At 71.6% G+C, this 49703-nt stretch carries 47 protein-coding genes and 1 tRNA gene (1 of these 48 only partly in view); 9 read left to right on the top strand and 39 right to left on the bottom strand.

From position 1 onward, the window contains the following. Window positions 1–131 precede the first annotated feature (131 nt). From U870_RS0102115 to polA, 8 genes are all read right to left on the bottom strand, one after another. Window positions 132–866 carry a DUF4129 domain-containing protein gene (locus U870_RS0102115; protein ID WP_025155769.1) on the bottom strand — a complete coding sequence of 245 codons (735 nt, stop codon included), beginning with the start codon at window positions 864–866 and terminating at the stop codon, window positions 132–134. A gap of 83 nt (window positions 867–949) precedes the next feature. Continuing rightward, the gene (gene uvrB, locus U870_RS0102110) at window positions 950–3016 is read right to left on the bottom strand and encodes an excinuclease ABC subunit UvrB (RefSeq protein ID WP_025155768.1); all 2067 of its coding nucleotides are present in this window, start codon (window positions 3014–3016) and stop codon (window positions 950–952) included. Window positions 3017–3078: 62 nt separating this feature from the next. Next, the gene (coaE, locus tag U870_RS0102105) at window positions 3079–3681 is read right to left on the bottom strand and encodes a dephospho-CoA kinase (RefSeq protein ID WP_025155767.1); all 603 of its coding nucleotides are present in this window, start codon (window positions 3679–3681) and stop codon (window positions 3079–3081) included. 110 nt (window positions 3682–3791) lie between these two features. Continuing rightward, window positions 3792–5234: a 30S ribosomal protein S1 gene (gene rpsA, locus U870_RS0102100; protein WP_025155766.1), complete on the bottom strand. Its 1443-nt coding sequence runs from the start codon at window positions 5232–5234 to the stop codon at window positions 3792–3794. A 107-nt stretch (window positions 5235–5341) separates the two neighbouring features. Next, a complete protein-coding gene (locus U870_RS0102095) occupies window positions 5342–6325 on the bottom strand; it encodes an epimerase (RefSeq protein ID WP_029947068.1) in 984 nt (327 codons plus the stop codon). After that, window positions 6322–6945, bottom strand: a complete 624-nt coding sequence (locus U870_RS0102090; RefSeq protein ID WP_025155764.1) for a DUF4166 domain-containing protein — start codon at window positions 6943–6945, stop codon at window positions 6322–6324. Before U870_RS0102090 ends, U870_RS0102095 begins: the two co-directional genes overlap by 4 nt. Before the next feature lie 12 nt (window positions 6946–6957). Continuing rightward, window positions 6958–8631 carry a DUF885 domain-containing protein gene (locus U870_RS0102085; protein ID WP_025155763.1) on the bottom strand — a complete coding sequence of 558 codons (1674 nt, stop codon included), beginning with the start codon at window positions 8629–8631 and terminating at the stop codon, window positions 6958–6960. Window positions 8632–8662: 31 nt separating this feature from the next. Further along, window positions 8663–11335, bottom strand: coding sequence for a DNA polymerase I (polA, locus tag U870_RS0102080; RefSeq protein ID WP_025155762.1), 2673 nt, complete (start codon window positions 11333–11335; stop codon window positions 8663–8665). Window positions 11336–11401: 66 nt separating this feature from the next. On the opposite strand from polA, the gene U870_RS0102075 reads away from it, so the two are divergent. Next, entirely contained in the window at window positions 11402–11809 is a 408-nt protein-coding gene (locus U870_RS0102075; protein ID WP_025155761.1) for a hotdog fold thioesterase, read from the top strand. A gap of 157 nt (window positions 11810–11966) precedes the next feature. Here U870_RS0102075 and U870_RS0102070 read toward each other — a convergent pair whose 3' ends face one another. Then, complete coding sequence (locus tag U870_RS0102070) at window positions 11967–12572, bottom strand: ANTAR domain-containing response regulator (RefSeq protein WP_025155760.1); 606 nt, start codon at window positions 12570–12572, stop codon at window positions 11967–11969. A gap of 38 nt (window positions 12573–12610) precedes the next feature. Between U870_RS0102070 and U870_RS0102065 the strand changes: the two genes are divergently transcribed. Next, window positions 12611–12693: transfer RNA gene (locus tag U870_RS0102065), tRNA-Leu, on the top strand. A gap of 45 nt (window positions 12694–12738) precedes the next feature. Here the strand turns inward: U870_RS0102065 and U870_RS0102060 are convergent. From U870_RS0102060 to U870_RS0102040, 5 genes are all read right to left on the bottom strand, one after another. After that, window positions 12739–12978, bottom strand: a complete 240-nt coding sequence (locus tag U870_RS0102060; protein WP_025155759.1) for a ferredoxin — start codon at window positions 12976–12978, stop codon at window positions 12739–12741. Beyond that, window positions 12975–14282 carry an NADH-ubiquinone oxidoreductase-F iron-sulfur binding region domain-containing protein gene (locus U870_RS0102055; protein WP_025155758.1) on the bottom strand — a complete coding sequence of 436 codons (1308 nt, stop codon included), beginning with the start codon at window positions 14280–14282 and terminating at the stop codon, window positions 12975–12977. The genes U870_RS0102060 and U870_RS0102055 overlap by 4 nt, the downstream gene beginning before the upstream one ends. Further along, window positions 14279–14836: a ferric reductase-like transmembrane domain-containing protein gene (locus tag U870_RS0102050; RefSeq protein WP_025155757.1), complete on the bottom strand. Its 558-nt coding sequence runs from the start codon at window positions 14834–14836 to the stop codon at window positions 14279–14281. Before U870_RS0102050 ends, U870_RS0102055 begins: the two co-directional genes overlap by 4 nt. Beyond that, the gene (locus U870_RS0102045) at window positions 14829–15791 is read right to left on the bottom strand and encodes an FAD:protein FMN transferase (protein ID WP_025155756.1); all 963 of its coding nucleotides are present in this window, start codon (window positions 15789–15791) and stop codon (window positions 14829–14831) included. The genes U870_RS0102050 and U870_RS0102045 overlap by 8 nt, the downstream gene beginning before the upstream one ends. Before the next feature lie 456 nt (window positions 15792–16247). Further along, entirely contained in the window at window positions 16248–16748 is a 501-nt protein-coding gene (locus U870_RS0102040) for an FBP domain-containing protein (RefSeq protein WP_025155755.1), read from the bottom strand. Window positions 16749–16816: 68 nt separating this feature from the next. Here U870_RS0102040 and U870_RS0102035 point away from each other — a divergent pair, with 68 nt between their 5' ends. Continuing rightward, window positions 16817–17143 (top strand): thioredoxin family protein, encoded by a 327-nt coding sequence (locus U870_RS0102035; protein ID WP_025155754.1) that lies wholly within the window; start codon window positions 16817–16819, stop codon window positions 17141–17143. Between the two features lie 10 nt (window positions 17144–17153). On the opposite strand, the gene U870_RS0102030 is transcribed toward U870_RS0102035, so the two are convergent. Next, entirely contained in the window at window positions 17154–17963 is an 810-nt protein-coding gene (locus U870_RS0102030; RefSeq protein WP_025155753.1) for a hydrolase, read from the bottom strand. Here U870_RS0102030 and U870_RS0102025 point away from each other — a divergent pair. Then, window positions 17962–19035, top strand: coding sequence for an LLM class flavin-dependent oxidoreductase (locus U870_RS0102025; protein ID WP_052357498.1), 1074 nt, complete (start codon window positions 17962–17964; stop codon window positions 19033–19035). The two genes, U870_RS0102030 and U870_RS0102025, sit on opposite strands and share 2 nt — an antisense overlap. A 51-nt stretch (window positions 19036–19086) precedes the next feature. Here U870_RS0102025 and U870_RS24590 read toward each other — a convergent pair whose 3' ends face one another. Further along, window positions 19087–19260 carry a hypothetical protein gene (locus U870_RS24590; RefSeq protein WP_205288707.1) on the bottom strand — a complete coding sequence of 58 codons (174 nt, stop codon included), beginning with the start codon at window positions 19258–19260 and terminating at the stop codon, window positions 19087–19089. Window positions 19261–19383: 123 nt separating this feature from the next. On the opposite strand from U870_RS24590, the gene U870_RS0102015 reads away from it, so the two are divergent. After that, window positions 19384–20325 (top strand): hypothetical protein, encoded by a 942-nt coding sequence (locus U870_RS0102015; protein WP_025155751.1) that lies wholly within the window; start codon window positions 19384–19386, stop codon window positions 20323–20325. A 70-nt stretch (window positions 20326–20395) separates the two neighbouring features. Here U870_RS0102015 and U870_RS0102010 read toward each other — a convergent pair whose 3' ends face one another. Further along, the gene (locus tag U870_RS0102010; protein WP_025155750.1) at window positions 20396–20860 is read right to left on the bottom strand and encodes a VOC family protein; all 465 of its coding nucleotides are present in this window, start codon (window positions 20858–20860) and stop codon (window positions 20396–20398) included. Window positions 20861–20919: 59 nt separating this feature from the next. Between U870_RS0102010 and U870_RS0102005 the strand changes: the two genes are divergently transcribed. Further along, complete coding sequence (locus U870_RS0102005) at window positions 20920–21696, top strand: SGNH/GDSL hydrolase family protein (protein WP_025155749.1); 777 nt, start codon at window positions 20920–20922, stop codon at window positions 21694–21696. A 21-nt stretch (window positions 21697–21717) separates the two neighbouring features. Here the strand turns inward: U870_RS0102005 and U870_RS0102000 are convergent, their stop codons facing one another. Continuing rightward, window positions 21718–24159, bottom strand: a complete 2442-nt coding sequence (locus U870_RS0102000; RefSeq protein ID WP_025155748.1) for a phosphoketolase family protein — start codon at window positions 24157–24159, stop codon at window positions 21718–21720. A gap of 87 nt (window positions 24160–24246) precedes the next feature. Between U870_RS0102000 and U870_RS0101995 the strand changes: the two genes are divergently transcribed. The 3 genes from U870_RS0101995 to U870_RS0101985 are packed head-to-tail and all read left to right on the top strand — an operon-like array spanning window position 24247 to window position 26535. Further along, window positions 24247–25059 (top strand): alpha/beta fold hydrolase, encoded by an 813-nt coding sequence (locus U870_RS0101995; RefSeq protein WP_240183610.1) that lies wholly within the window; start codon window positions 24247–24249, stop codon window positions 25057–25059. 10 nt (window positions 25060–25069) lie between these two features. Then, window positions 25070–25654: a GNAT family N-acetyltransferase gene (locus U870_RS0101990; protein ID WP_240183609.1), complete on the top strand. Its 585-nt coding sequence runs from the start codon at window positions 25070–25072 to the stop codon at window positions 25652–25654. Continuing rightward, window positions 25651–26535: an EamA family transporter gene (locus U870_RS0101985; protein WP_025155745.1), complete on the top strand. Its 885-nt coding sequence runs from the start codon at window positions 25651–25653 to the stop codon at window positions 26533–26535. The genes U870_RS0101990 and U870_RS0101985 overlap by 4 nt, the downstream gene beginning before the upstream one ends. Before the next feature lie 196 nt (window positions 26536–26731). Here U870_RS0101985 and U870_RS0101980 read toward each other — a convergent pair whose 3' ends face one another. From U870_RS0101980 to U870_RS0101880, 21 genes are all read right to left on the bottom strand, one after another. Next, the gene (locus tag U870_RS0101980) at window positions 26732–27619 is read right to left on the bottom strand and encodes an ABC transporter permease (RefSeq protein ID WP_025155744.1); all 888 of its coding nucleotides are present in this window, start codon (window positions 27617–27619) and stop codon (window positions 26732–26734) included. Further along, window positions 27606–28544, bottom strand: coding sequence for an ABC transporter ATP-binding protein (locus tag U870_RS0101975; RefSeq protein ID WP_025155743.1), 939 nt, complete (start codon window positions 28542–28544; stop codon window positions 27606–27608). The genes U870_RS0101980 and U870_RS0101975 overlap by 14 nt, the downstream gene beginning before the upstream one ends. Then, window positions 28541–29623, bottom strand: coding sequence for a LolA family protein (locus tag U870_RS0101970; protein WP_025155742.1), 1083 nt, complete (start codon window positions 29621–29623; stop codon window positions 28541–28543). The genes U870_RS0101975 and U870_RS0101970 overlap by 4 nt, the downstream gene beginning before the upstream one ends. A 114-nt stretch (window positions 29624–29737) precedes the next feature. Further along, window positions 29738–31153, bottom strand: coding sequence for a pyruvate kinase (pyk, locus tag U870_RS0101965; RefSeq protein ID WP_025155741.1), 1416 nt, complete (start codon window positions 31151–31153; stop codon window positions 29738–29740). 72 nt (window positions 31154–31225) lie between these two features. Next, window positions 31226–32683 carry a glutamate synthase subunit beta gene (locus tag U870_RS0101960; RefSeq protein ID WP_025155740.1) on the bottom strand — a complete coding sequence of 486 codons (1458 nt, stop codon included), beginning with the start codon at window positions 32681–32683 and terminating at the stop codon, window positions 31226–31228. Window positions 32684–32725: 42 nt separating this feature from the next. Then, on the bottom strand, window positions 32726–37303 hold the full coding sequence (gene gltB / locus U870_RS0101955; RefSeq protein ID WP_025155739.1) for a glutamate synthase large subunit: 4578 nt from the start codon (window positions 37301–37303) through the stop codon (window positions 32726–32728). A 183-nt stretch (window positions 37304–37486) separates the two neighbouring features. Then, window positions 37487–38476 (bottom strand): prolipoprotein diacylglyceryl transferase, encoded by a 990-nt coding sequence (gene lgt / locus U870_RS0101950; protein WP_025155738.1) that lies wholly within the window; start codon window positions 38474–38476, stop codon window positions 37487–37489. 85 nt (window positions 38477–38561) lie between these two features. Then, on the bottom strand, window positions 38562–39344 hold the full coding sequence (trpA, locus tag U870_RS0101945) for a tryptophan synthase subunit alpha (protein ID WP_025155737.1): 783 nt from the start codon (window positions 39342–39344) through the stop codon (window positions 38562–38564). After that, on the bottom strand, window positions 39341–40552 hold the full coding sequence (gene trpB / locus U870_RS0101940) for a tryptophan synthase subunit beta (RefSeq protein WP_025155736.1): 1212 nt from the start codon (window positions 40550–40552) through the stop codon (window positions 39341–39343). The genes trpA and trpB overlap by 4 nt, the downstream gene beginning before the upstream one ends. Then, window positions 40552–41322: an indole-3-glycerol phosphate synthase TrpC gene (trpC, locus tag U870_RS0101935; RefSeq protein ID WP_025155735.1), complete on the bottom strand. Its 771-nt coding sequence runs from the start codon at window positions 41320–41322 to the stop codon at window positions 40552–40554. The genes trpB and trpC overlap by 1 nt, the downstream gene beginning before the upstream one ends. Window positions 41323–41325: 3 nt before the next feature. Beyond that, window positions 41326–41556, bottom strand: a complete 231-nt coding sequence (locus U870_RS0101930) for a DUF6704 family protein (RefSeq protein ID WP_025155734.1) — start codon at window positions 41554–41556, stop codon at window positions 41326–41328. Between the two features lie 69 nt (window positions 41557–41625). Next, a complete protein-coding gene (locus U870_RS0101925) occupies window positions 41626–42372 on the bottom strand; it encodes a Trp biosynthesis-associated membrane protein (RefSeq protein ID WP_025155733.1) in 747 nt (248 codons plus the stop codon). Window positions 42373–42377: 5 nt separating this feature from the next. Further along, window positions 42378–43940, bottom strand: a complete 1563-nt coding sequence (locus U870_RS0101920; protein WP_025155732.1) for an anthranilate synthase component I — start codon at window positions 43938–43940, stop codon at window positions 42378–42380. Continuing rightward, window positions 43937–44326 carry a phosphoribosyl-AMP cyclohydrolase gene (gene hisI / locus U870_RS0101915; protein WP_025155731.1) on the bottom strand — a complete coding sequence of 130 codons (390 nt, stop codon included), beginning with the start codon at window positions 44324–44326 and terminating at the stop codon, window positions 43937–43939. Before hisI ends, U870_RS0101920 begins: the two co-directional genes overlap by 4 nt. Beyond that, complete coding sequence (gene hisF / locus U870_RS0101910) at window positions 44323–45087, bottom strand: imidazole glycerol phosphate synthase subunit HisF (protein WP_025155730.1); 765 nt, start codon at window positions 45085–45087, stop codon at window positions 44323–44325. Before hisF ends, hisI begins: the two co-directional genes overlap by 4 nt. Next, entirely contained in the window at window positions 45087–45926 is an 840-nt protein-coding gene (hisG, locus tag U870_RS0101905) for an ATP phosphoribosyltransferase (RefSeq protein ID WP_025155729.1), read from the bottom strand. Before hisG ends, hisF begins: the two co-directional genes overlap by 1 nt. Before the next feature lie 64 nt (window positions 45927–45990). Further along, the gene (locus tag U870_RS0101900) at window positions 45991–46254 is read right to left on the bottom strand and encodes a phosphoribosyl-ATP diphosphatase (RefSeq protein ID WP_025155728.1); all 264 of its coding nucleotides are present in this window, start codon (window positions 46252–46254) and stop codon (window positions 45991–45993) included. 67 nt (window positions 46255–46321) lie between these two features. Further along, window positions 46322–46978, bottom strand: coding sequence for a ribulose-phosphate 3-epimerase (gene rpe / locus U870_RS0101895; RefSeq protein WP_025155727.1), 657 nt, complete (start codon window positions 46976–46978; stop codon window positions 46322–46324). 34 nt (window positions 46979–47012) lie between these two features. Next, window positions 47013–48488 carry an RsmB/NOP family class I SAM-dependent RNA methyltransferase gene (locus U870_RS0101890; protein WP_025155726.1) on the bottom strand — a complete coding sequence of 492 codons (1476 nt, stop codon included), beginning with the start codon at window positions 48486–48488 and terminating at the stop codon, window positions 47013–47015. After that, on the bottom strand, window positions 48485–49396 hold the full coding sequence (gene fmt / locus U870_RS0101885; RefSeq protein ID WP_025155725.1) for a methionyl-tRNA formyltransferase: 912 nt from the start codon (window positions 49394–49396) through the stop codon (window positions 48485–48487). Before fmt ends, U870_RS0101890 begins: the two co-directional genes overlap by 4 nt. A 61-nt stretch (window positions 49397–49457) precedes the next feature. Next, a protein-coding gene (locus U870_RS0101880) for a hypothetical protein (RefSeq protein ID WP_025155724.1) crosses the window boundary here: on the bottom strand, window positions 49458–49703 show its end. The gene runs 1746 nt beyond the window's last position; 246 of the gene's 1992 nt are visible here — the last part of the coding sequence; the start codon falls outside the window, past its right edge; the stop codon is at window positions 49458–49460.

Below are 49703 nucleotides of genomic sequence, written 5' to 3'. Positions count from 1 at the left end.
GGCCACGGCGATCAGCACGGCGCCGAGGCCGACCGCGTGCGGACCGTCCATCCCCAGCACCCAGGCGACGGTTCCGATCACGACGCCGATCGCGGCGCAGCCGACGGCACGCCACAGCGTCCGGGCGCGGCTCATCGCGTCTCCCCCGGCCGCGAGGCGGCGGTCGCATCCTGCCAGGACGCCCGCAGCGACAGCAGCGCCTCTCGGGCGATCCGCACGTCGTCCGCGGTCACCGGCCCATCGCCGAACCGGACCCGCTGGTAGACGTCGAGGAGGGCGCGGGCGGCGACACGCTCCGGGGCGACCCGCGCGACGACACGCGCCACGAACTCTCCGGGGGTCTCGGCGGGCAGGCGGCGCACACCGGAATCGGCGGCCCCCTCCTCCAGCCCCAGCCAGGCGCGCTCGATCGCGCTGCGCGGCTGCCGCGGCTCCTCGAGGGCGTCCAGGGCGCGATCCAGCCCCCGGCGGATCGGTTCCGGCAGCGGGGCCTCCGGCACGGCGGCGAGGTCGCTCTCGGTCACCGTCCCGAGGGCCACCGGGGCGGTGACCTCGCGGGCGCGCAGACGGCGACGCAGGTACCGACACAGGAGCGCGGCCACGACGATGACGATCACCACGAGCAGGGCGACCAGCACCCAGCTGAGGTCGAGCCGGGCGGGATGGACGAGGTCCTGCGGTTCGGGGGTTCCGGTGGCCGCCGGGGCGCTGTTGCGCGGCGGGGTGACCTCGGCATCCGGAAACGTGATGCGGGGCGGCCCGAACGTCGGCTGTCCCTGCAGCGCCACCGCGACAGCGGCGACGGCGAGCAGCACCGCCCCCGCGGCGGGGACGACCCACCGCGGCCACGCCGCCTTCGAGCTCACCCTGCCACCGTAGCGCGCCGGTGCCGCCTCCGACGCAGCGATCCGGAAGCCTCGCCGCAGGACGCGGCGACGGCCGTACCCGCTCAGCCCAGGTGGCCGGCCTTCTCCATCTGACGCAGATCGCGCTTGAGGTCCGAGAGCTCGTCGCGCAGCCGTGCCGCCAGCTCGAACTTGAGCTCGCCCGCCGCCGCCAGCATCTGCTGGTTCAGATCGGCGATCAGCCCCTCCAGCTCCGCCGCGCCCTGCGCCGCGATACCGCCGTTGCGCAGGTTGGGCGTCGGGCTCTTGCGCTTCTGCTCGCGGCCGGCGAGCATCCGGGCGGTGTCCGCCTCTTCGCGCGCCAGCACATCGGTGATGTCGGCGATCCGCTTGCGCAACGGCTGAGGATCGATGCCGTTGACCCGGTTGTACTCCAGCTGCTTGTCGCGACGCCGGTCGGTCTCCTCGATGGCCCGCTTCATCGAGTCCGTGAGCACGTCCGCATACATGTGCACCTGACCCGAGACGTTGCGCGCGGCACGACCGATGGTCTGGATCAGCGAGGTCGAGGACCGCAGGAAGCCCTCCTTGTCGGCATCGAGGATCGCCACCAGCGACACCTCGGGCAGGTCCAGGCCCTCACGGAGCAGGTTGATGCCGACGAGCACGTCGTAGACGCCCGCCCGGAGCTCGGTGAGCAGCTCGACGCGGCGCAGCGTGTCGACGTCCGAGTGCAGGTAGCGCACCCGGACCCCGGCCTCGGCCAGGAAGTCGGTCAGCTCCTCCGCCATCTTCTTGGTCAGCGTCGTCACGAGGATGCGCTCGTCGCGCTCCACCCGCACCCGGATCTCCTCGAGCAGGTCGTCGATCTGCCCCTTGGTCGGCTTGACGACGATCTCCGGGTCGACCAGTCCGGTCGGGCGGATGATCTGCTCGACGATGCCGTCGGCGATCCCCATCTCGTACTGCCCGGGCGTCGCCGACAGGTAGACCGTCTGACCCACCCGGTCCTTGAACTCGTTCCAGCGCAGCGGACGGTTGTCGAGGGCGCTCGGCAGGCGGAAGCCGTGCTCCACGAGCGTGCGCTTGCGCGACGCGTCGCCCTCGTACATCGCACCGATCTGCGGGACGGTCACATGGGACTCGTCGATCACGACCAGGAAGTCGTCCGGGAAGTAGTCGAGGAGGCAGTTGGGGGCTTCGCCGGCCTGGCGGCCGTCGATGTGCCGGGAGTAGTTCTCGATGCCGGAGCAGAAGCCGATCTGCTCCATCATCTCGAGGTCGAACTGGGTGCGCATGCGCAGACGCTGCGCCTCCAGGAGCTTGCCCTCCCGCTCCAGCTCGACCAGCCGGTCGTGCAGCTCGGTCTGGATGGTTCCGATCGCGCGCTGCATGGTCACCGGGCTCGCGGCGTAGTGCGTCGCGGGGAAGACCGACACGGCGTCCAGCTTCGCGATCACGTCGCCGGTGAGCGGGTGCAGCGAATAGAGCGCCTCGATCTCGTCGCCGAACATCTCGATGCGGATCGCGTGCTCCTCGTACACCGGGATGATCTCGATGGTGTCTCCGCGCACACGGAACTTGCCGCGGGAGAAGTCGATGTCGTTGCGCTCGTACTGCATGTTGACGAAGCGGCGGATCAGCGCGTCGCGGCCGATCGTCTGGCCCACCTGCAGCGCGACCATCGCCTCCAGGTACTCCTCCGCCGCGCCGAGGCCGTAGATGCAGGACACCGTGGAGACGACCACGACGTCACGCCTGCTCAGCAGGGAGTTGGTGGTGGAGTGCCGGAGCCGCTCGACCTCCGAGTTGATCGACGAGTCCTTCTCGATGAAGGTGTCCGTCTGCGGCACGTAGGCCTCGGGCTGGTAGTAGTCGTAGTAGGAGACGAAGTACTCCACCGCGTTGTTCGGCAGCAGCTCGCGGAACTCGTTGGCGAGCTGCGCGGCCAGGGTCTTGTTGTGCGCGAGCACCAGGGTCGGCCGCTGCACCTGCTCGATCAGCCAGGCGGTCGTGGCCGACTTGCCGGTTCCGGTGGCGCCGAGCAGCACCACGTCCGTCTCGCCGGCATTGATCCGGCCCGCGAGCTCGGCGATCGCCTGCGGCTGGTCGCCACTCGGGGTGTACTCGCTGACGACCTCGAAGGGGCGGACGGCGCGCGTGGGTTCCATGCGTCAAGCCTAGGCCGGACCACCGACACCGCCGTCGGCTCTCGCTGAGAGCGGAATGGCGGCTACGCGCGCTGCGTCAGCCGCTCCCAGAGCGCATCGACCTGCTGGCGGGTGTGCGCGAGAGTGCCGTCGGTATCGATCACGACGTCGGCGACGGCGAGGCGCTCCTCGTCGGTCGCCTGCGATCGGATCCGGCGCTCGGCCTCCGCCCGGTCCATCCCGCGCAGCGCGACCAGCCGCTCGACGCGCGTTCCGGCCGCCGCGTGCGCGACGACGACCAGCTCGAACGGGTACTCGTTGGCCGACTCCACCAGCAACGGCACGTCGTAGACGACGATCGCACCGGGGTCCGCCTCGGCGGCGGCCGCGAATCGTGCGGTCGACTCGGCCAGCACCGCGGGATGCGTGATGGCGTTGAGGGCGAGGCGCGCCTCCTCGTCCGCGAAGACGATCGCGCCCAGCGCCGGGCGGTCCAGGCTCCCGTCGGCCGCGATCACGCCCGGCCCGAAGCGCTCGGCGATCGCCGCCAGGGCCGGTCGGCCGGGTTCGACGACCTCCCGGGCGATGCGATCCGCGTCCACGACGACGGCGCCGTGCTCCGCGAGCCGGGAGGCGATGGTCGATTTGCCGGAGGCGATCCCTCCGGTGAGTCCGATCAGCTGCACCCGCCCAGCCTAACGGCCGGGCGACGGCGCGCGGGCATGTCGGGAACGCCGAACGGCCGGCCCCCGTGGGGACCGGCCGTTCGGTGAGACGTGCTCCGTGGAGCCCGGACTCAGTTGTTGGAGCTGAGCTTCTCGCGCAGGGCGGCGAGGGACTCGTCGTCGGCGAGGGTTCCGCCGTTGCCGGTCTCGCTCGAGAAGGACGAGGTGCCGGTGTCGGCCGCGGCCTCTTCCAGTCCCTTGGCGACCTGGCGCTTGTGCGCCTCCCAGCGAGCCTGGGCCGCGGCGTACTGCTGCTCCCACTCCTCGCGCTGGGTGTCGAAGCCTTCCTTCCACTCGTTGGTCTCCGCGTCGAAGCCCTCGGGGTACTTGTAGTTCCCCTGCTCGTCGTACTCGGTGACCATGCCGTAGAGGGCCGGGTCGAACTCGGTGCCCTCGGGGTCGACGCCGTCGTTGGCCTGCTTGAGGCTCAGCGAGATGCGGCGACGCTCGAGGTCGATGTCGATGACCTTGACGAAGACCTCGTCACCGACCGACACGACCTGCTCCGCGAGCTCGACGTGCTTGCCGGAGAGCTCGGAGATGTGCACCAGGCCCTCGATGCCGTCCGCGACGCGGACGAAGGCACCGAACGGAACCAGCTTCGTGACCTTGCCCGGCGCGACCTGACCGATCGCGTGGGTGCGGGCGAAGACCTGCCACGGGTCCTCCTGCGTCGCCTTGAGCGACAGCGAGACGCGCTCGCGGTCCAGGTCGACCTCGAGGATCTCGACGGTGACCTCCTGGCCCACCTCGACGACCTCGGAGGCGTGCTCGATGTGCTTCCAGGAGAGCTCGGACACGTGCACGAGGCCGTCCACGCCGCCGAGGTCCACGAACGCACCGAAGTTGACGATCGAGGACACGACGCCCTTGCGGACCTGGCCCTTGTGCAGGTTGTTGAGGAACGTGGTGCGCGACTCGGACTGCGTCTGCTCGAGCAGGGCGCGGCGCGAGAGGACCACGTTGTTGCGGTTCTTGTCCAGCTCGAGGATCTTGGCCTCGATCTCCTGGCCCAGGTACGGGGTCAGGTCGCGGACGCGGCGCAGCTCGATGAGCGATGCCGGGAGGAAGCCGCGCAGACCGATGTCCACGATGAGACCACCCTTGACGACCTCGATGACCGTACCGGTGACGACACCGTCGGCCTCCTTGATCTTCTCCACGTCGCCCCACGCGCGCTCGTACTGCGCACGCTTCTTGGACAGGATGAGGCGGCCTTCCTTGTCCTCCTTCTGGAGAACGAGCGCCTCGACGGTGTCGCCGACCTCGACGACCTCGGTGGGGTCGACGTCGTGCTTGATGGAAAGCTCGCGCGAGGGGATGACACCCTCGGTCTTGTAGCCGACGTCGAGGAGGACCTCGTCGCGGTCGATCTTGACGACGGTGCCCTCGATGAGGTCTCCGTCGTTGAAGAACTTCAGCGTCTTTTCGACCGCGGCAAGAAAGTCCTCTGCGGACCCGATGTCGTTGACGGCGACCTGCTTCGGCGCCTTGTCGGTCGTTGCGGTTGTCATGTAGTGGATGCTCCGTAATGGACAGAAATCAGGCCGGACGCGAACTCGAAGTCGTGTTTCCCGCGAACGGCAGGTGGATGTGGACGTCACACAAGTGACGGTCTAGTCTACCCAGCCGACGCCCCGCGCAGCAACCCGCCTCTGTCGACGATGTCGCGGAGTGCCGGAGCGAGCGCCGGATGGGCGAAGGTGTAGCCCGCATCGAGGAGCCGCTCGGGCAGTACCCAGCGACTCTTGAGCACCAGCTCGGTCTCCGTGCGGATGGCCGCCGAGCCCACTTCGAGCATCCAGCGCGGCACCGGCAGGCCGATCCGCACGCCGAGCGCCCGGCGCAGCTCGGCCATCAGGATGCGGTTGTCCCGGGGCTCCGGGGCCGCCAGGTTGACGGTGCCGTCGAGATGCGGCCGCTCGCGCAGGAACTCGATCGCCCCGAGCACATCGTCGACGTGGATCCAGCTGAACCGCTGCCGACCGCCGCGCGCGCCGAACGCGTGGAACGTCCCGGCGTCGCGCCGCGCGGGCGTGGCGATCCAGCGACCGTCGATCTGTGCTCCGCCGAGACCGGAGCGGGCCAGTGCGCGCAGCGGCACCAGTGCGCCGTCCTCGCCCAGCACGATCGCCATTCGCAGGGCGATGCGCCGCGTGCCGGGCAGCGCGCCGTCGAACAGCTCCGCCTCCCAGGCCTTGGCCACTTCCACCGAGAACCCGGTGCCGAGCTCCCCGGCGGACTCGGTCATCGGGCGATCCTCCGCGTGTCGGTAGATCGTCGCGGTGGAGGCGTTGAACCAGACCGGCGGCGGCGCGTCCACGGTGCGGATCGCCTCCCGCAGCGCACGGGTGGTCGCGAGACGGGAACGATAGATCTCGGCGCGGTTGGCCGCCGTGTAGCGGCAGTTCACGCTCTTCCCGGCGAGGTTGATCACGACGTCCGCGCCATCCACAGCACGCCGCAGCGTCGCCGGATCGTCCCAGCGCGCGTCCGGCCCGGAGCGGCCGACGAGCAGCACCTCGTCGCCACGCGACCGGTAGTGCCCGCTCAGGAAGCGGCCGATGAAGCCGCTCGCCCCCGCGAGCACGATCCGTGCCCTCAACCGCGCCCCTCCCCCTCGATCGCGTACCGGAAGCGGCCCGCGTACTCGTAGACCCTCCCGAGCAGCGGGACGGTCACCGTGAGCGTAACGTGCTGCCGTTCCGACGCGTCGTCGAACCGTTCGACGAGCTCGACGACGGGCGCGATCGCGCGCGGGAGGGTGACCGCGAGGCCGAACGCCCGCACGGCGACGCGCGTCGACCGCAGACGCAGCCCGCCGTCGACCACGGACGCCGCGAACCAGGCGACCACCCGCACCGGGCGGCCGAGCCGATCGATCAGCACGCCGTCGCGCACCCCGATCTCGTCGCGCATCTCCCGGGTCGCGCCCCGCAGGGCGAACCGGCGCACGGCGCGGACGGCCGGTGCGCCTCCCGGCCGGGTCGTCGGGCGGTTCTCGACGGTGAACGGGACGTCGCGCTCCCACACCGGAAAGAGAATGCCCGCCCGCGCGAACGGCGCGAGCAGCAGACGCAGCAGAGGCCGCGGCGTGCCGACCGTGTCGAACACGCCGCGGCCCCGGCCGACGGCTCCGGGCGGGACGGCGTCGAAGTACGCGCGCAGTCTCGGGTGCAGGTCGTCGAACGCCTCCCCGAGCACGGCGCGATACGCCGAGGCCATTCCGCTCCCCGTTCAGTCGAGCAGGGCCGACTTCAGCGTGTCGAGGCCGACGCCGCCGATGTCGAGCGCCTTCTTGTGGAACGCCTTGATGTCGAAGGCGGCGCCTTCGCGGCGGGCGTACTCGTCGCGCAGCTGCTCCCAGATGCGCTGGCCGATCTTGTACGACGGCGCCTGCCCCGGCCAGCCGAGGTAGCGGTTCACCTCGAACCGGACGAAGCCGTCATTCATGTTGACGTTCTTTCCGAGGAACTCGAACGCGTACTCCCCCGTCCACGGGCCGGAGCCGTCGGGCAGCTGCTTCTCGAGGTGCACGCCGATGTCGAGCACGACACGGGCGGCGCGCATCCGCTGCCCGTCGAGCATGCCCAGGCGGTCTGCCGGGTCGTCGAGGTAGCCGAGCTGCTCCATCAGGCGCTCCGCGTACAGCGCCCAGCCCTCGGCGTGCCCGGAGGTGCCCGCGATGCGGCGCCACGAGTTCAGCTGCGCCTTGTTGTAGGTCGCCTGGGCGATCTGCAGGTGGTGGCCGGGAACGCCCTCGTGGTAGACCGTCGTCAGCTCGCGCCAGGTGTCGAACTCGGTGACGCCCTCGGGGACGCTCCACCACATCCGGCCGGCGCGGGCGAAGTCGTCGCTCGGACCGGTGTAGTAGATGCCGCCCTCCTGCGTCGGCGCGATCATGCACTCCAGGCGGCGGATCTCCGTCGGGATGTTGAAGTGCGACTTGCCCAGCTCCTCGATCGCGCGGTCGCTGGTCTCCTGCATCCACTTCTGCAGCGCATCGGTGCCGTGGAGCTTGCGGGCCGGGTCGCCGTCGAGGAAGGCGATGGCGTCGTGCACACTCGCGCCCGGCTTGATCTCCTTCGCGATGGCCTCCTGCTCGGCGACCATGCGCGCGAGCTCCTCGATGCCCCACTCGTAGGTCTCGTCGAGGTCGACGGTGGCGCCGAGGAAGTCACGGGAGGCGAGGGCGTAGAGCTCGCGTCCGACCGCGTCCTTCTCCGGAGCGTGGGAGGCGAGCTCGTTCTGCAGGAAGTCGGCCAGCTTCGCGTAGGCACCAGCGGACTCCGTCGCACCGGCGGCGAGGTCCGCTGCGAGCGACGCGGGGAGCTCGCCGTCTGCGGCCTTCGCTCCCGAGGCCAGCTCGAAGAAGAACCCGGTGTCGGCGACCTGCTTGTTGGCCTGCGCGAGCACCTCGCGCACCTGGCGGATGGCGGGGACGTTGCCGGCGGCGATGCCGCTGCGCAGGGTCTCGATGTAGCCGTCCATCGCGGCCGGGAGGTTGTGCAGCCGCTTCGCGACGTTCGCCCAGTCGTCCTCCGTGTCGGTGGGGACCAGGTCGAAGATCTCGCGCAGGCCCTGGGCCGGCGACGCGATCACGTTGAGGTCGCGCTGGGCGAAGCCGGCCTCGTGCTTCTCGACGGTCAGCTGCAGCTCGCGGGTGAGGTCGAGCTTGGTGATCCGGTCGATCTCGTCCACCGGATCCGCCGCCTCGATGGCGGCCAGCGCCTTCTTCACCGCGGCGATGGTCTGCTCGGAACCGGCCGGTGAGTAGTCCGAGTACTCGCCCTCGCGGCCGGGACGGCCGAGCCAGACGTGGAACTCGGGGTTGAGTTCGAGTTGGGTGTCGACCCATGCGTCAGCGATCGTGTCGATCGGCGTGGGTTCGCGCTTCTCTGCGTTCGTCATGCTCCGAGCCTAGCCGGGAGCGCCGGCCCGGTCAGTGGCCGGCGGCGTCCCAGTTCGGTCCGCGGCCGACCTGCACGTCGAGGGGCACCCGCAGGTCGGCCGCACCGGACATCCGGGTGCGGACGAGTTCCGCGAGGGCATCCCACTCGCCGGGCGCCACCTCGAAGATGAGCTCGTCGTGCACCTGGAGCAGCATGCGCGACTCGAGCCGCTGGTCGATGAGGTCGCCCGCGATGCCGAGCATGGCGATCTTCATGATGTCGGCCGCCGAGCCCTGGATCGGCGCGTTGAGCGCCTGTCGCTCCGCGTTCTCGCGCAGCACCCGGTTGGTCGACGTGAGATCGGCGAACGGCCGACGGCGTCCGAAGATCGTCTCGGTGTACCCGTCGACCCGGGCCTGCTCCACCACATTGCGCAGGTAGTCGCGCACCGCGCCGAACCGCTCGAAGTAGCCGCTCATCAGCTCCCGCGCCTCGGACGTCTCGATGCGCAGCTGCTTGGAGAGGCCGAATGCGCTGAGCCCGTAGGCGAGACCGTACGACATCGCCTTGACCTTGGTGCGCATGAGCGGGCTGACCTCCTCCGGCTCCACGCCGAAGACGCGCGCGCCGACGAAGCGGTGCAGGTCCTCCCCCGCGTTGAACGCCTCGATCAGCCCCGGGTCCTCCGAGAGGTGCGCCATGATCCGCATCTCGATCTGCGAGTAGTCGGCTGTCAGCAGGGTGTCGAAGCCCTCGCCGCGGACGAACGCCGAACGGATCTCCCGCCCCTCCTCGGTGCGGATCGGGATGTTTTGCAGGTTGGGGTCGTTCGACGAGATGCGGCCCGTGGAGGTTCCGGTCTGGTCGTAGGTGGTGTGGATGCGGCCGTCGCCGTTCACCGAACGCTCCAGCGTCTCGACGATCTGCTTGAGCTTGGTGGAGTCGCGGTGCTGCAGCAGCAGGCCGAGGAACGGGTGCGGGTTCTTCTCCTGCAGGTCCGCGAGGGAGGCGGCGTCGGTCGAGTAACCGGTCTTGGTCGCCCGCGTCTTCGGCATCTGCAGCTCCTCGAAGAGCACCTGCTGCAGCTGCTTCGGCGAGCCGAGGTTGATCTCGTGGCCGATCTGCGCGTACGCCTGAGCCGCGAAGTCGTTGGCCTTGTCGGTGAGCTCCCCGCGCAGGCGGGCGAGGACGGCGGCGTCGATCGCGACGCCCGTGAGCTCCATCTCGGCGAGGACGGCGACGAGCGGGAGCTCGATGTCGTCGAGCACGGCGCGCGTGCCGTCGTCGAGGGCGATGGCCTGGCCTTCGGCGACACGTCGGATGTACCAGGCCTCGGTCGCCGGGCTGACGGCGTCGTTGATCGGGACGAGCTGGTTGGGGTCGGAGACCGGGAGCGTCTCTCCCAGCACCTCGTAGACCTGCTCGGCGAGCGACTGCGGCGCCGCGCCCGGCTTGACCAGCCAGGAGGCGACGCGGGTGTCGAATGCGAGGCCGTCGATCACGAACCCGGCGCGGCTCAGGGCCTTGAACTGCGGCTTGGCGTGGAAGAAGTGCTTCGGTGCGGGGCCGGCGAGCCAGGTCTCCAGAGCCTCGTAATCCTTGCGGTCGGCTACCCACGGCACGTACACGGAGTCGTCGGCGGATGCGAGGCCGAAGCCGGTGACGCCCGCCGGGCCCAGCTCGACCTGGACGGCGATCGCGGTGCCGTCGGCGGATGCCTTCGACAGCCAGTGCGCCAGCTCCTCGTCCACGAGCGTGCGCACCGCCGGGGCGCCGACCGCTCCGGCGTCTCCCGCGTCGACGGCGGAGCCGGAGCCGTCGAGGAGCCCCTCCTCGGCCGCGGTCTTCATCAACCGGTCGAGCAGGGTCTTGAACTGGAGCCGGGCGAAGATGTCGCGCACGGCGGTCTCGTCGAGCGGCTTGCGCGCCAGGTCGGCAGGGCCGACCGGCAGGTCGACGTCGTCGAGCAGCTTGTTGAGCCGCCGGTTGCGCAGTGCGTTCTCCTGCTGGTCGCGCAGGTTCTGCCCCACGACGCCCTTGATCTCGTCGGCGTGCGCCACGATGTTCTCCACCGTGCCGTACTGCTGAACCCACTTGACGGCGGTCTTCTCGCCGACCTTGTCGATGCCGATCAGGTTGTCGCTCGTCTCGCCGACGAGCGCCGCGATCTCGGGGTACTGGTGCGGCTCCACGCCGTAGCGCTCGCGGACGGCGGCGGGGTCGTAGACCTTCAGCTCGGACACACCGCGCACGTTCGGGTAGAGCAGCGTGACGTCGTCGGTGACGAGCTGGATGGTGTCGCGGTCGCCCGAGACCACGAGCACCCGGTAGCCCTGCTCCGCGCCCTGGCGTGCAAGGGTGGCGAGGATGTCGTCGGCCTCGAAGTCCTCCTTGGCGATGGTGGTGATGTTCATCGCGTGCAGAGCCTCCTCGAGCAGCGGCACCTGGCCCGCGAACTCGACCGGGGTCTCGCCCCGGGTGCCCTTGTACTCCGGGTATTCGCGGGTGCGGAAGGAGTAGCGGGAGATGTCGAACGCCACGGCGAGGTGCGTCGGCTTCTGCTGCTGGAGCAGGTTGATCAGCATCGCGATGAAGCCGTGGATCGCGTTGGTGTGCTGCCCTTCGCGGTTGACGAAACTGTCCACCGGCAGGGCGTAGAACGCCCGGAATGCCAGCGAATGGCCGTCGATGATCAGAAGGGTAGGCTTTTCGGAGTCTGACACCGGACCAGCCTACAAGCCGCCGGTGACACTCCAGGCGACGACCGACGACGGTGAGGGAAGACCGAGATGACCGAGGACGCGCTCGCGTACGTGCAGCAGAGGGGGCTCGGCGCACTGGCCGAGAAGATGGGCATCGAGATGCTCGAGTTCACGGTCGAACGCGCCGTCGCGCGGATGCCCGTCGCCGGCAACACGCAGCCCGCCGACCTGCTGCACGGGGGCGCGTACGTGGTCCTCGGCGAGTCGCTCGGATCCATGTCCGCCAACCTGTTCGCGGGCGAGGGCCGCCTGGCCGTCGGCATCGAGATCAACGCGTCGCACACCCGCTCCGCGACCAGCGGCTACGTGACCGGCGTCTGCACGCCGGTCCACCTCGGCCGCACGCTGACAACGCACGAGATCGCCGTGACGGACGATCGGGGCCGCCGCTGCTCGACGATCCGCATCACGAACCTCATCAAGGACCTCGGCTGAGGCGGGTTCCGCCGCCGCGCCGCGCGACGAGCGCGGTCGTTCGGGACGTCTGCGGTGCGGCGCCGCGCCGCAACTGTCCCAAACAGCAGCAGTCGCCCAGAGCGGCGACCGTCGGAGCGGGCGGCGCGGAGCGGCGACCGCGGCAGCGCGGAGCGGCCTACTTCTTGGCGGCGAGCTGCTCGATGATGGCCTGGGCCACATCGTGCATGGTGAGGCGGCGATCCATCGACGCCTTCTGGATCCAGCGGAACGCCTCCGGCTCCGACAGGCCCATCTTCTCGTTGAGCAGGCCCTTGGCGCGGTCCACGAGCTTGCGGGTCTCGAACCGCTGCACCATGTCGGACACCTCGGCCTCGAGGGCGATGATCTGCTGGTAGCGGGCGAGCGCGATCTCGATGGCGGGGAGGAGGTCGTTCGGGGTGAAGGGCTTCACGACGTAGGCGAGGGCGCCGGCCTCGGTCGCCCGCTCCACGAGCTCCTTCTGGCTGAACGCGGTGAGCAGCACGACCGGGGCGATGTGGCCCTTCGACAGGCGCTCGGCGGCCGAGATGCCATCCAGCTGGGGCATCTTGACGTCCATGATCACCAGATCGGGACGCAGTTCGGTCGCCAGGGCGACGGCGGTCTCGCCATCGCCGGCCTCTCCCACGACCTCGAATCCGTTGTCGCGCAGGGTCTCGACGATGTCGAGGCGGATCAGCGATTCGTCCTCCGCCACGACGACGCGGCGAGGGGCGGTTGGGGTGGTTTCCTGGTCAGTCACGCATGAAAGCCTACGGTATTGTTCTGGTGTTGTTGTGCGCCGCTGTGGCGGAATGGCAGACGCGGAGCACTCAAAATGCTTTGTCCGGAAGGGCGTGTGGGTTCGAGTCCCACCAGCGGCACGACAGAGACACGCACGATCGACGGCTCCGTCGAGCGATCCCGGGTCAGCCGCGCGCCCGGGTGAGCCGGAGCGCCAGCACCGGGCAGAGCGCCACCGCATCCTCCGCCGCCGCCCGCTGATCCGCCCGGAGCGGGATGTCGGAACCGGTCGCGGCCGGCTCCCCCACGGCGAACGGGAAGCCCCAGTCGTCGCGCGCGATCGTCCCATCCAGCAGTTCGGCGCAGAGTCCCCTGCCGTCGCAGCGCGTCCAATCGATGTGCAGTGACACCGGGTCGGCGCTCATCGTCCGCCCCCGTGCGACGCGACCGGCACGGTCTGCGGCACGGTCTTCGGCACGGTCTGCGGCGCGCGGGCCCCGGGCGCGTCGGCCTGCGGACTCGCACCCCGGCACTGCCCGGAGGCGTGGGCGTGCACGTCCGCGGCGAACACCCGCAGGGCGCTGCGGGCCAGACGCGCCGCGCCATCGGGGTGGTGGCACGATCCGCGCCCGTCGACGACGTCGGCGAGGCGTACCGCTTCGGCGGCCGCCCGTGGCGCCAGGCGACCGGCGGCGAGCTCTGCGAATCGGGCCGCCAGAGCGGGCAGCCCGAAGCGGCAGGGGCCGCACTGACCGGCGGAGGCGTCCGCGAGCTCGGCCAGGATGTCCGCGGTCACGGCGAGGCCGCAGCGGTGCGCGCCCAGCGCGTGGATCACGCCGGCGCCGGGGCCCGCTCCCCACGGGGCCAGACCCTCCGTGGAGAACGACGCGGCGAATCCGGCCGGTGGGACCCGTGCGCCATGGTAGCCGCCGACGAGGACGGCGCTCACCCGGTGAGGGTTGCCTCCGGCCGACCGCACGGCTTCGGCGAGGGAGATCGCGGTCGACGCCTCGACGACCCCGGGGGCGGGGACGTCGCCGCTCAGGGTCAGCAGGCGCGTCCCCGGATCGGACGCGGCGCCGACGGAGCGGAACCAGGCGCCGCCGTAACGGGCGACGAGAGCCAGCTGGGCCAGCGTCTCGATGTTGTGCACCAGCGTCGGCCGCCCGTCGAGGCCCGACGCGCTCAGCCGCCGGGTGCGATCGGTGGGAGCCGCGACGCCGGTCTGCAGTTGTCGCACCACGGCGCTCGCCTCTCCGGCGACGAATCCCTCCGCCGCCGCAACGAGCTCGATCGAGCCGGCGTCGGATCGTTCGGCGACCGCCGCGCGCACCGCCGCCGACGCCTCCGGCCGCACCGACAGGATCGCGCGGTCGGCTCCGAGCGCCTCGGCGGCGATGAGCAGGCCGTCGATCACGAGCTGCGGCGCGTTCTCGAGCAAGACCGCGTCCTTCGCGCTCCACGGCTCCCCTTCGCCGCCGTTGGCGATCACGACCGCTCCCCGGCGGCCACCGGTCGCGGCGAGTTTGCGGAAGGCGGGGAAGGAGCCTCCGCCGCGACCGGTGAGTCCGGCGTGTTCGAGTTCACGCACCAGGGCGTCGGCCCCGGGATACGGACGCGGGCCGAACACCGCTGCGTGACGCAGCGCGTCGGCATGCGGGCCGGCGGCCAGCAGCCGGGTCGTGGCCGTGCCGGCCGTGGACGGACGGTCCTCTGCGATCATGCTCATGACAGCTCCCCTCTGCGCACCCGGGCGCTCTCGACGAATCCGCTGGAGAGCCGCCACAGCACGGCTGCGACCACGAGCGCGACCGATGCGGCCGCGACGACGAGCATCCACGGGCTCGTGCCGTCCGTCCCGGCGCCGATCGAGTGGGCCAGGGCGATCGGCCACATCAGGTAGGCGGCCCAGTGGACCACCCGGAACACCCGCTGTCCCAGCCGCCGTCGCAGCAGCGCCGTGACGACGACGGCGATCAGGAGGTCGGAGGCCACGGTCCCCAGGCCGAGCCAGAACGGACTCCAGGCGCCGACGAACGGCACGACCAGGTCGACCACCGTCAGCTTGGCGTAGCTGTCGAAGAGCAGGGTGCCCACGTGCAGGGCCAGGAAGACCACGGCCAGGAGCGAGACGTTGCGGTGCACGAGCGTCACCGAGAATCGCGGCAGACCGGGCAACGGCCGTCCCGACCGTGTCACGATCCCGAGCACCACGGCCGCGCTGAAGAGGAGGAGGGCGGCCACCCCGCTGCCGCGGCCGACCGCCCAGAGCACGCTATCCATCGCGCGCCTCCACCGGCCACGCCCCCGTGCGGACGATTCCCCCGTCCAGGGCGACGAGGCGGGCGTCCGCACCCCGGGAGGTCAGCCAGCCCACGGCGGCAGGACCGCGCACGATCGCCGCGGTGCTGAGCGCGTTCGCGGTGACGCAGCGGCGGGCCGCGACGCTCACCGAGCGCCAGCGCGCGTCGACCGGGAGGCCGTATCGCGGGTCCAGGATGTGGTGCGCGGTGCCCTCGGCCGTCCGCCAGCGGCGTTTGCCGGTGCTCGAGGTCGCGATCGCGGAGCCGTTCGGGATCGACACCTGCTGCGACGGATCCTCCGCCCGGTCCTGCACCAGGACCTCCCAGCGGCGCCGGGCGGGTCCGGCGGTCGCGAGGTCGCCCCCGAGCGAGACCAGCACGGAGGCACCGGTCGCGTCGGCGACCAGGTGGGCGATCCGATCGGCGGCGTGCGCCTTCGCGCTGGCGCCGAGGTCGAGGCGCAGTCCGGGCGGGAGATGCAGCCGGCCGTCCTCCAGTCGAGTGCGCCGCCACCCCGCGCGACGCGGCCGTCGGAGGCTGAGGCTGACGCCCGCGATCCCATCCGGCACCGGGAGCTCGGCGAAGTCCCGGTCGTATCCGATCGCCTCCAGGTCGGCCCCGAGGGTCGGGTCGACGGCGCCGTCCGTGTCGGCCGCCACGGCGAGCGCGGTCTCCAGGTACTCGGCGAACAGCGGGCTGACGGCGATGCCCTCGGCGGGCCGGGGTCCGCGGTTCACCCGGGAGAGCTCGGAGTCGGGCTCGAACCGGCTGCAGACCGCGGTCGCCGCGGTCAGTTCGGCGTCGGCGATGCGTCGGGCGGCGGTCAGCGCGGCGGGGTCGTCGATCACCAGGGAGGCGGCGACACCCCAGACCTGCCAGTCGGAGCGGGCCTCGGCGAGCGCCGCGCCGCGATCAGGAGCCGGATGACGTCCCACTGGAGGCACCTCCCCCGCTCTGCTGCACACCGCTGGAGGTGTCGCCGGAACTGCTGGAGCCGCCCGACGTCGACGAGCCGGAGTCGGTACCCGACGTGGCCGTACCCGACGAGGAGGTGCCCGACCTGGATGACCCCGACGTGGAGGACCCCGATGACGCCGTGCCCGACGACGACGATCCGCTCGTCGAGCCCGAAGCGGTCTGCGCCCCGCCGAGGAGCGCCCCCGTCAGGACGCCGGTCACGGCGAGCCCTGCTGCACCCGCTGCGACGGTCGCACCGAGCGCCGCTCTCCGTCCGCGCGTTCGTGGATCCATGGTGCGCCTCCCGTGTCCGTCGTCTTCTCGTGCGATCAGACTGACGGGCGGACCTCGGCACCGGCTTTCCCGGGGCAGGGAGGGTTCTGCGGACGTCCTGTGCGCCGCCTATGGACGGCGATGCGGCTGTGCGCCGCCGCTCAGATGCGGGCGCCGACGACGGTGGCGGCGAACCGGCGCGCACGCTCCGCGAGGCCCGCGATGCGGTCGGCGATCACCAGGTCAGCATCGAACCCGACGAACTGCGGCGGCGGTGTGCGGCGCACATTGACGCTGCACTCGAATTCCCCGCACACGTGCGTGCCGACGGTGTCGCCGTTGCGTCCGGCCTGTCCCGCGCGACGGGCGGACCAGAAGTAGACGTCCCGCGGGTAGTGCACGTCCTGGCACCAGCCGCAGAGGGAGGGCGCGTGGGACCGCATGGAGGCCTCCGACGCGCGCAGCAGGATGCCGACGGGGCCGTCGGCGGTGGGGATGACGACGTAGCCGCGTTGCGGCAGCCGGGGGTCGCGCCAGCCGAGGTATTCGCGCCGGGCCCAGTCGATCTCGTGCATGCCGGGCGGCAGGGGCATGTCGTCGGCCTCGCTGCGCGTGCAGTTGACGAACGCGGCGCGGAGCTGCTCTTCGGTCAGGCTGTCCATCTCCACCTCCGGTCTCCATGCTCGCACAGGTTGACCTTGCCGCCGGGGGCAGGGCTTAGCGTGCCGACATGACCACCATCGACAGCGTCACCGACGCCACCTTCGCCGCCGAGGTCCTCGCGGCATCCGGCACCACCCTCGTCGAGTTCTGGGCGGAGTGGTGCGGCCCCTGCCGTGCCCTCGGCCCCGTGCTGGAGCAGGTCGCCCGCGAGCACGACGGCGCCCTCCGCGTCGTGAAGATCAATGCGGACGACAACCCTCGCACCGCCGCCGAGTACCGCGCCCTCGCCCTCCCGTTCATGAAGGTCTTCCGCGACGGCGAGCCGGTCGGCACCATCATCGGAGCCAAGCCCAGACCCGCCATGGAGCAGGCGCTGGCGCCGTATCTGCCCTGACGCCCCCGCGTCAGGTGAGGTGGTCGAACGCACCGCTCACCCAGCCGATGTAACGCTCTGCGGAGCGCAGGACGACCTCCCGCGCGTCCTGGGGGATGCGGTTGCCCAGGTTGCCGTACATCCGGTCGAGCGGACGGTCGCAGACCGCGTCGGCCACGCGACGCACCACGGCGGCCGAGAGCGGGATGTCGTTGGGGAAGCTGCGCTGGAACGTCACCCAGCGCTGCGACGGTCCGGGGAAGACGGTGTCGCCGCTGAGCACGACGCCGCGCTCCCAGTGCACCACTGCGCTGCCCGGGAAGTGGCCGCCGATCGTCCGCAGGAGCACCCCGGGAAGGATCTCGCGCTCGCCGCTCCAGGTCTCGATGCTCGGGGACTCCCGCTGCACCCACTGCCGGTCCGCGGCATGGACCAGCACCGGGATGTCCCCGAGCATCCGCGACCACGCGGTCTGCGCACCGAACATGTGCGGGTGGCTCGTGGCGATCACGGCGGCGCCGCCCAGATCCTGCACGGCGGCTGCCGCCGCTTCGTCGACGTAGCCTGTCGGGTCCCAGAGGAGGTTGCCGTCGGGCGTGCGCACGAGGAGCGCCTGCTGGCCGATCCCTACCTGGGGCTCGCTGCGCAGCCCGTAGAGATCGGCCTCCAGCTCGGTGACCACTACGTGCTCGCCCTCGCGCTGCAGCTGTCGTAGCGTCGTCCAGCGCTGCCCGGCGGGCGGCACGTACTGCCGCTCGTCCTCGCAGATCGGGCAGGACGCGGGAGGGGCGTCCCCCTCCGGCTGTTCCACGGCGCACGCGGCGCACAACCACTCGGCCATGCAGCGGACTGTAGACGGAATACGCCCGGGCCGCCACGCCTTGCACCTCGGTGTGAAGAAGATCGGATTCCTCTCGTTCGGCCACTATCAGGAGGTGCCCGGCTCGGTCGTGCGCACCGCGGGCGACGCCCTGCGGCAGAGCATCGAGCTCGCCGTCGCCGCGGAGGAGCTGGGAGCCGACGGCGCGTTCTTCCGCGTGCATCACTTCGCCCCGCAGCTCGCCTCGCCCTTCCCTCTTCTTGCCGCGATCGGCGCCCGCACGAACCGCATCGAGATCGGCACCGGCGTGATCGACATGCGTTACGAGCACCCGCTCTACATGGCCGAGGATGCCGCGGCGGCCGACCTCATCAGCGAGGGGAGGCTGCAGCTCGGTGTGAGCCGGGGATCACCCGAGACCGCCCTGCGCGGCTACGAGTCGTTCGGGTACTACCCGAACGACGAGGAGTCCGACGCCGACCTGGCCCGCCGCCACACCGAGCTCTTCCGCGCCGCGATCGCCGGCGCCGGCATCGCGCAGGCCAACCCGCAGATGACCGGCCGCACCGGTGCCCTCGCCATCGAGCCGCAGTCCCCCGGCCTCGGCGACCGCATCTGGTGGGGCGCCGGTTCGCGGGCGACCGCGGTCTGGGCCGCCGAGCAGGGCATGAACCTGATGAGCTCGACGCTGCTCACCGAGGACACCGGCGCGGCGTTCTCCGACCTGCAGGCCGAGCAGATCCAGCTCTACCGGGACGCCTGGGCCTCGGCCGGCTGGGAGCGCGAACCGCGCGTCTCGGTCAGCCGCAGCATCATGCCGATCACGACCGACCTCGACCGCCGCTACTTCGGCGCCTCCGCGCAGGCCGACCGCCGCGACCAGGTCGGCCACCTCGACGGCGGCATCGCCCGCTTCGGCAAGAGCTATGTCGGCGAGCCCGATGCGCTGATCGAGGAGCTGCGCGGCGACGCGGCCGTCGCGGCGGCGGACACGCTGCTGCTCACGGTCCCGAACCAGCTCGGCGTCGACTACAACGCCCACCTGCTCGAGACCGTCGTCACGCAGATCGCGCCCGCCCTCGGCTGGCGGTAGCCCGCGCCGGCTGGAGGTCACGCCGTCAGTGGCACCCTTGAGCGCGACGACTCAGCCGCGGAAGCGGACGAACGCGCGCAACGGATGGGGCCGCACGTCGCCCAGCGGCTCGAACACCAGCACGACGCGCCGTGGCCGATGCCGGGCCGACGGATGGATCAGGACGTCCTGCAGAGAGGCGATGGTCTCTCCGTCGCCCACGACCCGCGCCAGGCCGAGGAGCACGCTTGTACCCCGGCGGAATGTACCCCGAACGGAGGCTGTACCCCGCCCAGTGGATACTGAAATGATTACATCGCTGCACACCCGAATCCGCAGCACATCATTGTTCCGCACGAAGGGTGTGCCATGCGTGTTCCGCGTCTCCGTTCCTCCCTCCTCGGCGGCGCCATCGCGCTCGCTCTGGGAGGTTCGCTGATCATGGCCGCCACTCCAGCCGCAGCCGCCGACCTCGCACCCAAGACCACGGCCCCCGCCTCGGCACTGACCGGCATGTGGGCGTGGGGCAACCCGATCGACCCGGCGGCCGACGCCCGCGGCGAAGGCGACCCGGAGTTCGCACCCAAGGCGCTCGCCGCCTTCGCGAGCGCGCACAAGCTGAAGACCGTCTACCTGTCGGTGCCGTGGGCCGCCGACCAGGGTCCGTTCTCCCCCTGGCTGAAGAGCGCGATCGCCTCCCTGCACAAGGCCGGCGTCACGAAGGTGGCCGCCCTGGGCGGCGACCCCGCCTGGGCGGACCAGCCCGACCTCGCGGCCACCTGGACGCGCGCCGCCCTCGCCGCCGCACCCTTCGACGCGATCCAGTTCGACGTCGAGCCGTGGGTCGACGCGACCGAGGACGAGCTCCCCGGCATCGTCGACAAGCTCGCCGCCCTCTACGACGCGGCGGCCGCAGAGGCCGGCTCCGTGCCGGTCGGGGCCGACCTGCCCTGGTGGCTCGCCGCCAAGCAGAGCCCGTCCGGAGGAACGCTCTTCGACGTGCTCCTCCCCCACATCGACTCGGTCGCGATCGTCGCCTTCGTCGACCACGCCCGCGGCGACGACGGGATCATCGCCCTGGCCGGGCCGGCCGCCCGTGCGGCGAGCGCGGCCAAGACACCCTTCAGCATCGGAGTGGAGACCGACACCCCCGCCGTCGCGGGCGGCTCGGGCGCGACCTTCGGGGACGACAGCGCGGCGCTGCTGGAGTCGGAGACCGCTCTCGTCCGCACCACGTTCTCCAAACTCTCCGGCTACACCGGCGTGACGGTCGAGCACCTGCTCAGCTGGCAGGCGCTGATCGCGAAGTAGGCCGGCCGCGGACCGCCGGTGAACGGAGACATCCCGACCGCTCCGATCGGGAGGTCGGGATCGATCCGGGTCAGCCGGCGTCGGCCGCGGCCTCCAGCGCGGAGATGTCGATCTTGGCCATGGTGAGCATCGCCTCGTTCGCGCGGTGCGCCCGTCCCGGGTCGGGGTCCCGCTGCAGCTCCATCAGCCGCTTCGGCGTGATCTGCCAGCTGAGTCCCCATCGGTCCGTGAGCCACCCGCACTGGCTCGGCGCGCCGCCGTCGGCGATGAGCGCATCCCAGAGCCGGTCGACCTCGGCCTGATCGTCGCAGAGGACCATGATCGAGGCGGCCTCGGTGAACGGGAACTGCGGTCCCGCGTTCATCGCCTGGTACTCGACGCCCGCCAGCACGAAACGCACCAGCAGCACCGTTCCCCCGTCGCCGCCCATCCGGTCGACCGAGAGGATGCGGGAATCGGGGAGCAGGGAGACGTACAGCGCCGCGGCGTCCTCCGCTCCGTCGTCGTACCAGAGGAACGTGGTGACCTTCTGCATGGGGCACTCTCCTTCGCGTCGGTGCCGCCCATGGTACGCGCGGCGGGTAGCGTAGCCGTGTGTTCACCTCCTACATCGCCATCGGGGACAGCTTCACCGAAGGGGTCGGCGACGACCTGCCCGACGGCCGGGTGCGCGGCTGGGCCGATTTCGTCGCCCTCGGGCTCGCGGCGGCGTCGCCGGAGCCCGTCCGTTATGCCAACCTCGCGATCCGCGGCCGCAAGCTCGGCCCCATCGTCGCCGAGCAGCTCGAGCCGGCCATCGCGCAGCACCCGCAACTGGTCAGCTTCAACGGCGGCGGCAACGATCTCATGCGACCGCGGGTGGCCATCGAGGATGTCGCCCGCATCCTCGTCGACGCCGCCGACCGCGTCGTCGCGTCCGGCAGCCACATGCTGCTGCTCAGCGGGGCCAACCCGAGCGCCCACCTTCCGCTCGGCGGTCTCATGCGCAGGCGCGGGGATGAGCTGGCGCGGGAGGTGCGGGCGATGCTGCCGCGCACGGGCATCACGTTCGTCGACAACTGGGCCGACCGCGGCCTGGAGGACATCCGCTACTGGTCGGAGGACCGCCTCCACCTCAACGCCCTCGGTCACGCCCGCGTCGCGAGCAACGTGCTCACGACGTTCGGCGTACCGGTGCCCGCCGAGTGGGGCGTCGAGGAGGTCGCTTCGGCGCCCGCCGGCGAGCGCACCCGCCGCACCGCCGACTACTACCACCGCTTCGTGCTCCCGTGGATCGGGCGCCGGCTCACCGGGCGCTCCTCGGGCGACGGGAGGCAGGCGAAGATCGCCGAGCTGACCGTGGTCGACCCGGCGTCGGCACAGCCGCTCTGATCCCGGCCGCCTGTCTCCGCGTCAGTCGTTGTCGCCGCCGGTGGAGTCGAAACGCGCGGCGGCCTCGCCGTCCCAGGCCCACTCGGCCACCACGGGGATGTCCTCCCCGTGCTCCCGGGTGTACTGCCGGGCCGCCAGGCGCGCGTCCTGCATCTCCTGCCGGAAGGCCGCCTCGCGCACGGCGAGGCCCGGCACGCGGTCCAGCACGTCGATCACCAGGTGGTACCGGTCGAGGTCGTTCAGCATGACCATGTCGAACGGCGTGGTCGTGGTGCCCTCCTCCTTGTAGCCGCGCACGTGCAGGTTGCCGTGGCCCGCTCGGCGGTAGGTGAGCCGGTGGATGAGCCAGGGATAGCCGTGGTAGGCGAAGATCACCGGCTTGTCCGTCGTGAACAGCGCGTCGTACTCCCGGTCGTTCAACCCGTGCGGATGCTCGCCCTCGCTCTGCAGCCGCATCAGGTCCACGACGTTCACGACGCGCACCTTGAGCGACGGCAGCCGGTGGCGCAGGATGTCCGCCGCGGCGAGCACCTCCAGCGTCGGGATGTCGCCGGCGCAGCCGAGCACGACATCCGGCTCCTCGCCGTCGACCTCCGTGCCGGCCCACTCGAAGATCCCGATCCCCCGCGTGCAGTGGGCGATGGCCTGGTCCATGGTCAGCCAGTTGGGCGCCGGCTGCTTGCCCGCCACGACCACGTTCACGTAGTCCGTCGAGCGCAGGCAGTGGTCGTACGTCGACAGCAGCGTGTTCGCGTCGAACGGCAGGTACACCCGCACCACGTCGGCCTTCTTGTTGACGACGTGGTCGATGAAGCCCGGATCCTGGTGCGAGGCGCCGTTGTGGTCCTGCCGCCAGACGTGCGAGCTGAGCAGGTAGTTGAGGGAGGACACCGGCCGGCGCCAGGCGATCTCACGGGACGACTTCAGCCACTTGGCGTGCTGGTTGAACATCGAGTCGACGATGTGGATGAACGCCTCGTACGACGTGATCACCCCGTGGCGTCCGCTCAGCAGGTATCCCTCCAGCCAGCCCTGGCACTGGTGTTCGCTGAGCATCTCCATCACCCGCCCGCTGGGCACCAGGTGGTTGTCGTCGTCGATCGGCCAGTACTCGGCGTTCCACTGCTTGCCGGTGACCTCGTACACGGCCTGCAGGCGGTTGGAGGCCGTCTCGTCCGGGCCGAAGAGCCGGAAGTCCTCCGGGTTGGCGCGCATGACATCCCGGAACCACTCGCCCAGCACCCGGGTCGCCTCCGCGACGGACCCGCCGGGGCGCGGCACGTCGACGGCGTAGTCGCGGAAGTCGGGAAGCCGCAGGTCCGTGCGGAGAAGTCCGCCGTTGGCGACGGGGTTCGCACTCATCCGGCGGTCCCCCTCGGGTGCGAGCGCCGTCACGAGCGCGACAGGGGCACCCGACTCGTCGAACAGCTCCTCCGGGCGGTACGACGCCAGCCAGCTCTCCAGCAGGCGGGTGTGCGCCTCGGTGTCGCGCGCGTCGGCGAGCGGCACCTGGTGGGAGCGCCAGTTGTTCTCGGCGGGATGGCCGTCGATCACGGCGGGGCACGTCCAGCCCTTCGGCGTCCGCAGCACGAGCATCGGCCAGGCGGGGCGGCCCTCCAGCTCGCCCGCCGCAGCCGCGCGCTTGATCTCGGCGATCTCGTCCAGGATGGCGTCGAGCTCGACCGCCATGCGCGTATGGACCGCGCGCGGGTCCTCGCCGTCGAAACCGCCGGAGACCAGGTGCGGCGTGTAGCCGTAGCCGCGCATGAGGTCCATCAGCTCGGACTCCGGGATGCGCGCGAGCACGGTCGGATTCGCGATCTTGTACCCGTTGAGGTGCAGGATCGGCAGCACGACGCCGTCCGTCACCGGGTCGAGGAACTTGTTCGAGTGCCAGGCGGTGGCGAGCGGCCCCGTCTCGGCCTCCCCGTCGCCGACGACGGCCGCGACGAGCAGATCCGGGTTGTCGAACGCCGCGCCGTACGCGTGCGAGAGCGAGTAGCCCAGCTCCCCGCCCTCGTGGATCGACCCGGGGGTCTCCGGCGCCGCGTGGCTCGGGATCCCGCCCGGGAAGGAGAACTGCCGGAACAGCCGGCGCATCCCGTCCACACTCTGATCGATCGCGCTGTAGACCTCGCTGTAGGTGCCGTCGAGGTACGCGCTCGCTACGACACCGGGACCGCCGTGACCGGGACCGGCGACGAAGATCGTGTCGATGTCGCGCTCGCGGATCGCCCGGTTGAGGTGCGCGTAGACGAAGTTCAGCCCCGGTGTCGTGCCCCAGTGACCGAGCAGCCGCGGCTTGATGTGATCGCGCGAGAGCGGCTCCCGCAACAGCGGGTTGTCGAGCAGGTAGATCTGCCCGACCGAGAGGTAGTTGGCGGCCCGCCACCACGCATCCAATCGGTCCAGGGTCTCCTCGCTCGGCTCGAGACGGTCGATGGGTGCGGTGGATGCGTTCACGTTGTCTCCCCTCGCGGCAAGCCTACGGCCGGCCCGCTCCGAACAACAGGCATGGAGACGACGACGGTGAACACGAGGTGCGGCCCGGTGGCCGTGCGGCGAACGGAGCGGCGCACGCGCACCGCGACCGTGCTGCTGCACGGCGCGGCCGGGTCGTGGACCACGTGGCGGGCCGCCATCGACGCCGCCGAGCGCGGCGGCGACGTCTCCGACCTGGTCGTCCCCGACCTGCCCGGTTGGGGCGACTCCCCCGCCGATGTCGCCCACCTCGACGCGGCGAGTCTCGCGGCGGCCGTGGCGGCCACCCTGCGCGCGCTGGGCTATGAACGCTGGCGCGTCGTCGGCCACTCCCTCGGCGGCTTCGTCGCGCTGGAGCTGGCCGCCCAGGAGCCGACGGCGACCCTCTCGGTCGTGCTCGTCTCGGGCACCACGTTCGGCGGGCACGGCGACGAGTTGCGCCTCCCGCAGCTGATCCGCCGGTACGCGCCGCTGGTCGGCCTGCTGGCGGTCATGCACGTGCTGGTCGCACTCGGGCCCGCCACCGCCTCCCGGCTCGTGACCGCGCTCGACCGCTGGCACCTGCTCGGCCTCCTGACGGCGCCGCTGTTCGGCCGCCGGGTGCCCGAGGCGGTCGCCGACCTCGCCCACGACCTGCGGCCCGCTGCCTTCATCCGTGCGGTCGCGTGCGCACGCCGCTACCCCGCCGCCGAGCGCTGGTCGCTGGTGACGTGCCCGGTGGTCGCCGTCCACGGCGACCACGACCTGTTCTCCCCGGCCTCGGACGATCTGGCGCTGGCCGCGATCCTGCCGCAGCTGCGCTCGATCACCGTGCCGGACACCGGGCACTTCGCCCACGTCGAGCACCCGAGCCTCCTGGCGGGGGCGCTGCACGCGCGGTAACGTCGAGCGCATGGTGGACGACGTGGTCATCCGATCGGTCGATGCCGATTCGTGGGACGACATCCGCACCGTCTTCGGGACGGTCGGCGACCCGAGCGGATGCTGGTGCCAATGGTTCAAGCTCCCGCGCTCGGCGTGGGACGGCGGGACGCGCGCCGACAAGGCCGCACAGCTGCACGCCCAGGTCGACGCCGGATCTCCGGGGGTGCTCGCCGTCCTCGACGGCGAACCCGTGGGCTGGGCGGCCGTCGAACCCTATTCGGCCTACCCGTCCCTCGGCCGGTCCCCGATCACGCGGCGGCGCGACGACGACCCCGCCGACCCGTGGGCCGTGACCTGCTTCGTGGTCCGGACGGAGTACCGCCGGCGCGGGATCGCGGGCGCGCTGCTCGCCGGTGCCGTCACCCACGCGCACGATCGCGGCGCGACGGTGCTGGAGGGATACCCGGTCGACCCGGAGCAGCGTCCCTCGCTCTCCGCCGCGGAACGCTACCACGGCACGGTCTCGCTCTTCCGGGGAGCCGGGTTCGAGGTCGTGCGGCGCCCCTCCGCGACCCGGGCGGTCATGCGCCGCGTTCTGAGCGCGACGGAGTGACCAGCCGCCGGGATCGTGCCATCGGCGCCGGCACGCAGATCGCGACGGAGGTCAGCATCAACTTCGGCTCGTCGATCGCCGGGCTGCTGATCCCCGTCGTCGGGTCGATCGTGGTCGTCGCCGCCCGGCAGCTGGTGACCGCGGTCGCCGTGCTGCCGTTCTACCGGCCCCGGCGCGCCGAACTCACCTGGCGGCGGCTCTGGCCCGCCCTCGCCCTCGGGGTGGTGCTGGCGGCGATGAATCTGAGCTTCTACGAGGCGGTCGGGAGGTTGGGGCTGGGCATCGCGGCGACGATCGAGTTCCTCGGCCCGTTCGCCCTCGCGCTGCTCGGGTCGCGCCGGGTGCTCGACGGGCTCTGCGCGGTGGCGGCCGCGGGCGGCGTCCTGCTGCTCACGATCACGGAGGGGGCGCTCGACCCGGTGGGGGTTGCACTGGCTCTGACCGCCGCGGCGGCGTGGGCCGCGTACATCCTGCTGACCCGCCGAGTGGCGACGCGGCTCCCGGGCCTGGAAGGGCTCAGCGTCGCGAGCGTCGTGGCGACCGTGCTCACCGTGCCGACCGCCCTCGTCGTCGTGGACTACGCACGCCTCGACGGGGGCGTCCTGGGCCTGCTCGTGGCGCTGGGGGTGCTCTCGTCGGCGCTCCCGTACAGTCTGGACACCTTCATCCTGCGCCGCATCTCGCCGCGTCTGTACGCGATCATCACGAGCTTCGGGCCGGTGGTGGCGACGGTCTTCGGCGTGCTGGTGCTGGGAGAGCGCTTCACCCTCGTCCAGCTCGTGGGCATCGTCGTCGTCTGCGTCGCCGCGGGCGCCGCCATCGCCACTCAACGGGAGCGTCCGCGCTCCGACCTCGAGGCCGCCGCCGAATCCGTCCCGTGACTCTCTCGCCACCCGGCCGCGGGGACGCGAATCGTCGCTCCGCCGCCGCCGAAGCGACAGGATGCGACCCCTCCGTCCCCCTCGCGCACCGGCGCAGCGCTGCCGCGGGGACGCGAATCGTCGCTCCGCCGCCGCCGAAGCGACGGGATGCGACCCCTCCGTCTCCCTCGCCGCCCCGGCGCAGCGGTGCGGCGGGCTAGGAGAGGATGTCCTTCGTGGTGAAGCGGCCGATCGCCAACGCGCCGAAGACGGCGACGTAACCGAGCTGCAGGAGCGCGTTCTGGCCGAAGGCGTCCCACGAGATCGGGTCGCGCAGCAGGTCGCCGAACCCGAGCCAGTAGTGCGAGAACAGCCAGGGGTGCACGGCGGAGAGCTGAGGGAGCTGGTCCAGCACCTGGGAGACCACGGCCAGCACCGCGGTCGCCGCCATCGCGCCCACCGGCACGTCCGTCAGGGTCGACAGGAACAGTCCGACGGCGCAGAGCCCGAGCAGCGAGACCACGACGTACGCGGCGATCAGCAGCAGCCGCAGCAGCGCGTCCCCCACCCCGACCGTGCTGCCCGACAGCAGCGTCACCGGGCCGACCGGGAACAGCACGGCGCCGATCCCGGCACCGGCGACCGCCACCACCAGGGCGCCGGCCACGCTGAAGGCGGCGGCCCCTGCGTACTTCACGGCGAGCAGGCGGAGCCGCCCGGCGGGGGCGATGACGAGGTAGCGCAGCGTGCCGTGGCTCGCCTCGCCCGCGATGGTGTCACCCGCTACGACTCCGATGGTGAGCGGCAGGAAGAGCGGCATGCAGACCACGAGCGCGGTGAAGGCCACGAAGAGGCCGTTGTCGGTGATCTGGCTGAGGAATCCCGGCCCCCTGCTCGACCCCCCGGTGATGCGGACGGCCACGGCGATCAGCACGGGCACGGCGGCCAGGGCGGCCAGCATCGCCCACGTGCGCACCCGGCGGAACAGCACGCCGAGCTCGGACCCCAACAGGGCCCAGCCTGCCGATCCGCGCGTCCGGCGCGCGGTCAGGGCCGGCCCCGCGGTGCCGGCGGCGGGGAGATCGCCCGCGTCACTGCTCGACATCGAAGCCCTCCCCGGTCAGCTCCACGAACCGCTCCTCCAGGCTCGACGAACGGACGGCGAAGCCGCGCAGCCGCACGCCCGCCCCGACGAGAGCGGCGGACAGCTCCTCCGCCGCGGGCGCACCGGCGGCGAGCGGGGCCTCCAGACCATCGCCGCTCCGCGCCGGGCTCAAGCCCAGGCCCGCGAGCACCGACTCGGCGAGCGGGACGTCCGGAGTGACGACGGCGACGCGCGGCCCGGAGCCGCCGCGCAGCTCGTCGAGCGACCCCTGCGCGACCAGCCGACCGGCACGCATGATCGCGGCGTGCGTGCACATCTGCTCGATCTCGGCGAGCAGATGGCTCGACACGAAGACAGTGGTTCCACCGGCGGCGAGGGAACGGACCAGGTGACGCACCTCACGGGTGCCCTGCGGGTCCAGCCCGTTGGTGGGCTCGTCCAGCACCAGCAGCTCCCGCTCGGTCAGCAGCGCTCCCGCGATCCCGAGGCGCTGCTTCATCCCGAGCGAATAGGCGCGCACGTGCTTGCCGGCGGCGTGGCTCAAGCCGACGCGCTCCAGCGCGGCCTCCACCCGGCGACGACGGGTCTGCCCGGGTGCGAACCGGTCGGCCGTGTCGCGGCGGACCAGGTTCGCCGCCCCGGACAGGTACGGCGCGAACGCCGGGCCCTCGACCAGGGCACCCACCCGCGGCAGCACGCTCGCACCGCGGTCGGGCATCGGCTCGCCGAGCACTCGGGCTTCGCCCGCCGAGGGCGCGACCAGCCCGAGCAGCATGCGGATCGTCGTCGTCTTGCCCGAGCCGTTGGGCCCGAGGAAGCCGAAGACGGAGCCGCGTGGAACCTCCAGGTCGAGCCCGTCCACCACCGCGCGGGAACGGAACCGCTTCGTCAGACCGCTCGTCGCGACGGCGGCGGCATCGCTCACTGCGCGGCGGCCTGCAGCGCGGAGACGGGGACCGCACCGGCGAGCACACGCCCGTCCGCGGTCACGAGGACCGAGACGAGCGCGGTGCTGAGCGCCCGGCCGCCGTCGACGGCCGTGGTGAGCTGCGCGAAGAGCGGGTCCGTGGTGAGCGAGGCGGGTGCCGACCCGGCGGGCAACGTGACGATGGCGCCCCAACCTTCTCCGCTGACCTTCGGCTTCGGATGGTCGCCCGAGCCGCTGCCGTGCTGCGCCGAGCGCTCGGGCACCGTCTGCTCGGTGACCTTCGCCCCCGACGGCGGGCGGAAGGCGAACACGCTCGCAGCCGGGCGGTCGGTGCTGAAGCTCGTGAAGCCGGCCTCGAACGCGGGCGCGCCCGCGCCCCGGGCGATCACCTGCACGCGCAGCGGGATGCCGGTCGCGCCGTCCACGGCGATCCGCACGGAGCCGACGAGGGTGGCGTCGGTGCGCGGCGTCAGGACGAGTGTGTACGCGTCCCGCCCGGCGACGCTCGAGGGGTCGCCCAGCGTCACCGCGGTCGACGGGTCCACTGCGGCGATGAGCTTCTCGGCGAGTGCCTGGGGAGTCGTCGCCAGCGGCGTGGGCGTCGCCGTGCCGGCGGAGGACCCGGATCGGGCCGGCAGGGTGAGATGCGTCGCCGCGTCGCCCTTCGAGTCGTAGAGCCAGACGTCCGAGCCGTTGCGCACCGCGTCGCGCTCCGCCAGCTGATCGAGCACCTGCACGCGCTGCCGCGTCGGGCCGTCGACGTAGACCTTCGCCGTGTGGTCCCCGGTGAGAAGCTCGAGGATGCTCTGCTCGCTCGCGGCGGACGACGGACCCGAGGACGACGTCCCCGACGCGCCACCCGTGGCCGGCAGACTCGGCAGCCCGAGCTCCGAGCTCTGCGCGACGGTCCCCGAGAACGTCTCCGTGTCGCTCGCGGCGACGAGACGGACCACGTCCTCCGGAGACTTCACGGGGAGGTCGGCTGCGCCGGCGGCGAGGGGGACGACGATCGCTCCGGCGGCGATCGCCGCGGGGACGGCGACCGCGGGAACCCAGCGGATCCAACGGTGCTTCATACCGTCAGGATACGCGCCGGCCGCCCGAGGGAGCCTGCGAGCTCACCGGGAATAACCCCGGGCACGCGGAAGGCCCCGCGTCGATCGACCCGGGGCCTTCCGTCATCCGCTCGTCTAGAGCACGTCGCCGACGCGGTGGACGCGGATGTCGTTGGTGGTGCCGGGGATTCCGGGAGGGGAACCCGAGATGATGATGACGCGGTCGCCGTTCTCGGCGCGACCGGTCGACTTCAGGGCCTCGTCCACCTGGGCGACCATCTGGTCGGTGTGGGTGACGCGGTCGACCACGAAGGACTCGACTCCCCAGTAGAGCGCCATCTTGCGACGGGTCGACTCCTCAGGGGTGAAGGCCAGGATCGGGATCTTGTTGCGCAGTCGCGCCATGCGGCGGGCCGACTCGCCCGACTCGGTGAACACGCAGAGATACTTCGCCTCGACGAAGTCCGCGACCTCGACCGCGGCCAGCGTGATCGCGCCCGACTGGGTGCGCGGGCGCGTGCCGAGCGGTGCGATGCGGTCGAGCCCGTGCTCCTCGGTGGAGGTCACGATGCGGGCCATGGTCTGGACCGTCACCGTCGGGTACTCGCCGACGCTGGTCTCGCCGGAGAGCATGACCGCGTCCGCACCGTCGAGGACGGCGTTGGCGACGTCGGAGGTCTCGGCGCGGGTCGGGACCGGGCTGGAGATCATCGACTCGAGCATCTGCGTCGCGACGATGACCGGCTTGGCCGCGCGACGGGCGAGCTCGACGGCGCGCTTCTGCACGATCGGGACGGCCTCGAGCGGCAGCTCGACACCGAGGTCGCCACGGGCGACCATGATGGCGTCGAACGCCTCGATGATGCCCTCCAGCGCCTCGACGGCCTGCGGCTTCTCGATCTTGGCGACGACCGGGACGCGACGCCCCTCCTCCGCCATGATCTCGTGCACCCGCTCGATGTCGGCGGCGTTGCGCACGAACGACAGCGCGATGATGTCGGCGCCGAGCTTGAGGCCCCAGCGCAGATCGGCCTCGTCCTTCTCGGACAGCGCCGGCACGTTGACCGCGACGCCCGGGAGGTTGATGCCCTTGTTGTTCGAGACCGGACCGGCGACCACGACGCGCGTGGTGACGACCGTGCCGTCCGTCTCGAGGACCTCGACGCGCACCTTGCCGTCGTCGATCAGCAGGAAGTCGCCCGCCTTCACGTCCTGGGGCAGGCCCTTGAACGTCGTCGAGGAGATCTCCTTGGTGCCGATGATGTCCTCGGTGGTGATCTTGAAGATGTCGCCCTCGGCGAGGTCGTAGGGGCCGGCCTCGAACTTGCCGAGGCGGATCTTCGGTCCCTGCAGGTCCACCAGGACCGCGACGGGCTTGCCCGCGTCCGCGGCGGCCTTGCGCACGTTGGCGTAGACCCCCTCGTGGACGTCGTAGCTGCCATGGCTCAGATTCATCCTGGCCACGTCAACACCCGCGTCGATGATCGCGCGGATGTTGTCGTAGCTGGACGTCGCCGGCCCGAGGGTCGCGACGATTTTCGCCCTTCTCATGCTTTCGTTCGCTCCGTTGTTCGTGCGCCCCTGACGGCGCGCGGTTCGTGGTGATGCCCTGGTCGGGTCACCTCAGACGAGGATGCCCCGGTCGGTCGGACGGACCGGAGACGGCAGCTGCGTCTCCCCTTCAAGATACCGGTCGACGGCGGCTGCCGCCGCCCGGCCTTCGGCGATCGCCCACACGATGAGCGACTGGCCGCGGCCCGCGTCGCCCGCCACGAAGACGCCCGGCTCGCTGGTCTGGTACTGCCCGTCGCGCTGCACGTTGCCGCGCTGGTCGAACGGGAGGTTCAGCTGGTTCGAGAGGTCGTCCTGCTCCGGGCCGGTGAATCCGAGGGCGAGGAGCACGAGGTCGGCGGGGATCTCGCGCTCGGTTCCGGCCTTCGGCACGCGGCGGCCGTCGAGGTACTCGGTCTCGGCCACGCGCAGCGCGCGGACCTCGCCGAACTCGTTCGCGAGGAACTCGACCGTGGACGCGAGATACTCGCGCTGGCCGCCCTCCTCGTGCGCCGACTGGATCTCGAAGAGGGTGGGCGTGGTGGGCCACGGCTGGTGGTCCGGACGCTCCGCGGGCGGCTGGACGCCGATCGCGAGGTTCGTCACGCTGGCCGCACCCTGACGGTGCGCCGTGCCGATGCAGTCCGCACCGGTGTCGCCGCCGCCGAGCACGACGACGTGCTTGCCGTCCGCCGTGATCTGGCCGGAGACGTCGTCGCCGGCGCCCGCCTTGTTCTGCTGGACCAGGTACTCCATCGCGAAGTGCACACCGGCCAGGTCGCGGCCGGGGATCGGGAGGTCGCGCGGCACAATGGCGCCGGTCGCGACCACGACGGCGTCGTAGCGCGCCCGCAGGTCGTCCCACGCGATGTCGACGCCGATGTTCACACCGGCGCGGAACCGGGTGCCCTCGGCCATCATCTGGTTCAGTCGCGCCTCGAGGTGCTTCTTCTCCATCTTGAAGTCCGGGATGCCGTAGCGCAGCAGACCGCCGATGCGGTCGTCCCGCTCGTAGACGGCCACCGTGTGGCCGGCACGGGTGAGCTGCTGGGCGGCCGCGAGGCCGGCGGGCCCCGAGCCGACGACGGCGACGGTCTTGCCGGTCAGCCGCTCCGGCGGGTGCGGCTGCACCCAGCCGTTCTGCCACGCCTGATCGATGATCGAGACCTCGACCTGCTTGATCGTGACGGCCGGCTGGTTGATGCCGAGCACGCACGAGGACTCGCAGGGGGCCGGGCAGAGCCGACCGGTGAACTCCGGGAAGTTGTTGGTCGCGTGCAGGCGCTCGATGGCCTGGCGGCCCTCCCCGCGCCACATCAGGTCGTTCCACTCCGGGATGAGGTTGCCGAGCGGGCAGCCCTGGTGGCAGAACGGCACGCCGCAGTCCATGCAGCGGCCGGCCTGCCGGCGCAGCTGCGCCGGATCGCCCGCCTCGTAGACCTCTTTCCAGTCCATGAGCCGCACGGAGACCGGGCGGCGCTTGGGGAGCTCCCGCTCCGTGGTCTTCAAAAAGCCTTTGGGATCAGCCACCAGTCACCTCCATGTCGCAACGTCCTTCGGGTTCAGGCAGCATCATCCGCCCGTCACCTCCAGAATCCGGTTCCATACGATGTCGCCGTCGGGGTCGAGACCCTCGTCGACGGCTTCCTGACGCATCTGCAGCACGGCCGCGTAGTCGCGCGGCAGCACCTTGACGAACTTCGCGACCGTCGCATCGAAGTCGGCGAGGAGGCGGTCGGCGAGGGCCGACCCCGTCTCCGCCCGATGCTTCTCCAGCAGGTCGCGGACGATCTCCACGTCGGCGCTGCCGAGCGGGAGGAGCTCCAGCTCGCCCGAGGCGAGGGAGTCGCGGTTGACCCGGTCCTCCTTGAGCTCGTACACGTAGGCGGTGCCGCCCGACATGCCCGCGCCGAGGTTGCGCCCCGTGCCGCCCAGGATGACGGCGAGCCCACCGGTCATGTACTCGAGCGCGTGGTCGCCGACTCCCTCGACGACCGCGGTCGCCCCGGAGTTGCGGACCAGGAAGCGCTCGCCCACGATGCCGCGGATGAACATGCTGCCCTGCGTCGCGCCGTAGCCGATCACGTTGCCCGCGATCACGTTGCGCTCGGCGGCGAAGACCGCCTCCTTCGGCGGACGGACGACGATCTGGCCGCCGGAGAGGCCCTTGCCGACGTAGTCGTTGGAGTCGCCCTCCAGCCGCAGCGTGATGCCGCTCGGCAGGAAGGCGCCGAGCGACTGTCCCGCCGACCCTGTCAGCGTGATGTCGATCGAGCCGTTCGGGAGGCCGTTCTCGCCGCGGGCGACGGTGACGGCGTGGCCGAGCATGGTGCCGACCGCGCGCTCCGTGTTGCGGATCGGCAGCGACAGCTCCAGCGTGCCACCGTTGGCGAGCACGTCGCGGGAGGCGTCGATCAGCTGGTTGTCGAAGTGCAGTTCGAGCTCGTGGTCCTGGTCGCGGCCGTGCTTGCGCGGGGCCGTCTCCGGGAACTCCGGACCGTGCAGGATCGGCGACAGGTCCATGCCCGACGCCTTCCAGTGCTGCACGGCGCGGTCGACGTCGAGCAGTTCGGCGTGCCCGATGGCCTCGTCGAGGCTGCGGAAACCGAGCTCGGCCAGGTACTCCCGCACCTCCTGGGCGATGAACTCGAAGAAGTTCACGACGAACTCCGGCTTGCCGGAGAACCGGGAGCGCAGCTCCGGGTTCTGGGTGGCGACGCCCACCGGGCAGGTGTCGAGGTGGCAGACGCGCATCATGATGCAGCCGGACACGACCAGCGGCGCCGTCGCGAAGCCGAACTCCTCGGCGCCGAGCAGCGCCCCGACGATCACGTCGCGGCCGGTCTTGAGCTGACCGTCCACCTGGACGACCACCCGGTCGCGCATCCCGTTGAGCATCAGCGTCTGCTGCGTCTCGGCCAGGCCGAGCTCCCACGGCGTGCCCGCGTGCTTGAGCGAGTTGACCGGGGAGGCGCCCGTGCCGCCGTCGTGGCCGGAGACCAGGATGACGTCGGCGAGGGCCTTCGCGGTGCCGGCGGCGACCGCGCCGATGCCCGACTCCGAGACGAGCTTCACGTGGACGCGCGCGCCCGGGTTCGCCCGCTTGAGGTCGAAGATCAGCTGCTTGAGGTCCTCGATCGAGTAGATGTCGTGGTGCGGCGGCGGCGAGATGAGGCCGACGCCGGCCGTAGCGTGCCGGGTGCGCGCCACCCAGGGGTAGACCTTGGTCGGCGGCAGCTGACCGCCCTCACCGGGCTTGGCGCCCTGCGCGAGCTTGATCTGGATGTCGTCGGCGTGCGTGAGGTACATGCTCGTGACGCCGAAGCGGCCCGACGCGACCTGCTTGATCGCGCTGCGGCGCTCGGGGTCGAGCAGACGGTCGAGGTCCTCGCCGCCCTCACCGGTGTTCGACTTGGCGCCGAGCCGGTTCATGGCGATCGCGAGGGTCTCGTGCGCCTCCTTCGAGATCGAGCCGTAGCTCATCGCCCCGGTGGAGAAGCGCTTCACGATCGACTCGACCGACTCGACCTCGTCGAGCGGGACCGGCGTGCGCTCACCGGTCTTGAGGGCGAACATCCCGCGCAGCGTCATGAGCGACTCCGCCTGGTCGTCCACCAGCGTGGTGTACTCCCGGAACACGTCGTAACGACGCGTGCGCGTGGAGTGCTGGAGGCGGAACACCGTCTCCGGGTTGAAGAGGTGCGGGGCGCCGTCGCGGCGCCACTGGTACTCGCCGCCGGTCGCCAGGCGCTCGTGCGCGACGATCGCACTCTCGGCGGGGTACGCGCTCTCGTGCCGCGACAGGTTCTCGGCCGCGATGACCTCGATCCCGACGCCGCCTAGCTTGCTCGTGGTGCCGGTGAAGTAGCGGTCCACGAAGGCCTGGCTGAGGCCGACGGCCTCGAACGCCTGCGCCGCCGCGTAGGACGACACGGTCGAGATGCCCATCTTGGACATGATCTTCAGCACGCCCTTGCCGAGCGCCTTGATGACGTTCTTGACCGCCTTCTCGGGCGTCACTCCCGGGATGAAACCGGAGCGGACCAGCTCCTCGCAGGTCTCCATCGCCAGGTACGGGTTGATCGCCGAGGCGCCGTAGCCGATCAGGAGCGCCACGTGGTGCACCTCGCGCACGTCGCCGGCTTCGACGATCAGGCCGACCTTCATGCGGTTCTCGGCGCGGATGAGGTGGTGGTGCACCGCCGCGAGCATGAGCAGCGACGGGATCGGCGCGAGGTCCTTGTTGGAATCGCGGTCGCTGAGCACGATGAACTGCGCACCGGCCTCGATCGCCTCGTCGACCTCGTCGCACATCTCGGCGAGGCGGCGCTCCATGGCGTCGGTGCCCGCGTCGAAGCGGTAGAGACCGCGGATCGTCGTCGTCAGGCGGCTGCCCGGGCGCGGGTCCATGTGCTGGATCTTGGCGAGCTCGTCGTTGTCGATCACCGGGAAGTCGAGGACGACCTGGCGGGCGTGCTCCGGTCCGGCGGAGAGCAGGTTGCGCTCGGGGCCGAGACCGAGCTTCAGGGAGGTGACGACCTCCTCGCGGATCGAGTCCAGCGGCGGGTTGGTCACCTGGGCGAACTGCTGGGTGAAGTAGTCGAACAGCAGGCGCGGACGCTCGGAGAGCACGGCGACCGGGGTGTCGGAGCCCATCGCGCCGAGCGGCTCGGCACCGGTGGTCGCCATCGGCCGGAGGAGGATGCGGACCTCCTCCTCGGTGTAGCCGAACGTGCGCTGACGCCGGGTGATCGACGCGGGCGTGTGCACGATGTGCTCGCGCTCCGGCAGGTCCTTGAGGTTGATGCGTCCCTCGTCGAGCCACTCGCCGTAGGGGGCGCCGGCCGCGAGCTCGGACTTGATCTCGTCGTCCTCGATCAGCCGGCCGGCGACGGTGTCCACGAGGAACATGCGGCCCGGGCGCAGCCGGCCCTTGCGCACCACGCGGCTCGGCTCGATGTCGAGCACGCCGATCTCGGAGGCCAGCACCACGAGGCCGTCGTTCGTGACGACGTACCGGCCCGGCCGCAGGCCGTTGCGGTCGAGGGTCGCCCCGACGAGGGAGCCGTCCGTGAAGACGATCGCGGCCGGGCCGTCCCACGGCTCCATGAGCATCGAGTGGTACTCGTAGAAGTCGCGGCGCACCGGGTCGATCTCGGTCTGGTTCTCCCAGGCCTCCGGCACCATCATCATCACCGCGTGCGGCAGCGAGCGGCCGGTGAGCGAGATGAGCTCGACCACCTCGTCGAACGACGCCGAGTCGCTCGCACCGGGGGTGACGATGGGGAACACGGGGGCGAGGTCGCCCAGCAGCTCGCTCTCGAGCTGCGACTGCCGGGCACGCATCCAGTTGCGGTTGCCCTGCACGGTGTTGATCTCGCCGTTGTGCGCGATCATGCGGAACGGCTGCGCCAGCGGCCACGACGGGAACGTGTTCGTCGAGTAGCGCGAGTGCACCAAGGCGAGCTTCGAGGCGAAGCGCTGGTCGGAGAGGTCGGGGTAGAACGGCTCGAGCTGGAGGGTCGTGACCATGCCCTTGTAGACCAGGGTCCGGCTCGACAGCGACGAGAAGTACAGGTCGAGCTCGCGCTCGGCACGCTTGCGCAGGAAGAACGTCTGGCGGTCCAGCGCGATGCCGGACACCGCCTCGCCCTGCTCGTCACTGCGGGTGCTGGCGACGTAGAGCTGCTCGATCACCGGCATCGCGTCGCGGGCCAGCGTGCCGAGCTCGGCCGGGCGCACCGGGACCTCGCGCCAGCCGAGGACCGTCAGGTCCTGCTCGGCGGCGATGGCCTCGACGGCCCGCTTGACCTCGTCGCGCTCGCTCGCCTCGGTGGGGAGGAAGGCGTTGCCGACCGCGTAGCGGCCGGCCGCCGGCAGCTCGAGGCCCGAGACGGCACGGAGGAACGCGTCCGGCACCTGGGTGATGATGCCGGCGCCGTCTCCGGTGCCGGCGTCCGAGCCGACCGCGCCGCGGTGCTCGAGGTTGCGCAGCGCCTGCAGCGCCGCGTCGATGATGTCGTGCCCGGCGGTGCCGCGCAGGGTCGCGACCATGGCGAGACCGCAGGCGTCCTTCTCGTCGGCAGGGTCGTAGAGACCCTGCTTCGCAGGAAGGGAGCTGAACCGGGTTCGGGGAGGCGTGAACGCCATCTTTCGACCGTCCTCACAGTGTCGTGGATGTGGGGATGCATTGTGCGGGGACGCCATCGGCCCTGAGAAGGTGGTGGATCCGCCGCGCTCATCGGGCTGTGTGCGGCCCGGTGGCTCGGTGCGGTCGGTGATGCTTTCGGGATTGCCTCGACAGACGTTACGGGTGGTGCGAGCCGACGGGGTTCAACCGTTCGATGGGCTTGTGGCCTTGGCTCCGGTGGACGCGGCGGGCGCCCCGTCGTCCTCGTCGGGGACCTCGTCATCCGAGTCCGTGTCGTCAGAGTCTACCTCAGCATCCGGGCGCACCCATTCACGACCCGTGCGGTAGACGCTCGGCTCGAGTCCCGGGTGGCGCCGAGTCTGCACGATGTAGATCACGATGCCGAGCACGACGGCGAGGAAGGCCGCCCAGACGTTGGTCGGGATCCCGAGGATGTTGAATTCGCTGGGGTCGATGCGGATCGACTCCAGGTAGGAGCGGCCGAGGCCGTACCAGATGAGGTAGACGGCGAAGGCCTTGCCCCAGCGCAGCTGCAGCTTGCGCTCCAGGAAGAGGATGACGACGACGCCGATGACGTTCCAGATGATCTCGTAGAGGAACAGCGGCTGGAACAGCGTGTCGGCGGGGAGGCCGACCGGGATCGCCTTGTTGCCGGCGTCGATCTGCAGGCCCCACGGCAGGTTGGTCGGCAGGCCGAACAACTCCTGGTTCACGTAGTTGCCGAGCCGGCCGATCGCCTGGGCGAGGAGCAGGGCCGGGGCGAGCGCATCGGCGAACGACCAGAACCGCACACCCGTGATCCGCGAGGCGATCGCGACGCCCACGGCGCCGCCGAGCAGCGAGCCGAAGATGGCGTTGCCGCCCTCCCAGATCGCGAACACGTTCCAGGGGTTCGCCCCGGCGTAGAAGTAGTCGGCGGGGTGGGTGAAGACGTGGTAGAGCCGGGCACCGATGATGCCGAGGACGACCGCCCACAGGGTGAAGTCGAGCACCACGCCCGGCTCACCGCCGCGCTTGCTCAGCCGGCGGGAGGTCCACAGCACCGCCACGACGATCCCGATGAGGATCATGATCGCGTAGGTCTGGATGCGCCAGTGCCACCCGAAGAGGTCGATCGGGATGTTCTGCCACTCGGGCCCCGGGCTCGGGATGCTGGCGTACCAGCTGCTCATCGTCGCAAACACCCGAAGACTCACCTTTCGTTCCGGTCAGGCCGCGCGGATCGCCGCGCAGCCTCCATAGTCTAAGACGACGGCGCTACCGCGCCGTGCCACCCGCCAGTTCGGCCGCCGTGCGGGCGACCGCCTCGACCCCGCCGTCGGCGAGGGCCTTGACCAGCGCGGAACCGACGATCGCGCCGTCGGCGTACTCCAGCACCTCGCGCACCTGGGCGCCCGTCGATATCCCGACGCCCACGCAGGCGCTGGTCGACCCGGCGTCGCGCAGACGGCCGATGAGGGTGCGTGCGGCGGCGTCCACGTCGGAACGCGCTCCGGTGATCCCCATCGTGGAGACGGCGTAGACGAAGCCGCGGCTCGCCTCGACGGTCCGGCGCAGGCGCTCGTCGGTGGAGGTCGGGGCCGCGAGGAACACCCGGTCGAGGCCGGTCCGCTCCGATGCGGCCAGCCAGGCGGCGCCCTCGTCGGGGATCAGGTCGGGCGTGATCAGACCCGCTCCCCCGGCGGCGGCCAGATCGTCCGCGAAACGGTCGACGCCGTACTGCAGCACCGGATTCCAGTAGGTCATGACCAGCACCGGGACGTCGGCGCGCTTCGTGATCTCGCGCACCGCCGTGATGCCGTCGCGCAGGCGGAAGCCGTTCGCGAGAGCCTGCTGGGTCGCGGCCTGGATGACGGTTCCGTCCATGACGGGGTCCGAGTACGGCAGGCCGAGCTCGATGATGTCCACGCCGTTCTCGGCGAGGGCGACGGCGGCGTCGATGCTCGTCTGCAGATCGGGGAACCCGGCGGGCAGGTAGCCGATCAGCGCGCCGCCGGCCTCCCGGTTGCGCTGGGCGATGGTGTCGGCGACCCGGCTCACGACTGCACGGCTCCTTCGTCGATCAGGCCGAAGTAGCGTCCGGCGGTCTCCATGTCCTTGTCCCCGCGGCCGCTGAGGTTGACCAGCACGATGCCGTCCGGGCCCAGTTCGCGGGCGAGCACGAGGGCACCGGCGAGGGCGTGCGACGACTCGATCGCCGGGATGATGCCCTCGGTCAGGCTGAGGAGGCGCAGTGCCTCCATCGCCTCGGCGTCCGTCACGGGCCGGTACTCGGCCCGGCCGATCGCGGCGAGCCACGAGTGCTCCGGGCCGACGCCCGGGTAGTCCAGACCGGCGGAGATCGAGTGCGACTCGATGGTCTGGCCGTCCTCGTCCTGCAGCAGGAGGCTGCGCGCACCGTGCAGCACGCCCGGGCGGCCCTTGGTGATGGTGGCGGCATGACGCGGCGTCTCCGCCCCCTCGCCGCCGGCCTCGAAGCCGACGAGGCGCACGTCCTCGTCGTCGAGGAAGGCGTGGAAGATGCCGATGGCATTGGATCCGCCGCCGACGCAGGCGGCGACCGCGTCGGGAAGACGCCCGGTCAGCGCGAGCACCTGCTCGCGGGCCTCCTCGCCGATGATCTTCTGCAGGTCGCGGACCATCGCGGGGAAGGGGTGCGGGCCGGCGACCGTGCCGAAGATGTAGTTGGTGGTCTCGACGTTCGTGACCCAGTCGCGCATCGCGTCGTTGATCGCGTCCTTGAGCGTCCGCGAGCCGGTCTTGACCGCGATGACCTCCGCGCCCAGGAGGCGCATGCGCGCGACGTTCAGCGCCTGGCGCTCGGTATCGACCTCGCCCATGTAGATCGTGCACTCCAGGCCGAAGAGGGCGGCGGCGGTCGCGGTCGCCACGCCGTGCTGGCCGGCGCCGGTCTCGGCGATCACGCGCTTCTTGCCGATGCGCTTGGTCAGAATGGCCTGGCCCAGCACGTTGTTGATCTTGTGCGACCCGGTGTGGTTGAGGTCCTCGCGCTTGAGGATGATGCGCGCACCGCCCGCGTGTTCCGCGAAGCGCGGGACCTCGGTGATGATCGACGGGCGCCCGGTGTAGCTGCGCTGCAGCTCGTCGAGCTCCGCGTGGAACGCGGGGTCGGCCTTGGCCGCCTCCCACGCCGCGGACAGTTCGTCCAGGGCGGCGACGAGCGACTCGGGCACGAAGCGGCCGCCGAAGTCGCCGAAATAGGGACCGGTCTCGGAACGGAGGGACATCAGACTCCCAGGAACTCGCCGAGCGTGGCGACGGGGTCGCTCGTGACGAGCGCCTCGCCGACGAGCACGACGTCCGCGCCCCCCGCCCGGTAGTGCGCGACGTCGGCCGCCGAGAGGACGGCGGACTCCGCGACGCGGATGGTGCCGGCCGGGTACCGGTCGGCCAGGCGGCCGAACAGATCGCGGTCCAGCTCGAACGTGGAGAGGTTGCGGGCGTTCACGCCCACGAGCTTCGCGCCGGTGTCGAACGCACGGCTCAGCTCGTCCTCGGTGTGCGCCTCGACCAGCGGGGTCATGCCCAGCTGGACGATCAGGTCGTGCAGCGAGACCAGGGTCTGCTGGTCGAGGGCCGCAACGATGAGGAGCACGAGGTCGGCGCCCGCGGCGCGCGCCTCGAAGATCTGGTACGCCTCGGCGACGAACTCCTTGCGGAGGACGGGGATCGAGACCGCGGCGCGCACCGACTCCAGGTCGGCGAGCGAGCCGCGGAAGCGGCGCTCCTCGGTCAGGACGCTGATCGCGCTGGCTCCACCGGTCTCATAGGCGGAGGCCAGGGCGGCCGGATCGGGGATGTCGGCGAGGGAGCCGCGCGACGGGCTCGCCCGCTTGACCTCGGCGATGACCTTGATGCGGTCGGCCGGGGCGAGCGCGGCGAGGGCGTCCAGCGCGGGGGCGCGATCGAGAGCGGCGGCCTCGACGACGGCGAGCGGACGCTCGGCACGCCGCCGTTCAGCATCCTCGAGCGCGCCGGCGACGAGGTCGGCGAGCACGCGTCAGTGACCCTTCGGGGTGTACTTGTCGCCGCCCACGCCGTACCCGGCGCGCTTCATGACCCAGCCCACGATGAGACCCACGATGGCCAGACCGGCCGCCGCCCAGACGATGATCGGCGCGTCGAAGAAGAAGGCCACAGCGCCGATGGCGAAGGCGACCAGCATGATGATCACGGCCGTCCACGCCGCCGGCGAATGACCGTGGCCTGGCTCGACTGACTCGGTGCTCATGGGACTCCTGCACGTCGGGTGCGCGCCGACGGGCGCGCACGGGAATGGGAACGGATCAAGTCTAGTGGCTCAGCGCGTGGGATCGTCGCCGCGGCTCAGCTCGTCCCAGCTGTCGATCGCGGTGTCGCGATCGAGGGAGGCGGGACCCGTTGCGGCCTCGCCCTCGGCGACGGCGCGCGCCTCCTCATCGTCCGTCTCGGGCGCGCCGAGCTCGGCCGGCAGGGCATCGGCGGCCCCGCCCTCGGCGGCGGCGAACCGGGTCTGGTACTTGCGCGACGACCCCGGCCAGAGCCGGGAGAAGACGACGACGGCGGCGCTCGCCAGCACGATCAGCACCCCGCCCGCGACGGCGAGCCAGGGCCAGAACTGCACGTCCACGGCGCCGACCAGGTGCCGCACCGACGCCTCCCCCGCCACCCCGGTCGCCGTCGTGATGGCCGAGGAGGAGGCGCGGAGCGTGTCGGCGAGTGCGCTCCCGGCGGAGATCAGCACCGAGACGCCGAGCAGCACGCCGAGCAGGGCGAGGACGATGCGGAACACCGGTCCGGCGATCGCGAGCGCAGCGGTCAGCGCCAGCCCGGCGAGCGAGAGGGCGGTGAGAGCGGGCGCGGCGGTGGAGCCGGGAACGCCGAGGACGCTGACGTGGCTGGCCACGTCGGTGAGGTGGACGCTGAACCAGGTCTGCGTCGCCGACAGCAGCGCGAACCCGCTGCCGGCCACCAGTGCCAGCAGCGCGAGGTACTTGGACCGGCGGTTCACGGGCCGTTGCGCCGGTGCCGCCGTCTCGGCGCCGTCGTCGGGGAGCTCTGCGGTCATCGTGCTCAGCGCCCGCCCGTGCCGGGATCGCCCACGCGGCGCATCGCGTTCGCCACGGCGACCGCACGCAACGGCGCCGCCGCCTTGTTCTGCGACTCCTCGAACTCGTTGCGCGGAACGGAGTCCGCGACCAGGCCGCCACCGGCCTGCACCCGGGCGACGCCGTCCATGATCGTCGCCGTGCGGATCGCGATGGCGAGGTCGGCGTCGCCGGCGAAGTCGAAGTAGCCGATCACTCCCCCGTACACGCCGCGCTGCGCCGGTTCCAGCTCGTCGATGATCCGCAGCGCCATCGGCTTCGGCGCACCCGAGAGCGTCCCCGCCGGGAACGTCGCCCGGAAGACGTCGATCGCCGAGGCGTCCGGCAGCAGGTCGCCCTCCACCGAGGAGACGATGTGCATGATGTGGCTGAACCGCTCGATGCGCATGAACTCGGTCACCTCGACCGACCCCGCCGCGCACACCTTCAGCAGGTCGTTGCGCGCGAGATCGACGAGCATCAGGTGCTCGGCCCGCTCCTTGTCGTCGGCCAGTAGCGAGGCCTCCAGGTCGAGGTCCTCCTCCGGGGTCGCGCCGCGCGGGCGAGAACCGGCGATCGGATGGGTGAACGCGCGCCCCTCCTGGACCTTCACGAGCGCTTCGGGAGACGAGCCGACGATCTGGAACGTGCGGTCGCCGTCGCCGTCGGGCCGCTCGAGCGAGAGCAGGTACATGTACGGGCTCGGGTTCAGGGCGCGCAGCACGCGGTACACGTCGAGGGACGTCGCCGCGCACTCCAGCTCGAACCGCTGCGAGATGACCACCTGGAAGATGTCGCCCGCGACGATCCGCTCCTTGGCGGTCTCCACCGAGGCGAGGAAGTCCTCCTCGCGGGTGCGCGACACCGGATCGGCCGGGGTGGCGAGGTCGACCTCGGCCAGCCACGCCTCCGACGGCTGGGCGAGTTCGCGCTGCATCCGGTCCAGGCGCGCCTGCGCGTCGGCCCAGAGGGCGTCGGCGGTCTCCTCCCCGTCTGCGAGGGCGTTGGCGATCAGCTTGACCGTGCCGGAACGGTGGTCGAGGACCACCAGATCCGCCGCGAACGCGAGCGCCTGGCCGGGGATGTCGTAGTCGGCCGGCGGCTGATCGGGCAGCCGCTCGATCTGACGGATCGCCTCCCAGCCGATGAACCCGACCAGACCGCCGGTCAGGGGCGGCAGCCCGGGGATGCGCGGCGTCTGCCACCGCGCGTGCAGCGCGGCGAGGGCGTCGAGCGGGCGCAGCGACGTCTCGCCGCCCAGCGCGCGCTCGGCCGTCAGGCCGTAGTCGAGCCAGCGGACCTCGTCCCCCTGCTGGGTCAGCACGCCGAAGGAGGCCGCGCCGACGAACGAGAAGCGCGACCAGATGCCTCCCTGCTCGGCCGACTCCAGGAGGAAGGTCCCCGGCCGGCCGGCGGCGAGCTTGCGATAGATGCCGACCGGGGTCTCCCCGTCGGCGAACAGCTCACGCACGACCGGCACCACGCGATGGCTGCCGACGAGAGCATCGAAGGCCTCCCGGGTGGTGGACGCCGCACTCGTCGCGATCACAGGTCGGCCCTCATCTCGTCGGTGTCGGCGGCGCCGTCGCCGACGACGGGGTCGAGCTGATCGGCGTCGAAGCAGGTCCGGGTGCCGGTGTGGCAGGCGGCGCCGATCTGGTCGACGGTCACCAGGAGGGTGTCGCCGTCGCAGTCGAGGGCGGCCGACTTCACGAACTGCACGTGGCCGGACGTGTCGCCCTTGCGCCAGTACTCCTGCCGCGACCGCGACCAGAACGTGACGCGGCCCTCGGTCATCGTGCGGCGGAACGCCTCCGCGTCCATCCACCCCATCATGAGCACCTCGCGGGTGTCCCACTGCTGGATGATCGCCGGGACGAGCCCGGCGTCCGTGAAGCGGATGCGTTCGAGCACCGCGCGCTGGTCGTCGCTCATGAGCGGACCTCCCGTCCTGCCCTCGCCAGGGCCTCCTTCACGTCGCCGATCGTCAGCTCACCGGAGTGGAAGACGCTCGCGGCGAGCACCGCGTCCGCACCCGCGTCGATGGCGGGGGCGAAGTCGGCGACCGCGCCCGCACCGCCGGAGGCGATCACGGGCACGCTGCTGACGGCACGCATCTCGCGGATGAGCTCCAGGTCGAAGCCCTCCTTGGTGCCGTCGGCATCGATCGAGTTGACGAGCAGTTCGCCGGCGCCGAGGTCGATCGCCCGGCGCGCCCACTCCAGGGCGTCGAGGTCGGTTTCGGTGCGCCCGCCGTGGGTCGTCACCACGAAGCCCGACGGCGTGGCCGCCGAGCGCTTGACGTCGAGGGACAGCACCAGCACCTGTGCGCCGAACCGGTCGGCGATCTCGGCGACCAGCTCGGGGCGCGCGATGGCCGCCGAGTTCACGCCGATCTTGTCGGCGCCGCTGCCGAGCAGCCGCGCGACGTCCTCGGCGCTGCGCACGCCGCCGCCGACGGTGAGCGGGATGAAGACCTGCTCGGCCGTCGCCCGCACCACGTCGTAGGTCGTGGAACGGTCGTCCACCGTCGCCGTCACGTCGAGGAAGGTGAGCTCGTCCGCCCCCTGCTCGAAGTACTTGGCCGCCAATTCCACCGGGTCGCCCTGATCGCGCAGGTTCTGGAAGTTCACGCCTTTGACGACCCGGCCGGCCGCCACGTCCAGGCACGGGATGACACGGACCGCGACGGACATCAGATCCGCGCCGCGTGGATGGAGGTCACCAGGATGGCCCGGGCGCCCAGCTCGTAGAGGTCGTCCATGACGCGGTTGGTCTGGTCCTGCTTGATCATGACCCGCACGGCGACCCAGTCCGGCTCGCCGAGCGGCGACACGGTCGGGGACTCGACGCCCGGCGTCAGCGCGACGGCCCGGTCGAGGAGCACCGCGGGCAGGTTGTAGTCGACCAGCACGTACTGACGCGCGACCATGACGCCCTGCAGCCGGCGCAGCAGGGTGTCGACCCCGGCGGCGCGCGTCGGCGACGAGATCAGCACGGCCTCGGACTCGAGGATGACCGGACCGAAGATCTCCAGTCCCTGCTTGCGCAGCGTGGAGCCGGTCTCGACCACGTCGGCGACGGCGTCCGCGACACCGAGACGCACCGCCGACTCCACCGCTCCGTCGAGCTTGATCAGTGCGGCGTCCACCCCGCGCTCGGCGAGGAACGCGCCGACGAGACCCGGGTAGCTCGTCGCCACCCGCTTGCCGTGCAGATCGGCGAGGTCGGTGAACCCGTTCGCCGGTGCGGCGAACCGGAAGGTCGAGGCGGCGAAGTCGAGCGAGGCGATCTCCCCCGCCGGCGATCCGGAGTCGAGCAGCAGGTCGCGGCCGGTGATGCCGACGTCGAGCGCGCCCGAGCCGACGTAGGTGGCGATGTCGCGCGGGCGCAGGTAGAAGAACTCCACCCCGTTGCGCGCGTCGGTGACGATGAGCTCCTTGGGGTCGCGGCGGCCGACATAGCCCGCCTCGTGGAGCATCTGCGCCGCGGTCTCGGAGAGGGAGCCCTTGTTGGGGACGGCGATCTTCAGCATGGTTTCGAAGTCTTTCGTGACGTGACGGATCAGGGTGCGCCGGGGGGCGCCTGCGGGATCGGGGTCACAGATGTCGGTAGACGTCGGCCGGCGTGAGGCCTTTGGCGAGCAGGAGCACCTGGAGGTGGTAGAGCAGCTGCGAGATCTCCTCGGCCGTCTCCTCGTCTGACTGGTACTCGGCGGCCATCCAGACCTCGGCGGCCTCCTCCACGATCTTCTTTCCGATGGCGTGCACGCCCGCGTCCAGCTCGCGCACCGTCCCGGATCCCTCCGGGCGGGTGGCGGCCTTCTCGCGGAGCTCGGCGAAGAGGTCGTCGAAGGTTTTCACCATTACAGCGTAGCGGTCGCAGCGCCTCGTCCGTGCCGCGCGCGGAGACGGCGTCCGGAGGCCGCGGTCAGTGGCCGTGCGCGGCGACCGCCGCGCGCAGACCCGCGATCTGCTCCGCGGGTTCGCCGCGGAAGACGCTCGAGCCCGCCACGAACGTGTCCGCGCCGTTCTCGGCCGCGACCACGATCGTCTCGGACGTCACGCCCCCGTCGACCTGCAGCCACACGTCGAGCCCGCGGGCCTCGACCGCCTCGCGCAGGGCGCGCAGCTTCGGCATGGTCTCCGGCATGAACGACTGGCCGCCGAAACCGGGCTCGACCGTCATCACCAGCACCTGGTCGAACTCGGGGAGCAGCTCGAGGTAGGGGGCGACGTCGGTGCCCGGCTTGAGGGCGACGCCGGCCCGGGCGCCGATGCCGCGCAGCCGGCGCGCGAGCGCGACCGGGTCGGTCGCCGCCTCGGCGTGGAAGGTGACCGAGTACGCGCCGAGCTCGGCGTAGCCCGGCGCCCAGCGCTCGGGGTCGTCGATCATCAGGTGCACATCCAGCAGGATGGCGCTGACCGCCTGGATGCGCTCCACCATCTGCGGGCCGAAGGTGAGGTTCGGCACGAAATGGTTGTCCATGACGTCCACGTGCACCAGATCCGCCGTGGCGATCCGATCGAGGTCGCGTTCCAGGTTGACGAAGTCGGCGGCGAGGATGCTCGGATTGATGCGGGCCATGCCTCCAGCCTAGGGTGCGGGCCGCCTGGCTCGCTTACTTGGCACGCTTGGCCAAGAGGGCGATGAACATGGCGTCGGTCAGATGCCGGTGCGGCCACAGCTGCACGACGTCCTCCTCGTCCGCGAGGTCGAGGCGCTCCACCGCCAATCCCTGCACGACCGCGGCCGTCCCGACGGACTCCAGCTCGGGATGCCGCTGCCGCGCGGCCGCCACGATGCTGCGGGTCTCGGCGATGTGCGGCGAACAGGTGACGTAGGCGAGCAGGCCGCCGGGCGCCAGCGCGGCGACGGCGGAGTCGAGGAGCCGCGCCTGCAGCGCGCTCAGCTCCGCGACGTCCTTCGGCTCTTTGCGCCAGCGCGCCTCGGGCCGCCGCCGCAGCGCGCCGAGACCGGTGCAGGGCGCGTCGAGCAGGATGCGGTCGAAGGCCTCCGGGTGGACGTCGCCGACCCGGGTGCCGTCCTCCTCCCAGACGGGGACCTCGAGCGGCACTGCCGCGAGGGCCGACCGGACCAGGTCGGCGCGCGCGGGGACCAGCTCGTTGGCGACCAGCTCGGCCCCGCCGGCCAGCGCCTCCGCCGCCAGCAGAGCCGCCTTGCCGCCCGGCCCCGCGCACAGATCGAGCCAGCGCTCGCCTGGCCGGACGGGACGAGCACGGGTCAACGCGAGCGCCGCGAGCTGCGACCCTTCGTCCTGCACACGCAGGCGGCCTTCCGACGACACGACGAGCCCCTGAGGGTCTCCGCCGTCGCCGGTGAAGCCGACGGGCGAGAACCGGTCGGGCCGGCTGCCTGCGGGCGCCTCCACCAGGCCAGGGAGCGCGACCAGGTTGACCCGCGGAGCGGCGTTGTCCGCCTCGAGCAGGTCCTCCAGCTCGTCACCGCGCCCCTCGGCGTTCAGGGAGCGCCGGAAGGCGCGGATCACCCAGGTGGGGTGCGAAGTCACGGCGGCCAGCCGGTCGTCCTCGTTTCGTGCCTCGGCGACGACCCGCTCCCGCCACTCCTCGGGCGTGTGCCGACCGATCTCGCGCAGCACGCCGTTCGCGAAGCCGGTGGCCGAGCGGCTCCCGACGAGCCGGGCCAGTGCGACCGACTCGTTGACCGCCGCGTGCGAGGGGATGCGGGTGGAGAGCAGCTGGTGCGCGCCGAGCCGCAGCACGTCGAGGATCGGCGGATCGATGCGGTCGACGGGGCGGCCGGCGGCGCGCTCGATCACCCGGTCGTAGTAGCCCTGCATGCGCAGCGTGCCGTAGGTGAGCTCGGTCGCGAGCGCGGCGTCGGCGGTCGACAGGCGGGCGCGGGCGATCCGGCCGGGAAGCAGCAGATTGGCGTAGGCATCGGACTCGCTGACGGCCGCGATCACGTCGTAGGCGACCTGCCGCGCGGGCTGGACCGCGGGCTCGACCGGCCGACGCTCCGGCGCGCGACGCCCCGCATCAGGGCGCCGCTGATCGCCGCGCCGCTGATCGCCACGCCGCTGGTCGCCGGGGCCCGATGGACGACGGTCGCTCATGCGAGCACCGCCTCTCCGCCGGTGCCGCGCCACCAGTCGGCAGCGGCCATCGCCTTCTTGCCCGCGGGCTGCACGGTGCGCAGCTCGAGCGGTGCGGTGCCGGTGCCGACGAGCACCCGCTTCTCGCGCAGCTCCACCCGACCCGGTGGCAGGGCGGTGGCCTCGCCTGCGGGACGGGCCTCGAGGAGCTTGAAGCGCTCCCCGTCGAGCAGGACGAACGCGCCCGGCTCGGGGGTCACGCCGCGCAGCTGCGCGTAGACCTCCTCGACCGGACGGCCGAGGTCGAGGCGTGCATCCTCGATGGTGAGCTTGGGGGCCGCGGTCGGCTCGCCCTCTTGGGGGCGTGCGACGGCGGTGCCGGCGGCGAGGGCGTCCACGGTGTCGGTCAGCAGGGCCGCACCCGACACCGCCAGCGCCTCCAGCACCTCGCCGGACGTCTCGTCGGCGCCGATCGGGCGGCGGAGCTCGGCGAAGACCGCGCCGGCGTCGAGCGCCGGGACGAGCTGGAAGACGGCCGCGCCGGTCTCGGCGTCGCCGGCGATGACTGCGTGCTGCACCGGCGCCGCGCCCCGCCAGCGCGGGAGCAGCGAGAAGTGCAGGTTCACCCAGCCGAGCCGCGGCGTCGACAACAGGGGTTCCCGCACCAGACCGCCATAGGCGACGATCACCCCGAGATCCGGGGCGAGGGCGGCGACCCGCTCGGTCGCCTCCTCCCCCAGCCGATTGGCCCGGACGGTCTCGATTCCGAGGTCCGCCGCCGCCGCCGCGACGGGTGACGGGGTGAGGACGCGCTTGCGTCCGAGCGGGGCGTCCTCACGTGTGATCACCGCCACGACGTCGTGCCGCTGCGCGAGCAGCCGGAGCGAGGGGATAGCGACGGCGGGGGTGCCGGCGAAGACGAGGCGCATGCGAAAGGTTCTTCCGGAAGAGGGGTGGAGCGGGAGCCGCGGTCGAGTCTACCCGCGCCGGCTAGAGGATCTCCGGGTCGTCGAAGCGCACCCGGAGGGTGGGGGCAGGGCGGAAGCCGCCGCGTCCCGCGAGGGCCTTGCGGCGCTTCGTCGCGTTGCGCACCACGGCGGCGCGCACGGCGGCCGCGACCTCCGCACCCCGCGCATACTCGAAGCGCAGGATGCCGCGCACGAGCCGGTCGTCGACGGACGCGGGACCGAGCACGTCGATCAGCAGCTCCGCGTCCACCGCGTCGATCACCGCGCG

The organism is Leifsonia aquatica H1aii, from assembly GCF_000633535.1.
GTDB lineage: Bacteria > Actinomycetota > Actinomycetes > Actinomycetales > Microbacteriaceae > Leifsonia > Leifsonia aquatica_A.
The sequence above is the reverse complement of the archived record's forward strand: the minus strand, read 5'-3'. Positions and strand labels throughout refer to the sequence as shown.

Excerpts from the sequence above, each read along its gene's own strand:
- uvrB (WP_025155768.1), bottom strand. The coding sequence starts at position 3,016 with ATGGAACCCACGCGCGCCGTCCGCCCCTTCGAGGTCGTCAGCGAGTAC.
- rpsA (WP_025155766.1), bottom strand. The coding sequence starts at position 5,234 with ATGACAACCGCAACGACCGACAAGGCGCCGAAGCAGGTCGCCGTCAAC.
- U870_RS0102090 (WP_025155764.1), bottom strand. The coding sequence starts at position 6,945 with ATGGCCTCGGCGTATCGCGCCGTGCTCGGGGAGGCGTTCGACGACCTG.
- U870_RS0102085 (WP_025155763.1), bottom strand. The coding sequence starts at position 8,631 with ATGACGAACGCAGAGAAGCGCGAACCCACGCCGATCGACACGATCGCT.
- U870_RS0102075 (WP_025155761.1), top strand. The coding sequence starts at position 11,402 with ATGACCGAGGACGCGCTCGCGTACGTGCAGCAGAGGGGGCTCGGCGCA.
- U870_RS0102060 (WP_025155759.1), bottom strand. The coding sequence starts at position 12,978 with ATGAGCGCCGACCCGGTGTCACTGCACATCGATTGGACGCGCTGCGAC.
- U870_RS0102055 (WP_025155758.1), bottom strand. The coding sequence starts at position 14,282 with ATGAGCATGATCGCAGAGGACCGTCCGTCCACGGCCGGCACGGCCACG.
- U870_RS0102050 (WP_025155757.1), bottom strand. The coding sequence starts at position 14,836 with ATGGATAGCGTGCTCTGGGCGGTCGGCCGCGGCAGCGGGGTGGCCGCC.
- U870_RS0102040 (WP_025155755.1), bottom strand. The coding sequence starts at position 16,748 with ATGGACAGCCTGACCGAAGAGCAGCTCCGCGCCGCGTTCGTCAACTGC.
- U870_RS0102035 (WP_025155754.1), top strand. The coding sequence starts at position 16,817 with ATGACCACCATCGACAGCGTCACCGACGCCACCTTCGCCGCCGAGGTC.
- U870_RS0102025 (WP_052357498.1), top strand. The coding sequence starts at position 17,962 with ATGCAGCGGACTGTAGACGGAATACGCCCGGGCCGCCACGCCTTGCAC.
- U870_RS0102030 (WP_025155753.1), bottom strand. The coding sequence starts at position 17,963 with ATGGCCGAGTGGTTGTGCGCCGCGTGCGCCGTGGAACAGCCGGAGGGG.
- U870_RS0102015 (WP_025155751.1), top strand. The coding sequence starts at position 19,384 with ATGCGTGTTCCGCGTCTCCGTTCCTCCCTCCTCGGCGGCGCCATCGCG.
- U870_RS0102010 (WP_025155750.1), bottom strand. The coding sequence starts at position 20,860 with ATGCAGAAGGTCACCACGTTCCTCTGGTACGACGACGGAGCGGAGGAC.
- U870_RS0101990 (WP_240183609.1), top strand. The coding sequence starts at position 25,070 with ATGGTGGACGACGTGGTCATCCGATCGGTCGATGCCGATTCGTGGGAC.
- U870_RS0101980 (WP_025155744.1), bottom strand. The coding sequence starts at position 27,619 with ATGTCGAGCAGTGACGCGGGCGATCTCCCCGCCGCCGGCACCGCGGGG.
- U870_RS0101970 (WP_025155742.1), bottom strand. The coding sequence starts at position 29,623 with ATGAAGCACCGTTGGATCCGCTGGGTTCCCGCGGTCGCCGTCCCCGCG.
- pyk (WP_025155741.1), bottom strand. The coding sequence starts at position 31,153 with ATGAGAAGGGCGAAAATCGTCGCGACCCTCGGGCCGGCGACGTCCAGC.
- gltB (WP_025155739.1), bottom strand. The coding sequence starts at position 37,303 with ATGGCGTTCACGCCTCCCCGAACCCGGTTCAGCTCCCTTCCTGCGAAG.
- lgt (WP_025155738.1), bottom strand. The coding sequence starts at position 38,476 with ATGAGCAGCTGGTACGCCAGCATCCCGAGCCCGGGGCCCGAGTGGCAG.
- trpB (WP_025155736.1), bottom strand. The coding sequence starts at position 40,552 with ATGTCCCTCCGTTCCGAGACCGGTCCCTATTTCGGCGACTTCGGCGGC.
- U870_RS0101930 (WP_025155734.1), bottom strand. The coding sequence starts at position 41,556 with ATGAGCACCGAGTCAGTCGAGCCAGGCCACGGTCATTCGCCGGCGGCG.
- U870_RS0101925 (WP_025155733.1), bottom strand. The coding sequence starts at position 42,372 with ATGACCGCAGAGCTCCCCGACGACGGCGCCGAGACGGCGGCACCGGCG.
- hisI (WP_025155731.1), bottom strand. The coding sequence starts at position 44,326 with ATGAGCGACGACCAGCGCGCGGTGCTCGAACGCATCCGCTTCACGGAC.
- hisF (WP_025155730.1), bottom strand. The coding sequence starts at position 45,087 with ATGTCCGTCGCGGTCCGTGTCATCCCGTGCCTGGACGTGGCGGCCGGC.
- hisG (WP_025155729.1), bottom strand. The coding sequence starts at position 45,926 with ATGCTGAAGATCGCCGTCCCCAACAAGGGCTCCCTCTCCGAGACCGCG.
- rpe (WP_025155727.1), bottom strand. The coding sequence starts at position 46,978 with ATGGCCCGCATCAATCCGAGCATCCTCGCCGCCGACTTCGTCAACCTG.
- U870_RS0101890 (WP_025155726.1), bottom strand. The coding sequence starts at position 48,488 with ATGAGCGACCGTCGTCCATCGGGCCCCGGCGACCAGCGGCGTGGCGAT.
- fmt (WP_025155725.1), bottom strand. The coding sequence starts at position 49,396 with ATGCGCCTCGTCTTCGCCGGCACCCCCGCCGTCGCTATCCCCTCGCTC.